Annotated in this window: 55 protein-coding genes and 2 rRNA genes (2 of these 57 running past the window's edge); 35 read left to right on the plus strand and 22 right to left on the minus strand. The window is 70.5% G+C overall.

The window, feature by feature from the left end; translation table 11 throughout:
• The 12 genes from OG737_RS16905 to OG737_RS16960 all read left to right on the plus strand — a co-directional run.
• Positions 1-1,490, plus strand: a 23S ribosomal RNA gene (locus OG737_RS16905) (it extends 1,633 nt beyond the left edge of the window).
• A gap of 76 nt (positions 1,491-1,566) precedes the next feature.
• Positions 1,567-1,683: ribosomal RNA gene (rrf, locus tag OG737_RS16910) — 5S ribosomal RNA — on the plus strand.
• 99 nt (positions 1,684-1,782) lie between these two features.
• A complete protein-coding gene (locus OG737_RS16915) occupies positions 1,783-2,046 on the plus strand; it encodes a hypothetical protein (protein ID WP_328926984.1) in 264 nt (87 codons plus the stop codon).
• Positions 2,043-2,429 carry a hypothetical protein gene (locus tag OG737_RS16920; RefSeq protein WP_405921714.1) on the plus strand — a complete coding sequence of 129 codons (387 nt, stop codon included), beginning with the start codon at positions 2,043-2,045 and terminating at the stop codon, positions 2,427-2,429. Before OG737_RS16915 ends, OG737_RS16920 begins: the two co-directional genes overlap by 4 nt.
• Before the next feature lie 89 nt (positions 2,430-2,518).
• Positions 2,519-3,172 (plus strand): HAD family hydrolase, encoded by a 654-nt coding sequence (locus OG737_RS16925; RefSeq protein WP_328926986.1) that lies wholly within the window; start codon positions 2,519-2,521, stop codon positions 3,170-3,172.
• Between the two features lie 43 nt (positions 3,173-3,215).
• Positions 3,216-4,427, plus strand: coding sequence for an MFS transporter (locus tag OG737_RS16930; RefSeq protein WP_405921715.1), 1,212 nt, complete (start codon positions 3,216-3,218; stop codon positions 4,425-4,427).
• Positions 4,378-5,547: an acetoin utilization protein AcuC gene (locus OG737_RS16935; RefSeq protein WP_405679081.1), complete on the plus strand. Its 1,170-nt coding sequence runs from the start codon at positions 4,378-4,380 to the stop codon at positions 5,545-5,547. The genes OG737_RS16930 and OG737_RS16935 overlap by 50 nt, the downstream gene beginning before the upstream one ends.
• A 78-nt stretch (positions 5,548-5,625) precedes the next feature.
• Positions 5,626-6,441, plus strand: coding sequence for a phosphatase (locus OG737_RS16940; RefSeq protein ID WP_328926989.1), 816 nt, complete (start codon positions 5,626-5,628; stop codon positions 6,439-6,441).
• A gap of 129 nt (positions 6,442-6,570) precedes the next feature.
• Positions 6,571-6,780 carry a helix-turn-helix domain-containing protein gene (locus tag OG737_RS16945; RefSeq protein WP_008738568.1) on the plus strand — a complete coding sequence of 70 codons (210 nt, stop codon included), beginning with the start codon at positions 6,571-6,573 and terminating at the stop codon, positions 6,778-6,780.
• 121 nt (positions 6,781-6,901) lie between these two features.
• A complete protein-coding gene (locus OG737_RS16950) occupies positions 6,902-7,000 on the plus strand; it encodes a 30S ribosomal protein bS22 (RefSeq protein ID WP_003948845.1) in 99 nt (32 codons plus the stop codon).
• A gap of 100 nt (positions 7,001-7,100) precedes the next feature.
• Positions 7,101-8,171, plus strand: a complete 1,071-nt coding sequence (locus OG737_RS16955) for an NAD-dependent epimerase/dehydratase family protein (protein ID WP_328926990.1) — start codon at positions 7,101-7,103, stop codon at positions 8,169-8,171.
• Positions 8,171-9,145 carry a lysophospholipid acyltransferase family protein gene (locus tag OG737_RS16960; protein ID WP_328926991.1) on the plus strand — a complete coding sequence of 325 codons (975 nt, stop codon included), beginning with the start codon at positions 8,171-8,173 and terminating at the stop codon, positions 9,143-9,145. The genes OG737_RS16955 and OG737_RS16960 overlap by 1 nt, the downstream gene beginning before the upstream one ends.
• Before the next feature lie 59 nt (positions 9,146-9,204).
• Here OG737_RS16960 and OG737_RS16965 read toward each other — a convergent pair whose 3' ends face one another.
• From OG737_RS16965 to OG737_RS16975, 3 genes are all read right to left on the minus strand, one after another.
• Positions 9,205-10,416 carry a DUF5667 domain-containing protein gene (locus tag OG737_RS16965; RefSeq protein ID WP_328926992.1) on the minus strand — a complete coding sequence of 404 codons (1,212 nt, stop codon included), beginning with the start codon at positions 10,414-10,416 and terminating at the stop codon, positions 9,205-9,207.
• A 234-nt stretch (positions 10,417-10,650) separates the two neighbouring features.
• Entirely contained in the window at positions 10,651-11,469 is an 819-nt protein-coding gene (locus OG737_RS16970) for an ECF subfamily RNA polymerase sigma factor, BldN family (protein WP_328926993.1), read from the minus strand.
• A 415-nt stretch (positions 11,470-11,884) separates the two neighbouring features.
• Positions 11,885-12,874, minus strand: coding sequence for an HAD-IB family hydrolase (locus tag OG737_RS16975; RefSeq protein WP_328926994.1), 990 nt, complete (start codon positions 12,872-12,874; stop codon positions 11,885-11,887).
• 107 nt (positions 12,875-12,981) lie between these two features.
• On the opposite strand from OG737_RS16975, the gene OG737_RS16980 reads away from it, so the two are divergent.
• The 6 genes from OG737_RS16980 to hemB all read left to right on the plus strand — a co-directional run bounded on the left by OG737_RS16980 (position 12,982) and on the right by hemB (position 19,803).
• Positions 12,982-13,260: a glutaredoxin family protein gene (locus OG737_RS16980; protein ID WP_328926995.1), complete on the plus strand. Its 279-nt coding sequence runs from the start codon at positions 12,982-12,984 to the stop codon at positions 13,258-13,260.
• Positions 13,261-13,533: 273 nt separating this feature from the next.
• Positions 13,534-14,346 carry a redox-sensing transcriptional repressor Rex gene (locus OG737_RS16985; protein WP_328926996.1) on the plus strand — a complete coding sequence of 271 codons (813 nt, stop codon included), beginning with the start codon at positions 13,534-13,536 and terminating at the stop codon, positions 14,344-14,346.
• The gene (locus OG737_RS16990) at positions 14,343-16,067 is read left to right on the plus strand and encodes a glutamyl-tRNA reductase (protein ID WP_328926997.1); all 1,725 of its coding nucleotides are present in this window, start codon (positions 14,343-14,345) and stop codon (positions 16,065-16,067) included. Before OG737_RS16985 ends, OG737_RS16990 begins: the two co-directional genes overlap by 4 nt.
• A complete protein-coding gene (gene hemC / locus OG737_RS16995; protein WP_328926998.1) occupies positions 16,064-17,032 on the plus strand; it encodes a hydroxymethylbilane synthase in 969 nt (322 codons plus the stop codon). Before OG737_RS16990 ends, hemC begins: the two co-directional genes overlap by 4 nt.
• On the plus strand, positions 17,029-18,702 hold the full coding sequence (locus tag OG737_RS17000; RefSeq protein ID WP_328926999.1) for a bifunctional uroporphyrinogen-III C-methyltransferase/uroporphyrinogen-III synthase: 1,674 nt from the start codon (positions 17,029-17,031) through the stop codon (positions 18,700-18,702). Before hemC ends, OG737_RS17000 begins: the two co-directional genes overlap by 4 nt.
• A gap of 102 nt (positions 18,703-18,804) precedes the next feature.
• Complete coding sequence (hemB, locus tag OG737_RS17005) at positions 18,805-19,803, plus strand: porphobilinogen synthase (protein ID WP_405921716.1); 999 nt, start codon at positions 18,805-18,807, stop codon at positions 19,801-19,803.
• A gap of 6 nt (positions 19,804-19,809) precedes the next feature.
• Here the strand turns inward: hemB and OG737_RS17010 are convergent, their stop codons facing one another.
• On the minus strand, positions 19,810-20,166 hold the full coding sequence (locus OG737_RS17010) for a hypothetical protein (RefSeq protein WP_405921717.1): 357 nt from the start codon (positions 20,164-20,166) through the stop codon (positions 19,810-19,812).
• 311 nt (positions 20,167-20,477) lie between these two features.
• On the opposite strand from OG737_RS17010, the gene OG737_RS17015 reads away from it, so the two are divergent.
• From OG737_RS17015 to OG737_RS17025, 3 genes are all read left to right on the plus strand, one after another.
• Entirely contained in the window at positions 20,478-21,794 is a 1,317-nt protein-coding gene (locus OG737_RS17015) for a S8 family serine peptidase (protein WP_328927002.1), read from the plus strand.
• Entirely contained in the window at positions 21,791-22,018 is a 228-nt protein-coding gene (locus tag OG737_RS17020) for a hypothetical protein (RefSeq protein WP_405679071.1), read from the plus strand. Before OG737_RS17015 ends, OG737_RS17020 begins: the two co-directional genes overlap by 4 nt.
• 85 nt (positions 22,019-22,103) lie before the next feature.
• Positions 22,104-22,376 carry a DUF1876 domain-containing protein gene (locus tag OG737_RS17025; RefSeq protein WP_328927004.1) on the plus strand — a complete coding sequence of 91 codons (273 nt, stop codon included), beginning with the start codon at positions 22,104-22,106 and terminating at the stop codon, positions 22,374-22,376.
• A 46-nt stretch (positions 22,377-22,422) separates the two neighbouring features.
• Here the strand turns inward: OG737_RS17025 and OG737_RS17030 are convergent, their stop codons facing one another.
• Together OG737_RS17030 and OG737_RS17035 are read right to left on the minus strand one after the other, a co-directional pair.
• Complete coding sequence (locus tag OG737_RS17030; RefSeq protein ID WP_328927005.1) at positions 22,423-23,169, minus strand: ABC transporter permease; 747 nt, start codon at positions 23,167-23,169, stop codon at positions 22,423-22,425.
• On the minus strand, positions 23,166-24,092 hold the full coding sequence (locus OG737_RS17035; protein WP_328927006.1) for an ATP-binding cassette domain-containing protein: 927 nt from the start codon (positions 24,090-24,092) through the stop codon (positions 23,166-23,168). The genes OG737_RS17030 and OG737_RS17035 overlap by 4 nt, the downstream gene beginning before the upstream one ends.
• A gap of 125 nt (positions 24,093-24,217) precedes the next feature.
• Here OG737_RS17035 and OG737_RS17040 point away from each other — a divergent pair, with 125 nt between their 5' ends.
• Positions 24,218-25,012, plus strand: coding sequence for a TetR/AcrR family transcriptional regulator (locus OG737_RS17040; protein ID WP_405921718.1), 795 nt, complete (start codon positions 24,218-24,220; stop codon positions 25,010-25,012).
• Between the two features lie 9 nt (positions 25,013-25,021).
• Here the strand turns inward: OG737_RS17040 and OG737_RS17045 are convergent, their stop codons facing one another.
• The 4 genes from OG737_RS17045 to argS all read right to left on the minus strand — a co-directional run bounded on the left by OG737_RS17045 (position 25,022) and on the right by argS (position 29,949).
• The gene (locus tag OG737_RS17045) at positions 25,022-25,468 is read right to left on the minus strand and encodes a DUF3995 domain-containing protein (RefSeq protein WP_405679064.1); all 447 of its coding nucleotides are present in this window, start codon (positions 25,466-25,468) and stop codon (positions 25,022-25,024) included.
• An 82-nt stretch (positions 25,469-25,550) separates the two neighbouring features.
• Entirely contained in the window at positions 25,551-26,303 is a 753-nt protein-coding gene (locus OG737_RS17050) for a VOC family protein (RefSeq protein ID WP_328930369.1), read from the minus strand.
• 219 nt (positions 26,304-26,522) lie between these two features.
• Positions 26,523-28,037 carry a hypothetical protein gene (locus OG737_RS17055; RefSeq protein WP_405921719.1) on the minus strand — a complete coding sequence of 505 codons (1,515 nt, stop codon included), beginning with the start codon at positions 28,035-28,037 and terminating at the stop codon, positions 26,523-26,525.
• A gap of 145 nt (positions 28,038-28,182) precedes the next feature.
• The gene (gene argS / locus OG737_RS17060; RefSeq protein ID WP_405921720.1) at positions 28,183-29,949 is read right to left on the minus strand and encodes an arginine--tRNA ligase; all 1,767 of its coding nucleotides are present in this window, start codon (positions 29,947-29,949) and stop codon (positions 28,183-28,185) included.
• A gap of 180 nt (positions 29,950-30,129) precedes the next feature.
• Between argS and lysS the strand changes: the two genes are divergently transcribed.
• Complete coding sequence (gene lysS, locus OG737_RS17065) at positions 30,130-31,857, plus strand: lysine--tRNA ligase (protein WP_328927011.1); 1,728 nt, start codon at positions 30,130-30,132, stop codon at positions 31,855-31,857.
• A gap of 78 nt (positions 31,858-31,935) precedes the next feature.
• Here lysS and OG737_RS17070 read toward each other — a convergent pair whose 3' ends face one another.
• The 3 genes from OG737_RS17070 to OG737_RS17080 form a co-directional block, all read right to left on the minus strand.
• Positions 31,936-33,216: a DUF2637 domain-containing protein gene (locus tag OG737_RS17070; RefSeq protein WP_405921721.1), complete on the minus strand. Its 1,281-nt coding sequence runs from the start codon at positions 33,214-33,216 to the stop codon at positions 31,936-31,938.
• 173 nt (positions 33,217-33,389) lie between these two features.
• Entirely contained in the window at positions 33,390-34,157 is a 768-nt protein-coding gene (locus tag OG737_RS17075; protein ID WP_328927013.1) for a DUF3558 family protein, read from the minus strand.
• Positions 34,158-34,307: 150 nt separating this feature from the next.
• Complete coding sequence (locus tag OG737_RS17080) at positions 34,308-35,174, minus strand: DUF3558 domain-containing protein (RefSeq protein WP_405679057.1); 867 nt, start codon at positions 35,172-35,174, stop codon at positions 34,308-34,310.
• 191 nt (positions 35,175-35,365) lie between these two features.
• Here OG737_RS17080 and OG737_RS17085 point away from each other — a divergent pair, with 191 nt between their 5' ends.
• Entirely contained in the window at positions 35,366-36,559 is a 1,194-nt protein-coding gene (locus tag OG737_RS17085) for an RtcB family protein (protein WP_328927015.1), read from the plus strand.
• 74 nt (positions 36,560-36,633) lie between these two features.
• Here the strand turns inward: OG737_RS17085 and OG737_RS17090 are convergent, their stop codons facing one another.
• From OG737_RS17090 to OG737_RS17100, 3 genes are all read right to left on the minus strand, one after another.
• On the minus strand, positions 36,634-37,272 hold the full coding sequence (locus OG737_RS17090) for a Uma2 family endonuclease (RefSeq protein ID WP_405921722.1): 639 nt from the start codon (positions 37,270-37,272) through the stop codon (positions 36,634-36,636).
• 297 nt (positions 37,273-37,569) lie between these two features.
• Positions 37,570-38,340, minus strand: a complete 771-nt coding sequence (locus OG737_RS17095) for an SDR family oxidoreductase (RefSeq protein WP_328927017.1) — start codon at positions 38,338-38,340, stop codon at positions 37,570-37,572.
• 73 nt (positions 38,341-38,413) lie between these two features.
• Entirely contained in the window at positions 38,414-38,749 is a 336-nt protein-coding gene (locus tag OG737_RS17100; RefSeq protein WP_405921723.1) for a YnfA family protein, read from the minus strand.
• A 140-nt stretch (positions 38,750-38,889) separates the two neighbouring features.
• Between OG737_RS17100 and OG737_RS17105 the strand changes: the two genes are divergently transcribed.
• Entirely contained in the window at positions 38,890-39,396 is a 507-nt protein-coding gene (locus OG737_RS17105) for a hypothetical protein (RefSeq protein ID WP_328927019.1), read from the plus strand.
• Here OG737_RS17105 and OG737_RS17110 read toward each other — a convergent pair.
• From OG737_RS17110 to OG737_RS17120, 3 genes are all read right to left on the minus strand, one after another.
• The gene (locus OG737_RS17110; RefSeq protein WP_328927020.1) at positions 39,384-41,000 is read right to left on the minus strand and encodes an FAD-dependent monooxygenase; all 1,617 of its coding nucleotides are present in this window, start codon (positions 40,998-41,000) and stop codon (positions 39,384-39,386) included. The genes OG737_RS17105 and OG737_RS17110 overlap by 13 nt on opposite strands.
• Before the next feature lie 134 nt (positions 41,001-41,134).
• Positions 41,135-41,878, minus strand: a complete 744-nt coding sequence (locus OG737_RS17115; protein WP_328927021.1) for a Mut7-C RNAse domain-containing protein — start codon at positions 41,876-41,878, stop codon at positions 41,135-41,137.
• A 64-nt stretch (positions 41,879-41,942) separates the two neighbouring features.
• Positions 41,943-42,359 (minus strand): helix-turn-helix domain-containing protein, encoded by a 417-nt coding sequence (locus OG737_RS17120; protein WP_328927022.1) that lies wholly within the window; start codon positions 42,357-42,359, stop codon positions 41,943-41,945.
• A 150-nt stretch (positions 42,360-42,509) separates the two neighbouring features.
• On the opposite strand from OG737_RS17120, the gene OG737_RS17125 reads away from it, so the two are divergent.
• On the plus strand, positions 42,510-43,406 hold the full coding sequence (locus OG737_RS17125; protein ID WP_328930370.1) for an NADP-dependent oxidoreductase: 897 nt from the start codon (positions 42,510-42,512) through the stop codon (positions 43,404-43,406).
• A gap of 77 nt (positions 43,407-43,483) precedes the next feature.
• Here the strand turns inward: OG737_RS17125 and OG737_RS17130 are convergent, their stop codons facing one another.
• Entirely contained in the window at positions 43,484-43,984 is a 501-nt protein-coding gene (locus OG737_RS17130) for a GNAT family N-acetyltransferase (protein WP_328927023.1), read from the minus strand.
• A gap of 91 nt (positions 43,985-44,075) precedes the next feature.
• On the opposite strand from OG737_RS17130, the gene OG737_RS17135 reads away from it, so the two are divergent.
• The 3 genes from OG737_RS17135 to OG737_RS17145 all read left to right on the plus strand — a co-directional run bounded on the left by OG737_RS17135 (position 44,076) and on the right by OG737_RS17145 (position 46,948).
• Entirely contained in the window at positions 44,076-44,474 is a 399-nt protein-coding gene (locus tag OG737_RS17135; RefSeq protein ID WP_328927024.1) for a VOC family protein, read from the plus strand.
• A gap of 202 nt (positions 44,475-44,676) precedes the next feature.
• On the plus strand, positions 44,677-44,820 hold the full coding sequence (locus tag OG737_RS17140) for a hypothetical protein (protein WP_328930567.1): 144 nt from the start codon (positions 44,677-44,679) through the stop codon (positions 44,818-44,820).
• Positions 44,821-46,027: 1,207 nt separating this feature from the next.
• On the plus strand, positions 46,028-46,948 hold the full coding sequence (locus tag OG737_RS17145) for a helix-turn-helix domain-containing protein (RefSeq protein ID WP_405679046.1): 921 nt from the start codon (positions 46,028-46,030) through the stop codon (positions 46,946-46,948).
• A 93-nt stretch (positions 46,949-47,041) separates the two neighbouring features.
• Here the strand turns inward: OG737_RS17145 and OG737_RS17150 are convergent, their stop codons facing one another.
• Both OG737_RS17150 and OG737_RS17155 read right to left on the minus strand, forming a co-directional pair.
• Complete coding sequence (locus OG737_RS17150; RefSeq protein WP_405921724.1) at positions 47,042-48,751, minus strand: ice-binding family protein; 1,710 nt, start codon at positions 48,749-48,751, stop codon at positions 47,042-47,044.
• A gap of 761 nt (positions 48,752-49,512) precedes the next feature.
• Positions 49,513-49,950: a hypothetical protein gene (locus OG737_RS17155; RefSeq protein WP_030161262.1), complete on the minus strand. Its 438-nt coding sequence runs from the start codon at positions 49,948-49,950 to the stop codon at positions 49,513-49,515.
• A 307-nt stretch (positions 49,951-50,257) separates the two neighbouring features.
• Here OG737_RS17155 and hemL point away from each other — a divergent pair, with 307 nt between their 5' ends.
• The 6 genes from hemL to OG737_RS17185 form a co-directional block, all read left to right on the plus strand.
• Positions 50,258-51,580, plus strand: coding sequence for a glutamate-1-semialdehyde 2,1-aminomutase (gene hemL / locus OG737_RS17160; RefSeq protein WP_328927027.1), 1,323 nt, complete (start codon positions 50,258-50,260; stop codon positions 51,578-51,580).
• Positions 51,577-52,257, plus strand: coding sequence for a histidine phosphatase family protein (locus tag OG737_RS17165; protein ID WP_328927028.1), 681 nt, complete (start codon positions 51,577-51,579; stop codon positions 52,255-52,257). Before hemL ends, OG737_RS17165 begins: the two co-directional genes overlap by 4 nt.
• Positions 52,258-52,422: 165 nt before the next feature.
• Positions 52,423-53,670, plus strand: a complete 1,248-nt coding sequence (locus OG737_RS17170) for a hypothetical protein (RefSeq protein WP_328927029.1) — start codon at positions 52,423-52,425, stop codon at positions 53,668-53,670.
• Positions 53,671-53,736: 66 nt separating this feature from the next.
• Positions 53,737-54,378, plus strand: a complete 642-nt coding sequence (locus OG737_RS17175; RefSeq protein ID WP_328927030.1) for a TlpA disulfide reductase family protein — start codon at positions 53,737-53,739, stop codon at positions 54,376-54,378.
• Between the two features lie 4 nt (positions 54,379-54,382).
• A complete protein-coding gene (locus OG737_RS17180; RefSeq protein WP_328927031.1) occupies positions 54,383-55,156 on the plus strand; it encodes a cytochrome c biogenesis protein CcdA in 774 nt (257 codons plus the stop codon).
• 13 nt (positions 55,157-55,169) lie between these two features.
• Positions 55,170-55,863 carry the start of a cytochrome c biogenesis protein ResB gene (locus OG737_RS17185; protein WP_405921725.1) on the plus strand. It continues 1,022 nt past the right edge of the window, so the window shows 694 of its 1,716 coding nt (coding positions 1-694); its start codon is at positions 55,170-55,172; the stop codon falls past the right edge of the window.

The raw sequence follows: 55,863 nt of genomic DNA on the forward strand, positions 1-55,863 counted from the left end.
GCGATGGGGTGACGCAGGAAGGTAGTCCAGCCCGGGCGGTGGTTGTCCCGGGGTAAGGGTGTAGGCCGAGGGGTAGGCAAATCCGTCCCTCATTAAGGCTGAGACCTGATGCCGAGCCGATTGTGGTGAAGTGGATGATCCTATGCTGTCGAGAAAAGCCTCTAGCGAGTTTCATGGCGGCCCGTACCCTAAACCGACTCAGGTGGTCAGGTAGAGAATACCGAGGCGTTCGGGTGAACTATGGTTAAGGAACTCGGCAAAATGCCCCCGTAACTTCGGGAGAAGGGGGGCCATCACTGGTGATCGGACTTGCTCCGTGAGCTGGGGGTGGCCGCAGAGACCAGCGAGAAGCGACTGTTTACTAAAAACACAGGTCCGTGCGAAGCCGTAAGGCGATGTATACGGACTGACGCCTGCCCGGTGCTGGAACGTTAAGGGGACCGGTTAGTGCACTTTCGGGTGTGCGAAGCTGAGAACTTAAGCGCCAGTAAACGGCGGTGGTAACTATAACCATCCTAAGGTAGCGAAATTCCTTGTCGGGTAAGTTCCGACCTGCACGAATGGCGTAACGACTTCTCGACTGTCTCAACCATAGGCCCGGTGAAATTGCACTACGAGTAAAGATGCTCGTTTCGCGCAGCAGGACGGAAAGACCCCGGGACCTTTACTACAGTTTGATATTGGTGTTCGGTTCGGCTTGTGTAGGATAGGTGGGAGACTTTGAAGCAGCCACGCCAGTGGTTGTGGAGTCGCCGTTGAAATACCACTCTGGTCGTGCTGGATGTCTAACCTCGGTCCGTGATCCGGATCAGGGACAGTGTCTGATGGGTAGTTTAACTGGGGCGGTTGCCTCCCAAAGGGTAACGGAGGCGCCCAAAGGTTCCCTCAGCCTGGTTGGCAATCAGGTGTTGAGTGTAAGTGCACAAGGGAGCTTGACTGTGAGACCGACGGGTCGAGCAGGGACGAAAGTCGGGACTAGTGATCCGGCGGTGGCTTGTGGAAGCGCCGTCGCTCAACGGATAAAAGGTACCCCGGGGATAACAGGCTGATCTTCCCCAAGAGTCCATATCGACGGGATGGTTTGGCACCTCGATGTCGGCTCGTCGCATCCTGGGGCTGGAGTCGGTCCCAAGGGTTGGGCTGTTCGCCCATTAAAGCGGTACGCGAGCTGGGTTTAGAACGTCGTGAGACAGTTCGGTCCCTATCCGCTGTGCGCGTAGGAATATTGAGAAGGGCTGTCCCTAGTACGAGAGGACCGGGACGGACGAACCTCTGGTGTGCCAGTTGTCCTGCCAAGGGCATGGCTGGTTGGCTACGTTCGGGAGGGATAACCGCTGAAAGCATCTAAGCGGGAAGCCTGCTTCAAGATGAGTATTCCCACCTCCTTGAGAGGGTAAGGCTCCCAGTAGACGACTGGGTTGATAGGCCAGATGTGGAAGCCCGGTAACGGGTGAAGCTGACTGGTACTAATAGGCCGAGGGCTTGTCCTCAGTTGCTCGCGTCCACTGTGTTAGTTCTGAAATAACGAACGGCTGTGAAAGCACCAGCGTTCAAATTTCATAGTGTTTCGGTGGTCATAGCGTTAGGGAAACGCCCGGTTACATTCCGAACCCGGAAGCTAAGCCTTTCAGCGCCGATGGTACTGCAGGGGGGACCCTGTGGGAGAGTAGGACGCCGCCGAACAATCATTGCGGAAGCCCCGCACCAGACCTTTACGGGTCCGGTGCGGGGCTTTTCTGCGTTTGAGGCGCGCTGGTGTATACGCCGCTGTAGACTCGCGCTATGTCTGATGCCATGATCCGTGTCCCGGCCGAGGTGAGAGACCGCCTCGCGGCCATCGCAGAGTCCCGAGGGACGTCCATCCGCGCTCTGGTGCAGGAGTTCGCGGAGACCACCCTGACCGCCGAGGAGCGGCGCGAGCGGGCGGAGCGTGCCCGCGAGTACATGGCTGAGCACTTCGGGGTCCTGGTGACGGATGAGGAGAGCGAGGCCATGAGGCGCAAGATCCGCGAAGCCTTTGCCGGCCAACAGGACGCTGCCGCGTGATCCAACACCAGTTCGTCCTGGATACGCCATCCCTGTTGGCGTTGTCCGGGAATCGGCAGATGTCTGCACTGATTCACCAGGCTTTCCTCGATGCCGACACTCGATTGTGGGCGCCGGTCCTGTCCATCCTTGAAGCGGATCTGGAACACGCGGGGATCGCCGAGCACATCGGCCAGCTCGACGTCATCCACACGATCGACCTTGACTACCCGGCCACGCTGGCCGTGGCACAGCTGTGCCGGGACGGCGTACCTGCGGGGATCGCGGCGGCGGTGCACGCCGTGCGCCACCTGCCCGAGTGGGATGCGGGCGCGCTGGTGGCGACGGTTGAGCCCAAGGCGTACGAGGGCCACGGAGTAGCTGTATTCGACCTCAAGCGTTGAGATCGGCGAGCCGAGGATCTTCCGATGTTCAGCCGATCACCAGCACGCGGCTGCCGTGGACCTGAGCTGACGACTCGTAGGGTTGGGGTATGGGCTATGACCTCGTCATCTTCGACAACGACGGCGTGCTGGTGGACAGCGAGCCGCTCGCCAACAGCATCCTCGCCGGGTACCTGACCGAGCTGGGGCACCCGACCTCCTACGAGGAGTCGCTCCGCGACTACATGGGGGCGGCCGTTCACCGGGTGCACGAACTCGTCCTGGAGCGGACCGGGGAGAGGCTGCCGGACGACTTCGACGAGACGCTGTACGCGCGCACCTTCGCCGCGTTCGAGCGGGACCTGAAGCCCGTTCCCGGGGTCGAGGAGGTCCTCGGGGCGCTCACCGCGAACGGGATCGGCTACTGCATGGCCTCCTCCGGGAGTCACGAGCGGATCCGGGTGGGGCATCGCGCGGCCGGGCTCGACGGATGGTTCGAGGAGGAGTGGATCTTCAGCTCCCAGGACGTCGGCCACGAGAAGCCGGCGCCCGATCTGTTCCTGCACGCGGCCCGGTCGATGGGTGTCGAACCCGCGCGGTGCGTCGTCGTCGAGGCCAGTCCGCTCGGCGTGCAGGCGGCGCTCGCCGCGGGCATGGACGTGTTCGCGTTCACCTCGATGGTGCCCGCCGAGCAGCTCGGCGGGGCCACCGCCTACTTCGGGGACATGAAGCAGCTGCCGGGACTTCTGCAACTGCCCATGTGATCGCTCTACCCACGGGTAGCCCCGGGGCCTACGCTGACCCGCCATGACGGTTGATGCGCGGCTGCGGCGCGGGCGTGTGGCTCTGGGGTTCAGCTTCTTCGTGCAGGGCGTCACCTTCGCCCTGCTCGTGACACGGATTCCGGCCATCCAGGACCGGTACGGGATATCCGACGGGCTGCTGCCCGCCTTCCTCGCGGCCGTCCCGGTCCTGGCCGGCGCGGCGAGCGTCGCCACCGAGCACCTGGTGAAGCGGGTGGCGCCCAGCACGGTGCTCAGGTGGGCGCAGCCGCTGGTGCTGCTGTCCCTGCTGGGGGTCGGGGCCGGCAGCCAGATGTGGCACGTGGCCCTGGCCCTGGGGGCGTTCGGGCTCTCGGTCGGTGCGCTGGACGCCTCGATGAACATGATCGGGGTCAGTCTGCAGCGGGCGTACGGGCGCAGCATCATGCTGGGTTTCCACGCCGCGTACAGCCTCGGCGGGATCCTGGGCGCCTCGGCCGCGTGGGCCGGGGCGCACTGGCATCTGGACCTGTTCGTCTCCTATCTGCCCGCCGTGGTCCTGCTGCTGCCGCTCGTCCTGCTGGCGAGCCGCGACTACGTGGTCACACCCTCCGGCGCGGTCCAGGAGAAGGGGCTGGGCGCGGGCGGCGGCAAGCTGCTCCTGCCGCTCTGCCTGGTGATGGCGTGCGCGTACATCGGGGACTCGACGGTGGCGAACTGGAGTGCCAAGTACCTGCAGGACGTGCTGGGGAGCTCCGAGCAGCTGGCGACCGTCCCGTACAACGTCTACATGGTGACCACCCTCCTCGGGCGGGCCGTCGGGGACCTGGGGGTGCGGCGCTTCGGGGCCGCGCCCGTCGTCCGGGGCGGGACGATGGTGGCGGCCTGCGGTTTCGTGGTCGTGGCGGCCGCTCCGGGTGCGTGGGTGGGGATGCTGGGCTTCACGCTGCTGGGGATCGGGCTGTGCGTGATCGTGCCGCAGACCTTCGCCGCGGCCGGGAGGCTCTTCCCGGGGGCGTCGGACACCGCCATCGCCCGGCTGAACATCTTCAACTACGTCGGCTTCCTGATCGGGTCGCCGCTCGTGGGCGGGATCGGGGACGCCTGGAGCTACCGGGGAGCGATGCTCGTGCCGATGGTTCTCGTCATGATCACTCTGTTCTACGCCGGCTCGTTCGGACCGCGGACGGCCCGATACGGTGTCGGGCATGAGCGGCCGCGGGTTGTTGATGTGGGACGAGGCGGTAACGAAGTATGACTTCGGGCCCAGCCATCCGATGGATCCGGTGCGTCTGGCGCTGACCATGGGGCTGGTGCGCGCCTTCGGGCTGGACCGGGCCATGGAGGTACGGGCGGCCCGCGCGGCCGGGGACTCGACGCTGAAGCTCGTCCACCGGGAGGACTACGTCGCCGCGGTGCGCGAGGTGTCCGCGGACCCCGGGATCGCCGACGGCTCGTACGGGCTGGGCACCATGGACGATCCGGCCTTCCACGGCATGCACGAGGCCTCGGCGCTGATCGCCGGGCAGTCGGTGGCGGGAGCGGAGGCGATCTGGCGCGGTGAGGCCGAGCACGCCGTGAACTTCGCCGGCGGGCTGCACCACGCCATGCCGGGCGGCGCGGCCGGTTTCTGCGTGTACAACGACGCCGCCCTGGCCGTCGCGCGGCTGCTGGAGCTGGGGGCCGAGCGGGTCGCGTACGTGGACGTGGACGTCCATCACGGTGACGGCGTACAGGCGGCGTTCTGGGACGACCCGCGGGTGCTGACCATCTCCGTGCACGAGCATCCGCGAACGCTTTTCCCGCAGACCGGGTGGCCGGAGGAGACGGGCGGGCCGACGGCCGAGGGGTCGGCGGTGAACGTCGCGCTGCCCGCGGGGACCGGGGACGAGGGGTGGCTGCGGGCCTTCCACGCGACGGTGCCGGAACTGCTGGCGGACTTCCGGCCGCAGGTGCTGGTGACCCAGCACGGGGCGGACACGCACTTCGAGGACCCGCTGGCGCATCTGGCGGTGTCCCTGGACGCCCAGCGGGCCGTCCAGGAGGCCTGTCACCGGCTCGCGCACGAGCACGCGGACGGGCGGTGGCTGGCGCTGGGCGGCGGCGGGTACGCGGTGGTGGACGTCGTACCGCGGTCGTGGACGCACCTGGTGGCGATCGCCGCGCACCGGCCCGTCGACCCGGAGGCCGCCGTGCCGGCGTCGTGGCGGGACGAGGTGTACGCGCGGACGCGGGCGCTGGCGCCGGGCCGGATGACGGACGGGCGGACGGTGTCGTGGCGGGACTGGGACGCGGGGTACGACCCGGCGGACCGTACGGATCAAGCCGTCCTGGCGACCCGGCGCGCGGTGTTCCCGCTGCGCGGAATGCTGACCTGACGATGCATCGTTACGCCGACTGTGGGTCTGTGCTCCGGAACTGATGATCCGCCAGGTTCGTTGAGGCAGCATCGGAGGGTGTTGAGCACCGGCGCGCTGCGTGCGCATCTGCTGGCCGCCCGGTTGGCCGGGCCGATCGCCACCTCTCGGGAGGAGAGCCTGCGCAGCTACCGGCTGTTCGCGGCGCGCGATCCGCGGGTGCTGCTCGGGCTGGATCCGGAGCTGGGCTGGGGCGAGGGCGACCTGCTGAGGCTGATGGCGGACAAGTGCGGGGTCTCGGCGGACCCCGCGCACGTCAGCGGGCCGGACGTGATCGATCCGGAGCTGACGGTGGCGGCGCTGGAGGCCTTCGCCGGGCGGCTGCGCGTGGCGGCCGGGGCGCGGTCCCCGGTGTTGTTCGGGACGGGGCACCCGCATCGGCTCCTGGGGTTCTACGCCGGGTTGGCCGAGGCGATGTCGGCGGCGGGATGTGTTGTCCTCACCCCGGCGCAGGGGACGTGTGTCGACATGGCGACCCGGTTCGGCGTACGCACGCACAGCATCGATTACGTACGGGGGGTCGCACTGGTGCGGGAACCCGGCGTGCGGCCGACGGGGAGTGTGACCGGCGCACACTCCCATTCACCACTGCCGGTTCGGATCGCGCTGGGTGCCCTCGCGGAGGCCGGCGGGCCGTTGCCGGAGCTGGTGGTGGGGGACCACGGGTGGGTCTGCGGCGCAGGTCAGCTGGGTGTGGAGGCGATCGGGCTGGCGGATACGGATGATCCCGCGCTGTTCGTCGGCGAGGCCGAGGGGCGGGTGTCGGTGGCCGTTCCGCTTGATGACGCGGTGCGTGCGGATCACTACCGACCGCTTACTCGCTATGTACTCAATCGGGCGAGTCTGTCTGGGTGAAAGGAGTGGCCGTAGCTCCTCTTCCCCACTCGCATCACGCGCCCCTACTCTGGGGAGTGAGCGTGCGACGACGAGGAGTAACCGGAGGGGAAGCCGGTGCCCGTCATGCGCGGAAGGTCAAGGTGTGTCATGGCTGCTGGCGAGAGGCCTCTCAGTGAGGTTCAGTTCCTGACCGTGGCGGAGGTCGCCTCGGTGATGCGAGTGTCGAAGATGACCGTGTACCGGCTGGTGCACAACGGTCATCTGCCCGCAATCCGGGTGGGCCGGTCCTTCCGGGTCCCCGAAAATGCGGTTCACGAGTACCTCCGAGAGTCGTATGTGGGGGTGGAGTCGGCCTGAGACTGACCCCGGCACGCCCTCGGATTACAAGCTCAGAGCTCGGGACGGTAGGCTAGGCCGACGTAGGTCGTGTGGGCCCCGACGCCCCGCACCGAATGAAGAGAAGTGAGCGAGGGTAGTCGTGGGCTCTGTTATCAAGAAGCGGCGCAAGCGGATGGCTAAGAAGAAGCACCGCAAGCTGCTCAAGCGCACCCGCGTCCAGCGCCGTAACAAGAAGTAAACGGCAGCTGTACGTGTTCTCCGCAGCCCCTCCACCATCCTGGTGGGGGGGCTGCGGTGCAGCCGGAGACGGTTGTTCCATCTAGGGAGGCGCTGAGCTCGTGGGGAAGGTCGTACTGGTCACCGGGGCTGCCCGGCAGCTGGGGGGCCGCTTCGTGCGCCGCATCCAGCGTGATCCGGAAGTCGAGCGGGTGATCGCGGTCGACGCGGTGACACCGCCGCACCGGCTGGGATCGGCCGAGTTCGTCCGTACGGACATCAGACAGTCGGCGATCGCCCGCGTGCTGGCCGAGCACGCCGTGGACACGGTGGTCCACCTGGCGGTCACCGGGGGAAGAACCGGCGGTGCGCACAGCACCGTCAAGGAAACGAACGTCATCGGGACGATGCAGCTCCTCGGGGCCTGCCAGAAGTCGCCGACGGTGCGACGGCTCGTGGTGAAGTCCAGTACCAGCGTGTACGGGGGCACCTCGCGGGATCCGGCCGTCTTCACCGAGACCACGCAGCCGAAATCGCTGCCGGCGGGCGGCTTCGCCAAGGACGCCGCCGAAGTCGAGGGGTACGTACGGGGCTTCGCGCGCAGGCGGCCGGACGTCGCGGTGTGCGTGCTGCGGTTCGCGAACATCCTGGGGCCCTTCGCGGACTCGGCGCTCGCCGAGTACTTCTCGATTCCCGTGATGCCGACCGTGCTGGGCTACGACCCGCGGCTGCAGTTCGTCCACGAGGACGACGTATTGGACGTGCTGCGGCTGGCGGCGCAGGAGCCGCGGCGGGGGACGCTGAACAGCGGGACCTTCAACATCGCGGGTGACGGCGTACTGCTGCTGTCGCAGTGCTCGCGGCGGCTTGGGCGGCCGACGCTGCCGCTGCTGCTGCCCGCCGTGACGTGGGTGGGGTCGGCGCTGCGGGCGGTGGGTGTCACGGACTTCTCGCCGGAGCAGATAAGGCTCCTCACGCACGGCCGGGTCGTGGAGACTTCGCAGATGCGGGAAGTGCTCGGTTTCGAGCCCATGTACACGACCGCCGAGACGTTCGCGGACTTCGCGCGGAGCCGCGGCGGTGGGCTGCTGCCGCCGGAGCGGGTGGGGCGGGCCGTGGACCGGGTGGCTGCCATGCTGAAGGCAGACGGCTTGGATGACGACGTCGACGTGGCTGAAGGAGCGAAGCGATAGTGGCGGATGCCAAGGTCATTCCGTTCGACGAGGACCGGTCGCGGCGGCGGGCGCCGCGCAGGGTGCGGGCGGTGTCGGCTCCGGAGCCGGTGGCCCCGCCGGTCGCTGCCGAGTCGGCCGCGGAGGGGTCTCCGGGCGGCTGGGACCGGCGGATCGCCGGCGGGCTGGCGTTCCTGCGGCGGCGGGTCACCGGGGAGTACGAGGTCGACGAGTTCGGCTACGACAAGGAGCTGACGGACCAGGTCCTGATGTCCTTGATGCGGCCGCTGTACGACAAGTACTTCCGGGTCGAGGTCAAGGGCATCGAGAACATCCCGGCGGAGGGCGGTGCGCTGATCGTGGCGAACCACTCGGGGACGCTGCCGCTGGACGGGCTGATGCTCCAGGTCGCCGTGCACGACCACCACCCGGCGCAGCGGCACCTGCGGCTGCTCGCGGCGGATCTGGTGTTCATGCTGCCGGTGGTGAACGAGCTGGCCCGCAAGGCCGGTCACACCCTGGCGTGCGCGGAGGACGCGCAGCGGCTGCTGGAAGCCGGGGAGCTCGTCGGCGTGATGCCGGAGGGCTTCAAGGGGATAGGGAAGCCGTTCGGGGACCGGTACAAGCTGCAGCGCTTCGGGCGGGGCGGGTTCGTGTCCACGGCCCTGCGTGCGGGGACGCCGATCGTGCCGTGCTCGATCGTGGGGGCGGAGGAGATCTACCCGATGGTCGGCAACGCGAAGACGCTCGCGCGGCTGCTGGGGATCCCGTACTTCCCGATCACGCCGACGTTCCCGTGGCTGGGGCCGCTGGGGGCGGTGCCGTTGCCGACGAAGTGGACGATCCAGTTCGGCGAGCCGATCGCCACCGCGGGCTACGCGGCGGAGGCGGCGGAGGATCCGATGCTGATGTTCAACCTGACGGACGAGGTGCGGGAGCAGATCCAGCACACGCTGTACAAGCTGCTGGTGCAGAGACGGTCCGTCTTCTTCTGACGGCCCGGTGGGGGGCTGGGGTGCCTGATGTGCGGCACCCCAGCCCCCCACCGGCCTCGCTACCCGGCGTCCTCCGCGTTGAGGCCCAGGCCCGGGAGGAGACCCGGGAGCAGGGGCGGGAGGGTGATGTCCGGCTGCGGGAGCTCCGGAGTTCCCGGGGATGGCTGGGCCGACTGACCCTGGGGCGGGTTCAGCAGGTCGCCCGTACCGCCCAGGAGTCCGCCCGTGGTCGCGGGCCGGCTGCTGCTGCCCGAGGGCGACGGCGCGGGGCTGCTCGACGGGGCGCCGGAGGCGGGCGTGGACTGCTGTTTGCCGCTGGGGGTGCCCGGTTTGGCCGAGGCGCCGGGTGTGCTGGTGCTGCCTCGGACCTGCTCCGGTGGCTTGGGGAGCAGACCCTGGAGCGGCGCCACGTCTTCGTCTATGGCCTGGAAGACCGACTCCACCTCGCCGCCCACGTCCGTGAGCTGCGCGGGGAGCTTTTCCCGGAGCTTGCCCCACGCGTCGCGGTGGGAGCGGGAGAACGAGGACAGCTTCTGGATCGGGCCGAGCTCGCCGTCCCGTTCGTACGCGGCCTGGAGGAGCCGGTGGCCCTCCTCCGCGTCGTGCTTCATTCCCGCCAGTGCTCGGCGGATCTCGCCCAGGACCTCGTGCTCCAGCACATTTCCGCCCCGGCCGCGCTCCATCAGTCTGCGGGCTTCCGACAGGCGGTTCGAGGCCTGGTCGAGATAGAGCTCGCCCCGGTCCGAATCGTCGTCGGTGAGCCCGAGCTTCAGGTCCTCCACGCCGCGCTTCACGGGGTAGAGGTGGTCACCGGGCAGGGCGTCGGAACTGGCAGCGGCCACTCCGCTGAAGGCCCCCGCGGCCACACCGACGGTGAGGCCGCCCGCTGCGATGCCCTTGGACCAGCGGGAGCGGGGCCGCAAGTTCCGGAGCGTGGTCGCCCGGTGGGCGCCGCGGCCGGTCCGCTGTTCGGGCACTTGAGGGTCCGCGGCGGCACCGCCCCCGGCCCTCTCCTCCAGCACCATGGCCTCCATGGCGGCAACGAGCTGGGCTCGCTGCACCACTTTGACCTCTGGGTCCAGCGCTGGGCGCGGCATTCGTTCGCCGAGCACGCTCGCCAGGGCCAACAACCGGTCGTGGTCGGCAGGTTCGGCAGGTGCCTCGGACTGCTCGGCCGCCGGGTCCGGTTCTGAAAGGTCGGACGGGGTCCGATCCTCCAGGGCCTGGGCGAAGGCGTTCGCCCGCCGGTGCGGAGTCACGTTCGCGATCACTGGCGGCACCTCCTCTCGTCATGACGATCGACTCCCCAAGGTGTCCGGAAGGTTGCCTTCCTTGAGCACATCCACCCTTTCGAGTGAGCGGCTTCAGGCAGGGCGTGTCCACAGGGAGCCTGCATCCCACACAACGAGCGTCGCGGCACTTGGGTTACGGACGAAGGATGATCGGACCACAGCGTCATCGAGGGGTCACCGGGTGTATGTGAGGTCGTGTTGATGTGAGCGGGGTCAGCGGGCGTCATCGGGGAGGAGGCGGGCCAGGGTGCGGACCGCCCGGTACTGGAGCGTCTTGATGGCGCCCTCGTTCTTTCCCATCACCCGGGCCGTCTCGGCGACCGAGAGGCCCTGCAGGAAGCGCAGTGTCACGCACTCCTGCTGCTGCGGATTGAGTTTTCGTACGGCCTCCAGCAGGGCCGCGTTGGAGAGGGACTCCAGGACGGAGTCCTCGGGGCTGCGCTCGACCTCGTTGGCGTCGAGCATCTCGCCGGTGGTGACCTCCAGCCGGAAGCGGCTGGACTTGAAGTGGTCCGCCACCAGGTTGCGGGCGATCGTCACGAGCCAGGCGCCGAAGTCGCGGCCCTGCCAGGTGAAGGTCGAGATGCGCCGCAGTGCGCGCAGGAAGGTCTCGCTGGTGAGGTCCTCCGCCGTCGCCTTGCCGCCGACGCGGTAGTAGATGTAGCGGTAGACCGTGTCGCTGTACTGGTCGTAGAGGCGGCCGAAGGCCTCGGCCTCCCCGGCCTGCGCGCGTTCGACCAGGTCCATCATCCGGGCCTGGTCGCTGTCCGCGCTGGGGCGGCGGTGGGTGGTGGCCTGGGTGCTCGTGCCGGCGGCGCCGGACGAGCCCCCGGCCGCGCGTCCTCGTCTGCCCACCGTCGCTCCGCCGTCGGTCAGGGCATAGCAAGGACCGGCCGGGCCGAGGCCGGCGGGGACCGCAGTGGCGAAGGCGGGGACGGCGTACGCGGTGGGGACGAAGCCACGCAGGTGGTCGAGGACCGTTGCGCGCAGCGTAGCCAGGCCCGAGGCGTCAACCCCGACAGGTGGGTACACGGGACTCCCAGAGGCAGAGCTTCCATCACGTGCAGTGCGGGACCGTTCACCCGTCGTGGCGACAGATGGGCGGTGGCATGCGTCTGAGGAGAATAACGCTTCGTACAGGCAGCGCTACACCCAGTTGCTCAAATCACCGGTTCCGACACTTCTGTTGCGCGTCGAGGGCATATTCAGTCGCAGTTGGTGATCGATTCTTGATCGCTTGCATGCGCGGAATGGACGCTTCCGCAGGGCGCGCGACCGGGTCGGGCATGCCGGAGTGCCGCGCCGCGGGCGGGGTAGAGGTGAGCAAATGCCCGGGTGCCCGGCCGTGCGGCGGCCGGGAGGCGGGCGGAGGCGGCGCCGGGCGGGTGCGGGGCCGGGCGGGTGTGCCGACGGGGGCCGGTGGCGGCGGCGGTGGGGCCCGGCGCGGCTACTTGCGGCGGCGGTGCAGGGCGATGGCGGCGGCCGCGCCGCCCGCGATCGCGCCGACTCCGGCGGCGGCCGGGACGCCGACCTTCACGGCCTTGCGGCCGGTCCGATAGTCGCGCAGGCGCCAGTCGTTGGTCCGGGCATGCTTGCGCAGTTTTGTATCGGGATTGATCGCGTACGGATGCCCGACCAGCGACAGCATCGGGATGTCGTTGTGCGAATCGCTGTACGCGGCGCAGCGGGCGAGATCCAGGCCCTCGGCGGCGGCCAGGGCGCGGACCGCCTCGGCCTTGGCGGGGCCGTGCAGGGGCTCGCCGACGAGGCGGCCTGTGTAGATGCCGTCCACGGATTCGGCGACGGTGCCCAGCGCCCCGGTCAGGCCGAGCCGGCGGGCGATGATCGTGGCGGTCTCGACGGGGGCGGCGGTGACGAGCCACACCTTCTGGCCGGCGTCGAGGTGGGCCTGGGCCAGGGCGCGGGTGCCCGGCCAGATCCGCTCGGCCATGTACTCGTCGTAGATCTCCTCGCCGATGGCCATCAGTTCGCAGACCTTGTGGCCCTTGACGATGGACAGGGCGCTGTCGCGGGCGTCCTGCATGTGCTCGGGGTCCTCGACCCCGGCCAGCCGGAACCAGGCCTGCTGCCAGGCGAAGCGGGCGAGCTCGCGACGGCGGAAGAACTCGCGCTTGTAGAGGCCGCGGCCGAAGTGGAAGATCGCGGCGCCCTGCATGACGGTGTTGTCGAGGTCGAAGAAGGCGGCGGCGAGTTCGTCGCCGGCGACGGGGAACTCGGGCTCGGGTGGCGCCTCTTGCGTCGCCTCTCGCACGGCCTCGTCGCGCACCTCTTCCGGTTCCGCTTCGGCGGGTCCGGTCGGAGGCGGCGTTTCGGCCAGCGCTGTCTTGCGGGCGGCTTCGGCCGAGGCCTCGCCTGCCAGCACGCTCCGCGCGGTGGCGGAGCGCCTACGGGGGGTGAGCCATCCCAGAGCGGCCATGACGTGAGCATAGCCACTGTGTTCGGGAGTTCCCGAACCGATGGGATGCGGAGGCGTGAACTCTTCGGGGCGCTCCTGTTACGTACGGGCGCGCGAGAATGTAGGGCATGAGTCCTTTGTTGCGCCGCAAGGAAAAGAAGAGTCCCGGGGAGCGGATGGTGACGCTGGTCGGGAAGCCGGGGTGCCACCTGTGTGATGACGCACAGCAGGTGATCGAGAAGGTCTGCGCGGAGACCGGCGCACAGTGGGAGAAGAAGGACATCTCGCAGGACGAGGAGCTCTACCGGCTGTACTGGGAGCAGATTCCGGTGGTGCTGGTGGACGGCGAACAGCACACCTTCTGGCGGGTGAACCCTGACCGGCTGCGGCGGGCGTTGGGGGGCTGAGCCCCTTCCCGGTTACCATCATGGGCGATTTATGGGGTCTCGGGGGCGTATCTGTGAGGAGTGTGTACGGTTTTGCCCCCTTCGGGATTTGAACGGGTTCGGCGCGGTATCGGTTCCCGCTCCAGGCGTCGAAGTTGCGTGACCCCGGTCACTTTGCTCGGACAAAGCGGACACAATCTTTGTGCACGCGTTCACAAAGGCATAGCCTGCTGTCGACGGGGCGGTCTTGGGACAAGTGACCGCCTGCAGCCCCGCTCATCCCGCAGGAGCATCGTGGCAACTGGCCGAACTCACCGACCGGCGACCCGCAGCCGAGGTATTCCCGAGGCCACTGTCGCCCGGCTTCCGCTGTACCTGCGCGCACTCACCGCGCTCTCCGAGCGATCGGTCCCCACGGTGTCCTCCGAGGAGCTCGCGGCCGCCGCCGGAGTCAACTCCGCGAAGCTGCGCAAGGACTTCTCGTACCTCGGTTCCTACGGAACGCGCGGCGTCGGGTACGACGTCGAATACCTCGTCTACCAGATCTCCCGTGAGCTCGGACTGACCCAGGACTGGCCGGTTGTCATCGTCGGCATCGGTAACCTCGGCGCCGCCCTCGCCAACTACGGCGGTTTCGCGTCACGCGGCTTCCGCGTGGCCGCGCTGATCGACGCCGACCCGGCGATGGCCGGCAAGCCGGTGGCCGGGATCCCCGTGCAGCACACCGACGAGCTGGAAAAGATCATCGAGGAGAACGGCGTCTCGATCGGCGTCATCGCGACCCCGGCCGGCGCCGCGCAGCAGGTCAGCGAGCGGCTGATCGCGGCCGGTGTCACCTCCATCCTGAACTTCGCCCCCACCGTGCTCTCGGTGCCCGAGGGCGTGGACGTGCGCAAGGTCGACCTGTCGATCGAACTGCAGATCCTGGCCTTCCACGAGCAGCGCAAGGCCGGCGAGGAAGCCGCGGCCGCCGCTGCCGAGGGCGGTTCCACCGTGGGCGGCGCCGCCCCCGCCGCGGCCGTCGTGCCGCCGGCCGGCCGGGCCGCCGCCGAGGCGCGCAAGGGCAACAACCCCGAGGGCGACGTCCCGGCGGTGATGCCGGCATGAGTCTGCTCGTCGTAGGGCTGAGCCACCGCAGCGCGCCCGTGAGCGTGCTGGAGCGCGCCGCGCTGCCCGCTGACGCGAAGCTGAAGCTGCTGCACGACACCCTTGCCGCCGAGCCGGCGGCGGAGGCGGCGGTGCTCGCCACGTGCAACCGGATCGAGCTCTACGCCGACGTGGACAAGTTCCACGCCGGTGTCGCGGAGCTCTCCACGCTGCTCGCGCAGCACAGCGGAGTCGCGCTGGAGGAACTCACTCCTTACCTGTACGTGCACTACGAGGACCGGGCGGTGCACCACCTGTTCTCGGTGGCGTGCGGGCTGGACTCGATGGTCGTCGGCGAGGGGCAGATCCTCGGCCAGATCAAGGACGCGCTGGCGCTGGGGCAGGAGACGCACACCGCCGGGCGGCTGATCAACGACCTGTTCCAGCAGGCGCTGCGGGTCGGCAAGCGGGCGCACTCCGAGACCGGGATCGACCGGGCGGGCCAGTCGCTGGTGACCTTCGGGCTGGAGCAGCTCGCCGTGCACGTGCCCGTGGCCGAGTGGGCCGCCGGCAAGCGGGCACTGGTGATCGGTGCCGGGTCGATGTCCTCGCTGGCCGCGGCCACGCTGGCGCGGGTCGGCGTCGCCGAGATCGTGGTCGCGAACCGGACCGCCGAGCGGGCGGAGCGGTTGGCCGAGATTCTGGTTGCCTCGGGCACCGGGGTGGCGGCTTCGGCCGTTGCGATGTCCGGTGTCGCCGACGAACTGACACGAGTCGATGTCGTGGTGTCCTGCACCGGCGCCACCGGGCTCGTGCTGACCGCCGACGACGTGCTCGCCGCCGTGTCCTCGAGCGCTGCCGACGTGCCCGCGCAGGCTTCCGCCGCGGCGGGGCCGGCGGACCGCGGATCCGCCCCGGACCCCGCGTCCCGGACTTCCCCGGCCCCGGCCGGGAGGGGCCTCCAGGTGGGGCCGGACTCGGCCGATGTCGTGGCCCGGCTGGCAGCCGCCGCGCTGACGCACGGGCGGCTGGCCGACGCCGGGGCCGCACGGACCATCGCGGCGGGCACGGAAGCCGACGGGTGCCCCGTGGGGCCCGACGGGCGGTCCGCGCTGACCGGGGTCGACGCCAGTTCCCTGGAGCTGCACGGGACCTGGGCCGACCAGGGTGAGGCCGCCGCCCAGCGGCAGCCCCGGCGCAGCACCCGTACCCACGCCGACGGCGCGACCGCGCGCCTCGCGCTGCTGGACCTGGCCATGCCCCGGGACATCGACGCCGCCGTGCACCGGATCCCGGGCGTACGGCTCGTGGACATCGAGTCGCTCGCGGAGGCGTCCGCGGACGCCCCGATGGCGGCCGACGTCGACGCCGTGCGCGCGATCGTCGCCGAGGAAGTGGCGGCCTTCGGCGCCGCCCAGAGGGCCGCGCACATCACGCCCACCGTCGTCGCCCTGCGGGCCATGGCGGCCGAGGTCGTGGCCATGGAAGTGGCGCGCCTCGACGGGCGGGTACCCGATCTCGACGAACGGCAGCGGGCCGAGGTCACCCAGACCGTGCGCCGCGTCGTCGACAAACTCCTGCACGCGCCGACCGTGCGGGTCAAGCAGCTCGCGAGCGAGCCCGGCGGCGCCGGGTACGCGGAGGCGCTGCGTGAACTCTTCGATCTCGACCCGCAGACGGTGGCCTCCGTCAGCCGGGCCGACGCGGCAGACAAGAACGACGACTCAGGACGGGCATCATGAACCCACGTCTCGACCAGCCCCTGCGGCTCGGCACGCGGCGCAGCAAGCTGGCCATGTCCCAGTCAGGCCATGTCGCCGACGCGGTACGGGAGGTCACCGGCCGTCCCGTCGAGCTCGTGGAGATCACGACCTACGGCGACGTGTCGCGCGAGCACCTCGCGCAGATCGGCGGGACGGGCGTGTTCGTCACCGCCCTGCGTGACGCGCTGCTGCGCGGCGAGGTCGACTTCGCGGTGCACTCGCTGAAGGACCTGCCGACCGCGCAGCCCGACGACCTCGTGATCGCGGCCATGCCGCGGCGCGAGGACGCGCGGGACGCGCTCGTCGCCCGCGACGGCCTGACCTTCGAGCAGCTGCCCGACGGGGCTCGGATCGGTACCGGTTCGCCCCGGCGCACGGCCCAGCTCAATCACCTGGCGCTGTCGCTCGGCAAGCGGATCGAGACGGTGCCGATCCGCGGCAACGTCGACACCCGGATCGGCTTCGTACGGGACGGCGCGCTCGACGCCGTCGTCCTCGCGGCCGCCGGACTCAACCGGATCGGGCGCGGTGACGAGGCGACCGACCTGCTGTCGGTCGACAGCGTCCTGCCGGCCCCCGGCCAGGGAGCCCTGGCCGTGGAGTGCCTGGCGTCCGACGCCGGCCTCATCGCCGCGCTCGGCGAGCTCGACGACCCGTACACCCGGGCCGCCGTGACCGCCGAGCGTTCCCTGCTCGCCGCCCTGGAGGCCGGCTGCAGCGCACCCGTGGGCGCGTTCGCCGACCTTTTGGCCGATGGGGAGATTGTCAATGAAATGCGCCTGCGCGGCGTCGTCGGTACCCTCGACGGCTCGACGCTGGTGCAGCTGTCCACCACCGGTCCCGTGCCCCAGTCGTACGACGAGGCCATGGCGCTCGGCCGCGAACTCGCGGACGAGATGCTGGCCAAGGGCGCGGCCGGTCTGATGGGGGAGCGATCGCTTTGAACCCCTCAAGTCCGACCACCTCCGCTTTTCCGGTCGTCGCCGCCCACGGACACGTCACCTTCCTCGGTGCCGGCCCTGGCGACCCGGGTCTGCTGACGCTGCGCGCCGTGGAGGCGCTCGCCGCCGCGGACGTACTGATCGCCGAGCCCGAGGTGCTCGACGTCGTACGGACGCATGCGCGCGCGGGAGTCGACACGCCGCAGCTGACGGTCGCTGACGAAGTGTCAGCAGCCGCCGGGGTCCCGGTGATCCGAGATGCCGCCAATCTTGTCATGGAGGCCGCACGGTCCGGCAGGCGGGTCGTACGTGCCGTCACCGGTGACCCCGGCCTCGACGGGAACACGGCCGAGGAGATGCTCGTCTGCGCCACCGAGGGGATCCCCTTCGAGGTGGTCCCGGGCATCCCCACCGCCGTGGGCGTGCCCGCGTACGCGGGTGTGCCGCTCCGGGACAAGCGGGGTGACGACAACGGCGTGCGGTTCGTGGACGCGAGGTCCGCGTCGGCGCGCTGCTGGAGCGAGGTGGGGTCGAGCGACGGCATCCTCGTCGTCTCCGCGACGCTGGAGACGGTCTCGGCCGCCGCGGCGGAGCTGGTGAGCGCCGGCCGCAAGCCCGACACCCCGCTGACGGTGACCGTCGCCGGCACGACCACGCGGCAGCGGACGTGGAACGCGACCCTGGGCACGATCGCGCAGGTGTTCAAGCAGGGGAAGGTGCTCCCGTCGCCCGGGGGCGCCCGGCCGGTCATAGCCGTGGTCGGTGAGCACAGCGCCGCCGCGCGGCGTGAGGAGCTGGCCTGGTTCGAGTCGAAGCCGCTGTTCGGCTGGCGGGTTCTCGTACCGCGCACGAAGGAGCAGGCCGCCTCGCTCTCCGACCAGTTGCGTTCGTACGGCGCGGTGCCCCACGAGGTGCCGACCATCGCCGTGGAGCCGCCGCGGACCCCGCAGCAGATGGAGCGGGCCGTGAAGGGCCTGGTGACGGGCCGCTACGAGTGGATAGCTTTCACCAGCGTGAACGCGGTGAAGGCCGTCCGGGAGAAGTTCGAGGAGTACGGGCTCGACGCGCGCGCCTTCGCCGGGATCAAGGTCGCCGCGGTGGGCGAGCAGACGGCGGCCGCGCTCGTGGAGTTCGGTGTGAAGCCGGACCTGGTGCCGAGCGGGGAGCAGTCCGCGGCCGGTCTGCTGGAGGACTGGCCCCCGTACGACCCGGTCTTCGACCCGATCGACCGCGTCTTCCTGCCGCGCGCCGACATCGCGACCGAGACGCTGGTCGCGGGGCTGATCGAGCTCGGGTGGGAGGTCGACGACGTCACCGCCTACCGGACGGTGCGCGCGTCGCCGCCGCCGGCGGACACGCGTGAGGCGATCAAGGGCGGCGGCTTCGACGCCGTTCTCTTCACGTCGTCCTCGACGGTGCGCAACCTCGTCGGCATCGCCGGGAAGCCGCACAACGTGACCGTCATCGCGTGCATCGGGCCGGCGACGGCCAAGACCGCGGAAGAGCACGGGCTGCGCGTGGACGTGCTGTCGCCGGAGCCGTCGGTGTCGAAGCTGGCGGAGGCGCTGGCCGAGTACGGCGCGGCGCGCCGCGAGGCGGCCAAGGAGGCCGGCGAGACGGTGTTCCGGCCGAGCGAGCGGCGGCCGGGGGCGCGCAGGCGCCGTACCACCTAGCGGTGGGGCAGTGAAGTGAGGGCGGGGTGCGGGCCTGGCGCGGTGCGGCCGGGCCCTACGCTTGTTCCGACTGTTCTCGATGCTCGAAGAGGCGACTGACGAATGAGCACGTACGGATCCTTCCCCGGCTCGCGGCCCCGTCGGCTGCGCACCACCCCGGCGATGCGGCGGATGGTCGCGGAGAACCGGCTGCACCCTTCCGACCTGATCCTCCCGGCGTTCGTACGGGAGGGCATCAGCGAGCCCCTGGCGATCTCCGCGATGCCGGGCGTCGTGCAGCACACCCGGGACACACTGCGGAAGGCCGCCGTGGAGGCGGTCGAGGCCGGGGTCTCGGGGATCATGCTGTTCGGTGTTCCGGCGGACGAGAACAAAGACGCGCTCGGCACGGCGGGCACCGAGCCGGACGGGATCCTGCAGGTCGCGATCCGCGATGTGAAGGCCGAGGTCGGCGACGATCTGGTGATCATGTCGGACCTGTGCCTGGACGAGTACACGGACCACGGGCACTGCGGCGTCCTCGACGCGGACGGCCGGGTCGACAACGACGCGACGCTGGAGCGGTACGCCGAGATGGCGCAGGTCCAGGCCGACGCGGGCGTCCACGTGGTGGGCCCGAGCGGCATGATGGACGGGCAGGTCGGCGTCATCCGCGACGCGCTGGACGAGACCGGGCACGAGGACGTCTCGATCCTCGCGTACACGGCGAAGTACTCGTCCGCCTTCTACGGTCCCTTCCGCGAGGCGGTGGCCTCCTCCCTCCAGGGCGACCGCAAGACGTACCAGCAGGACCCGGCGAACGCGCGGGAGTCCATGCGCGAGCTGGCGCTCGACCTTGAGGAGGGCGCCGACATGGTGATGGTCAAGCCGGCCGGGCCCTACCTCGACATCCTGTACCGGGTGGCGCAGGCGGTGGACGTCCCGGTGGCGGCGTACCAGATCAGCGGCGAGTTCGCGATGATCGAGGCGGCGGCGGACAAGGGCTGGATCGAGCGGGACCGGGCGATCCTGGAGACCCTGCTGGGCATCAAGCGGGCCGGGGCCGACACGATCCTCACGTACTGGGCGACCGAGGTGGCGGGCTGGCTGCGCAACGCCTGACGCGCGTCACGGCCAGTCGACGAGGCCGTTGAAGACGATGCAGTCGAGGACGACGACGGCCGGGGCGATCACGGCGAGCCACACCCTGGCGGCGGCGTACCGCCGCTGCCAGGGCAGCCCCCAGGCGGCCACCAGTACGGCCAGCACCACCAGCAGGCCGAACCCGAACACGGGGAAGGCGACGTCGTACGAGGCGTCGAACCGGTCGCTCGCGGCGTCGCCGCAGGAGTCGCAGGCCATCGGCGACAGCCCGGCGTAGAAGAACCCGATGGCCGCCAGGGGCAGCGTGAGCACGGTGGACACGAGCGGCGCGACGAAGGCACGCGGGTGCCGTGCGGTGTCCGGGGGCAGGTCGGTGGTCATGCGGCCAGTGAACTCCGCGAGAGGGGCGCGCACATGAGTGCGCGTACTCAGGTGACGCCCCGGCCGCCGCGGGCGCGGGACCCCGCGGGTGCGGGGCTTCTCGGATGGCTGCGCTGTGTTGCCCGCCCACCTGCCCGGTGCGACGGTGGTCGAGGGGCGATGCCGACGGCTGCGAGCCGACGGCACCACGGGCCGAACAGCGGCCGATCCGCGCCCCACCTTCCCCGGCACACCTGCCAGTCGGTGGACCGGCGCGTCCACGAACCGGGGGAAGCGCACAGAAAGCGGGAAACCCAATGGTGAACGGACCCATGGACAGGCGCGCCTTCGGCGGCCAGCCCGAACGGCCCCATGGCAACGGCAGCGCCCACAACACGGAGTACACCGGCCGGTACGTCGTCCTGCTCGATCCGGGCAACGAGGAGAGCGGACTGAACGCACTGCGTTCCGCCGCCGACATCGCCCCCTGGGAACGTGTCCGCGGAGCCGCGGCCGCGAACGTCTCCGAACTCCTCGAACGCCCCGACGTCTCGGTGCTCTTCGAGAACCTCGCCGTGGCCGTCGTCGAGGTACGGCCCGAGAACCGCTTCGCGCTGGTGACCACGGCCGAGGCGGAGGGGTCGATCCTCGCGGCCGAGCCGGAGCGCATGGTCTACGCCTCGCCGATCACCACCCCGCAGCAGGCGCCGACCGAGTTCTTCCCGGCCTACCGCAGCGACGAGGACGTGGTCGCCCACCACTCCCAGGCCGAGGCCGCCGCGTCCCTGGGGCCGGCGCTGGACGAGCAGAGCGTGACCTGGGGTCTCCAGGCGATCAGGGCCAACATCTCCGGCATGACCGGACGCGGAGTGAAGGTCGCGGTCCTCGACACCGGCGTGGACACGGACCACCCGGACCTGATCGGGTGCATCGAGGAGACGGCCTCCTTCGTGCCCGGCGAAGCGGTCGAGGACGGACACAGCCACGGCACGCACTGCATCGGCACCGTTGCCGGTCCGCGCAGCCCCCGGCAGGGGCCCCGCTACGGGGTGGCGTGCGACGCGCGCATCCTCGCCGGCAAGGTGCTCGCCAACAGCGGCAGTGGCCCGGACGGCGGAATCCTGGCGGGCATCGAGTGGGCGATCTCCCGCGGCGCGAAGGTGATCTCCCTGTCGCTCGGCTCTCGCGTCCTGCCGGGTGAGATCTTCCCGCAGACGTACGAGCTCCTGGCCCAGCGCGCACTCGGCATGGGGACGGTGATCGTCGCGGCGGCGGGCAACAGCAGCCTGCGGCCCGGATTCGTGGCCCCCGTCGAGCGGCCCGCCAACTGCCCCTCCATCCTCGCCGTGGGCTCGCTGGACAAGGCGCTGAAGACGGCGTTCTCCTCCTGCGGGGGCATCAACGGCCAGGGCGGCGAGGTCAACATCGCGGGCCCCGGCGTGGCCGTGCACTCGTCCGTCCCCGGCGGCTACGGGATGAAGTCGGGTACCAGCATGGCCACACCGCACGTGGCGGGTGTCCTCGCGCTGCTCGCCGAGGCGAACCCCGCCGCCTCCGCGGCCGATCTCAAGGCCACCCTGCTGTCCGGTGCGTTCCCGCTGACGCAGCCCGCCCGGGACGTCGGCGTGGGTCTGCTCCAGGCGCCGTGAACGGATCGTCCGAGCCGGTCGGCGTCATCCTCGCGGTCGACGCCGGCCGGTTCGCGGAAGTGGTCGAGGCCCTGCGGCGGGCAGGGCTGGCGGTCACGGGCGAGCAGCCGATCACCGGGACGCTCGAAGGCACCGTCGCGGAGGACCGGATCCCGGCGCTGGCGGCGGTCGACGGCGTCGCATCCGTCGACCGGGAGTACATCAACCGGATCCCCCCGCCGTAGCCTCCCGCCCCAGGCCCCCCGCTCGCGCTCCATCCCCGGCGGGCGCACCCTGGAGGGAAGGGTGACCCCCTGGAGGTGATGCACCATGTCCACGCTGGTCGGGTGGCATGTGGAGCTCGAATTCACCGAGGAGGGCCACCGCACCAGTGCGGCGGCCCTGGTAAGACTCGGGGACGGCTCCGAGATCAGGGCGCACGGCTACGCCATGCGCCACCCCTCCGACCCGGAGCAGCTGAGGGTCGGGGAAGAGATCGCGGGCGCTCGTGCGCTCATGGATCTCGCGTCGCAGATGCTGCAGAAGGCCCACGGCGAGATCGACGAGGCGACGGGCCGGCACTCATATCCGCTCAATAGTTGAGCGGGCGCGCACCATCGGCCTGTTGAGGGGCTCCGCGAGGAGCCCCTCAGCGGGTCCTGCTGCGGAACAGGACCGCCGACAGGGCCAAGGCCACGGCCGTGATGCCCGCGCACCAGGTCAGCGCCACCCAGGGCGCGTCGCCCGCAGGCTGCGACAAGAGCAGTGCGCGCAGGGATTCGATCACCGGGGTCAGCGGCTGGTGGTCGGCGAAGCCGTGCAGCCAGCCCGGCATGGTCTCGATGGGGACGAAGGCGCTGGACGGGTAGGGCAGGAACATCATCAGGAAGGTGAAGCCGCCCGCCGCCTCAGGGGACTTGGCGAGCAGGCCGAGTGCGGCGGCCAGCCACGAGATCGCCGTGATGTACGTCAGCAGCAGGCCGGCCGCGGCGAGGAAGGCGGCCGGGCCCGCCTGGGGCCGGAAGCCGATGGCGAGGGCGACGACGAGGACCAGGGCGGTGGAGAGCAGGTTGCGCAGGACCGAGGCCGTGACGTGCCCGGCGAGGATCGGGATGCCGCCGATGTCGAGGGAGCGGAAGCGGTCGATGACGCCGTTGCCCATGTCGTCGGCGACGCTGACGGCGGTGCTCGCCGCACCGAAGCCCGCGCAGAGCAGCATGGCGCCGGGGACCACGTACGTCACGTACGCCGTCCCGGTGTCGATGGCGCCGCCGAAGAAGTAGACGAAGATCAGCATCAGCATGACGGGCAGCATCAGGGCGGTGATCAGCACGTCGGGCCGGCGGCTGCTGATGCGCAGGCTGCGGCCGGCGAGGGCGAGGGCGGCGGTGCTCATGGGGCGGCTCCCGTCAGGGTGAGGAACACGTCGTCGAGGGTGGCGGTGCGGACCGCGAAGCGGTCCACGGCGGTACGGTCCGGGTCGAGTTCGTCGAGCAGGGCGCGTACGTCGGCCGCGCTGCCGTCGGTGGGCAGGCCGAGGACGAGCTCGTCCGGGGCGAGGTGGACCGCGCGCGGGGCCAGCGCGTCGTAGGCGGCCCGGGTGGCGAGGGTGAGGTCGAGCCGGTGCCCGGCGACGCGGGCCTTGAGCGCCGAGGGCGTGCCCTCGGCGGCGATCCGCCCGTCGGCCAGGACGGCGACGTGGTCGGCGAGCCTGTCGGCCTCCTCCAGGTACTGGGTGGTGAGGAGCACGGTCGTGCCGTCGGCGCGCAGTTCCCGTACGAGGTCCCACAGGTCGTGGCGGCTGCGCGGGTCGAGTCCGGTGGTCGGCTCGTCGAGGAAGATCACTTCGGGCCGGGAGACCAGGCTCGCGGCGAGGTCGAGGCGGCGGCGCATCCCGCCCGAGTACGTCTTCGCCGTGCGCGCGGCGGCCTCGGAGAGCCCGAAGCGGGCGAGCAGCTCGTCGGCGCGGGTACGGGCGGCGCGGGAGGAGAGTCCGGCCAGGCGGCCCATCATGCGGAGCATCTCGGTGCCGGTCTGGAGCTCGTCGACCGCCGCGAACTGCCCGGTGAGGCTGATCCGTTCGCGGACGCGCGAGCGGTGACCGGTGACGTCGTACCCGGCCACGCGGGCGGCGCCGGAGTCGGCGGCGGTGAGGGTGGCGAGGATCCGGACGGTGGTGGTCTTGCCGGCGCCGTTGGGGCCGAGGAGGGCGAGGACGCTGCCGCGCGGGACGGCGAGGTCGAGGCCGTCGAGGACGCGCAGGGCGCCGTAGGACTTGGTCAGGCCGATGGCGTGAATGCCGAGGTCGCTCGTGGTCATGGGGGACCACGCTCCCTTCTGCGTACGGGTTACGCGCTTCTGTGTATGGGTTACGCGCTTCTGTGTAAGTAATACACAGAACTAGGATGTGGGTCAATCACATAGCGGCGGAGGGAGGGACGGCGATGGACGACGCGGACAGCGGTACGGGACTCCCGGCGAGCCTCGAAATGGCCTGGGGCCTGCGCGAACGAGCCGGCAAGGGGCCGCGTCCCACGCTCACGCTGCCCCGGATCGTGGAAACGGCGGTCGCGCTGGGCGCCGCGGAGGGGATGGACGCCGTCTCCATGGGGCGCGTCGCCAAGGAGCTGGGCGTCTCGACGATGTCCCTCTACCGCTACGTCGCCGCCAAGGAGGAGCTGTACGTCCTCATGGCGGACGCGGGGGTCGGCACCCCGCCGCCGCTGCCGCCCGAGGCGGAGGGATGGGGCTGGCGCGAGCTGCTCACGGACTGGGCGTACGCGCAGCGGGCCGTCCTGATGGCCAACTCCTGGATCCTGCGCATCCCGATCACCGCCGCGCCCGTCTCCCCGAACCAGCTGGCCTGGATGGACCGGGGCCTCGCGTCGATGGCCGGCACGGGCCTGAAGGAGGGCGAGAAGCTCTCGACGATCATCCTGATCGGGGGGCTGGTGCGGAACGAGGCCACGATGGCCGCCGACATGATGGACGCCATCACGAAGTCCGGAGTCGCCCCGGAGCAGGCGCTGGGCCAGTACGTCCGCACGCTGAGTCTGCTGACCCGCCCGGACAGCCACCCGGCCGTGACGCGGCTGCTGCAGTCGGACGCGTTCACGGGCTCAGGCGAGCCGGACTTCCAGTTCCGCTTCGGCCTGGACCGGATCCTGGACGGGCTGGCGCCGCTGGTCGCCGGGCGTGTCGTTCGGCTGACCGGGCCGCCCGGCGGCGCTGCCGGCTGACCCGGCCGGTCAGGGCCTCACCCGCGTGGCCGCGCCCGCCTGAGCGGCGAGGCGGGCCGCCGCCCAGGCGGCGGCGAGGCAGGCGGGGGTGTAGACGAGCAGGTTGAGGGCGTAGAAGGGGCTGCCCGGAGGGCTGTCGAGGACGCCGGCCGCCCAGCCGAGCCCCGCGAGGCCGCGCACGGTCAGGCCGGCCGCGACCGCCCCCGTGACGGCCCGCGTCGCCCGGCCGCCGCGGCCGTGGGTGTGGGCGAGTGCGGCGGACGCTCCCGTCAGCAGTACGGCGGCCAGGGGGAGCACCGCGCCCGGTCCGAAGGAGGTCTCGATGCCGAGGACGGCCAGGGACAGGGCCCGTTCGTCGGCGGCGGGCCAGGTCGCGCCGGTGGCCCAGTACAGGTGCACTGCCGCGTCCGCCGCCAGCAGCCCGGCCAGAGCCGTCCCCGCGCGCTTGTTCCTCATGTGAGCCCCCTTCGTGGTGGACGAACCGTCACCGGGAAGGAGGGGGCGCACAGTCAGGACATTCCCTGTGCGCCCGGTCACATCAGTCGGACTGCTCCGGGGCGGCCGCCGTGATCACCGAGAAGGTGCCGCCCTGAGGGTCCGCGAGGACGGCCATCCGGCCCGCCACCATGTCGAAGGCCGGGGCCATGACGCTGCCTCCGGCCCGTTCGGCGGCGGCCTGGATCTCGTCGACGCTGTCCACGTGGAAGTACGGCATCCAGTGCGGCGGCACCCCGGCCGGCAGCTTGGCCAGGTCCATCATCCCGCCGACCGCGCGGTCGCCGACCTTGAACTCGGTGTAGTCCCCGGCGTCCGGCATCTCGGACCGGGCCGTGGTGACGGGCAGGACGGCCGAGTAGAAGGCGGCAGCGGCGGGGACGTCGCCGGTGTTCAGCTCGTTCCAGATGAGGGCGCCGTGTTCGTTGACGATGCCGGCGCCGTCGAAGGTGCCGGCCTGCCACAGGCCGACGGCCGCGCCGGTGGGGTCGGTGATCACGGCCATCCGGCCGAGGTCCATGACGTCCATCGCGCCCATCATCACCGAGCCGCCGGCGTCGGTGACCGCCTTGAGGGTGGAGTCGATGGAGTCGGTGGCCAGGTACGTGGTCCATGCGGTCGGCGGCATCGGGTCCGGGACGGTGCCGTCCGGGTTCATCGCCTTCATGACGCCGGCGACCGGCTTGCCCTTGAGGGTGCAGACGGAGTACCCGCCCTGCTCGGGCGGGCCGACCTCGCCCTGCCAGCCGAAGAGGTCGCAGTAGAAGTCGAGAGCCGCCTGCTGGTCGGGGACCATCAGGTCGATCCAGCACGGGGTGCCGGGCTTGTAGGGGCCGTTCTTGTCGGGCACGGGGTCTCCCGTCGGAGGGGGGAAGGACGGGCCGTCCCCTACCCGGGGTGCACTGACCGAATCGGGCCGTTCGGGTGACCGGCGGACGTGAGCGCGGGGCGTGAAAGGACGGGGCCCGCGGGGAGAACATCCCTGCGGGCCCCGTCATACGGCTGAGGTGTCGGCTCAGGCGGTGGTGCGGCGGCGGCGGCCGGTGCCCGCGACCAGGGCGGCGCCCATGGCCAGGGCCACGCCCGCGCCGCCGAGGGCCCAGGTGGTGGCCGCGTCGGCGCCGGTGGCGGCGAGTTCGCCGCCGGAGCCGCCCTTGGCGTTGTCGACGCTCGGCTTGGAGCCGCCGTTCGGCTTCGGCTGGTTGCCGTTGTCACCGGGGGCCGGGTCGGCGGCGACGATCTTCGTCAGGCGGGCCTTGGAGTGCGACTGTGCCCACGGCTTCGGGGTCTCCGGGCCGACCTGGGAAGAGCCCCAGGAGGAGATGCGGAGGTCGCCGAGCGGGGCGTCCGCCGTCAGGCGGATGCGGACCTGGATGTCGAAGCTCTGGCCGGCCGCGACGGGGCCGCTCGCCAGGTCGACTCCGAGGAACACGCCCTCCTCCTCGGACCGGATCTCGGCCTCGTGCCAGCCGGCCTTGCCGTTCTTGTCCTTGCTCAGGACCTCGACCTTGATCTGGGAGCCCTTCATCGGGACCCAGTCCGGCCGGGCCAGGACCAGGCCGACGTCGAATCCGTCCAGGGCCTTCTTGCCGGAGTTGTCGACGCGGACGGACAGGTTGGTCCAGTCGCCGCCGGCCTTGACGGTCTCCGGTACGCCGTTCACCGTCAGCGCGGGCCCTTCGACGAACGGGTCCTCGTCCCCGTCCTCGGCCCCTTCGATCTTGGTGCTGTACCAGCTGCTGGGGCCCCAGTTCCAGCCGTCGGCGCTGATGCTCACGGCGTCGGACGCCATGTCGAAGGCGACGTGCGGGGCGTCCGCGGTGAAGCGGATCCGCACGTCGATGTCGTAGCTCGCGCCGCGGTCGAGGGGACCGACGGTGCCGATGAAGTAGCCGCTCATGCTGGAGTCGTCGCCGTCGGTGTTGAGCGCCGTGGCGGGCCACCAGTAGCTGCTGCCGTCCGTGCGGACGTGGCGCGACTCGATCTCGTAGTGGCCGGACTTCAGCTTGCCCCCGGCCTTGCCGATCGAGAGGTGGGGCTGGAGCCCGTTGACCCAGGGGCCGCCCGAGTTGTCGACCGTCACCTTCAGCTGGGTCCAGTCGCCGCCCGGCTTGAAACCGTTCTTCGGGATGCCCGCGACGCTGACGTCGGGGCCCATCATGATGCCGTCGGAGTCGGCGTGCTGCTTGTCCGAGGGGGCCTTGGCGTCCTTCGCGGGCTGCTCGGCGGGCGCCGGGGCCGGGGTGGTCGGCGCGGGCGTGTCGACGACGGGCGCGGGCTTCTCCGCGACCGGCTTGTCCGCGCCGGGCTTGTCCGCTCCGGGCTTCTCGGCGCGGGGCTTCTCGGCACCGGGCGTTTCGACGACGGGCGTGGTCGGCGCACCGGCGTCGGCGGTGGCGTCGTCCTTCGGCGCCACGTCAGGAACGATCACGGCCGGCTGGTCGGCGGCCATGGCGGGCGTCGCGGTCAGGATGGTCGGTCCGGCCACGGCGACCGCGGCCACGGCGGCCATGCGCTTGATCTTCTTCATTTGTTTCCCCCCACAAGTCTTTTGAACATGCTCAGATTATTGGGGGCGGCGTGAAAGTGGACGGCTTGAAGATCACGAAATGCCAACGGCCCCGGCAGCAGCAGCTGCCGGGGCCGTTGGCCACGTCGTGTGCGATGTCCGGACGTCAGAGCTTCTCGGGCGTCCGGATCCCGAGGAGGGACATGCCCTTGCTGAGCGTGCGGGCCGTCAGGTCGCACAGGAACAGGCGGTTCTCGCCCACGACCAGCTCCGGCTCCGGCTTCACGACCGGGCACTGGTCGTAGAACGTCGTGAACAGCGAGGACAGCTGGTACAGGTACGCCGCCAGCTTGTGCGGGGCGTGCTCCGCGGCCGCCTCGGCGATCAGTTCGCCGAACTGGTCCAGGTGCAGGCCCAGCGCACGCTCGGCCGGGGCCAGCTCCAGCTCCGGGTGCGCGGCCGGCTTGCGCTCTCCGGCGTTGCGCAGGATGGACTTGATCCGGGCGTACGCGTACTGGAGGTACACCGAGGTGTCGCCGTTCAGCGAGACCATCTGGTCCAGGTCGAACTTGTAGTCACGGGCGGCCGAGGTGGACAGGTCGGCGTACTTCACCGCGCCGATGCCCACGTACTGGCCGTTCTCCACGATCTCCGCCTCGGTCAGGCCCACCTTCGCGGCCTTCTCGCGCACGACGGCCGTGGCCCGCTCGACGGCCTCGTCCAGCAGGTCCACCAGCCGTACCGTCTCGCCCTCACGGGTCTTGAACGGCTTGCCGTCCTTGCCGAGAACCGTGCCGAAGGCCAGCTGGACGGCCTTGACCTCGTCGCTCAGCCAGCCCGCCCGGCGCGCGGTCTCGAAGACCATCTTGAAGTGCAGGGACTGCCGCGCGTCGACCACGTAGATCAGCTCGGTGGCGTCCAGGTTGCCGACGCGGTCGCGGATCGCCGACAGGTCGGTGGCGGCGTAGCCGAAGCCGCCGTCCGACTTCTGCACGATCAGCGGGGTCGGGTTGCCGTCCGGGCCCTTGACGTCGTCGAAGAACACGCACAGCGCGCCGTTGGAGCGGACGGCGACGCCCGATTCCTCCAGCAGCTTGCACGTCTCGACCAGCATGTCGTTGTAGCCCGACTCGCCCACCACGTCGGGGTCCTGGATGTCCATGTCCAGCTTGTTGAAGACGGAGTAGAAGTAGATCTTCGACTCGTCCACGAACCGCTGCCACAGCTGCAGCGTCTCGGGCTCGCCGGCCTGGAGGTCCACCACCCGGGCCCTGGCCCGCGTCTTGAACTCCTCGTCGGAGTCGAAGAGCGCGCGCGAGGCCTTGTACAGGCGGTTCAGGTTGGACATGGCCTCCTCACCGGAGACCTCGTCCGACTTGTGGTCCAGCTCGTGCGGGTGCTCCAGCAGGTACTGGATGAGCATGCCGAACTGGGTGCCCCAGTCGCCGATGTGATGGCGACGGACCACCTTCTGGCCCGTGAACTCCAGGATCTCGACCATCGCGGCGCCGATCACGGCGGAACGCAGGTGGCCGACGTGCATCTCCTTGGCGACGTTCGGCTGGGCGTAGTCGATCACCGTCGTGCCCGGGTTCTGCGCGAGCGGGACGCCGAGCCGGTCGTCGAGCGCCCGCGCCGCGAGCGTCTCGATGATCGCCTTGTCGGTGATGGTGATGTTGAGGAAGCCCGGGCCCGAGACCTCGATCTCCTGGATCAGGTCACCGGTCGGAATGCCTTCGACCACGGTCGTCGCCAGCTCGCGCGGGTTGGCCTTGGCCTTCTTCGCGAGCGCCAGGATGCCGTTGGCCTGGAAGTCGGCCCGGTCGCTTCGTCGCAGCAGCGGGTCGGCGCCACCGGCCTCCGGCAGGGCCGAGGCGAGGGCGTCCGCGACGCGCTGATTGACGGAAGAAGCGAGGGAAGGGACCGAGGCCATGAGCTGCCGTTCCTGTGAGGTTGTGCCGGTGGGTGCACTTGGTTGTTCCGACAAGTGCCGAGTATCCCACGCGGGGCCCCTTCGTTTCTCAGGAGATTCCCCCGGCGAAAGCAACCTCGGAGTGGCCCGTTCCGTCTGGGAGAATGGCTGAAGCCAGCATTCGAGATAGAAGGACGTGTCGTGGCTCAGAGCAGCACCGAGACCGACTGGGTCTCCCGTTTCGCGGACGAGGTCATCGCCGAGGCGGAGCGCCGAGCACCCGGCAAACCTGTCGTCGTCGCGTCCGGACTCTCCCCCTCCGGCCCGATCCACCTGGGCAACCTCCGTGAGGTCATGACCCCGCACCTGGTCGCGGACGAGATCCGCCGCCGGGGCTTCGAGGTCCGCCACCTCATCTCCTGGGACGACTACGACCGGTACCGCAAGGTGCCGGCGGGTGTCCCCGGCATCGACGAGTCGTGGGCCCAGCACATCGGGCGCCCGCTGACCGCCGTGCCCGCCCCGGCCGGATCGGCGTACCCGAACTGGGCCGAGCACTTCAAGGCCGTCTTCGTCGAGGCGCTGGCGGAGATGGGCGTCGAGTACGACCCGATCAGCCAGACCGAGCAGTACACCGCGGGTGTCTACCGCGAGCAGGTGCTGTTCGCGATGAAGCACCGCGGCGACATCGACGCGATCCTCGACCAGTACCGCACCAAGCAGAAGCCGGGCGGCAAGAAGCCCCAGCAGAAGCAGGTCGACGAGGCCGAGCTGGAGGCCGCCGAGGGCTCCGGCGCCGCCGCCGAGGACGACGGCAGCACCGGCGAGGGCGGGTACTTCCCGTACAAGCCGTACTGCGGCGAGTGCGGCAAGGACTTCACCAAGGTCACCTCGTACGACGACGAGACGACCGAGATGACCTACGTCTGCACCGAGGACGAGTTCACCGAGACGGTCAAGCTCAGCGAGTTCAACCGAGGCAAGCTCGTCTGGAAGGTCGACTGGCCGATGCGCTGGGCCTACGAGGGCGTGATCTTCGAGCCCTCCGGCGTCGACCACTCCTCGCCCGGCTCGTCCTTCCAGGTCGGCGGCCAGATCGTGCACATCTTCGGCGGCGAGCAGCCGATCGGACCGATGTACGCGTTCGTCGGCATCAGCGGCATGGCGAAGATGTCCTCCAGCAAGGGCGGGGTCCCGACCCCGGCCGACGCGCTGAAGATCATGGAGCCGCAGCTGCTGCGCTGGCTGTACGCGCGCCGCCGCCCGAACCAGTCCTTCAAGATCGCCTTCGACCAGGAGATCCAGCGGCTCTACGACGAGTGGGACAAGCTGGAGGCCAAGGTCGCCGACGGCTCCGTACTGCCCGCCGACGCCGCCGCGCACACCCGCGCCGTGCGCACCGCCGCCGCCGAGCTGCCGCGCACCCCGCGGCCGATGCCGTACCGGACGCTCGCGTCCGTCGTCGACGTCACCGCCGGGCACGACGAGCAGACCCTGCGCATCCTCTCCGACCTGGAGCCGGAGAAGCCGCTCACCTCGCTCGACGAGGTACGGCCGCGCCTGGACCGCGCGGAGAACTGGATCACCACCCAGGTCCCCGCCGACCAGCGGACCCTCGTACGCGAGGAGCCCGACGCGGAGCTCCTGTCCTCCCTGGACGACGAGGGACGCGAATCCCTGCGCCTGCTGCTGGAGGGACTGGACTCCCATTGGTCGCTGGACGGGCTGACCACACTGGTCTACGGCGTGCCGAAGGTCATGGCCGGGCTGGAGCCCGACGCCAAGCCGACGCCGGAGCTCAAGGTCGCGCAGCGGACCTTCTTCGCCCTGCTCTACCGGCTCCTCGTGACCCGGGAGACCGGGCCGCGGCTGCCCACGCTGCTGCTGGCGGTGGGCGCGGACCGGGTGCGCAAGCTGCTCGCCGTCTGAGGCTCCGGGACACCGCGTGACGCGGAAGGGCCCGCACCCCGAGGGGTGCGGGCCCTTCCGCGTACCTGCGTGTGCTTCCTACGCGATGTGCTCGTTCTCCAGATCGCGCTGGTAACGCTGCTTCAGGTCCGGCATCAGCCGCGTGATCGTGGTGAAGCTGCGCGGGTGCACGATCCCGTGCCGGTCCGAGAGGTATATGTCGACCTGCTCGGGGCTGGGGACCTTGCCGTTCTCCTCGATGTACGCCCGGAAGACCTCGTACGCGGCCTCCGCGAACTTCACCTCGTCGATGACCGTGGCCGGGTCCTCGGAAAGGTCCTCCTGGCGGGGAGCCGGGATCGGCAACTGCTCCTGCTGCGGCCCCTGCTGGTCCTCCGGGCCCGCCGGGGGCATGACCGGGATCGGCTCCAGGCCCTCGACGTACTGGGGGTTGTAGCCGCCCTCGTACGCCGCCTGCGGGGCGAGCGGCGCCGCGAACCAGGCGCTGTTGTGCGCGGCGGGCATGGCCGTCGGCTCCACCGCGAAAGCCTGCGGGGCGTGGGTGGCGGCCCCCGGGGCGGGCACCTGGGGCTGGGCCTGCCCGGCGGCGGGGGCGGCCGGAACCGGGGCCTCCAGGGCCGCGGCCGCGGCCGGCTGCTGCTCCGGTGCGACCTGCTGCTCCAGCGGCGGCAGCACGGCCGGCTCTATCCCCGTCACCGCCAGCGCCTCCGGCGCCGTCCGCGACAGCGGCACACCGATGCGGGCGAGCCGCAGCGGCATCAGCGCCTCCACCGGGGCCTTGCGCCGCCAGGCCCGCCCGTACCGCGCCTGCAGCCGGGCCTGGTAGATCAGCCGGTCCTGCTCCATGCCGACCGCCTGCTCGTAGGAGCGCAGCTCCCACAGCTTCATCCGGCGCCACAGCTTGAACGTGGGCACCGGCGACAGCAGCCACCGGGTGATGCGCACGCCCTCCATGTGCCGGTCCGCGGTGATGTCCGCGATCCGGCCCACCGCGTGCCGGGCCGCCTCCACCGTCACCACGAACAGGACCGGGATCACGGCGTGCATACCGACGCCCAGCGGGTCCGGCCAGGCCGCGGCACCGTTGAAGGCGATCGTCGCGATCGTCAGCAGCCACGCCGTCTGGCGCAGCAGCGGGAAGGGGATCCGGATCCACGTCAGGAGCAGGTCCAGCGCGAGCAGCACGCAGATGCCCGCGTCGATGCCGATGGGGAAGACGAGCGAGAAGTTACCGAAGCCTTTTTGCAGGGCGAGCGCGCGCACCGCGGAGTACGAGCCCGCGAAACCTATCGCCGCGATGACGACGGCTCCGGCGACCACGACGCCGATGAGTATCCGGTGCGTACGAGTGAGCTCCATCGCGGCCACCCGCGATCCCCTCCCCTTGTCGAGCACATGCCCATGGCATGCCGAGCACTGAGACCTTACCCAGCCTTTACCGAGCTGCGGCAGGCACAGCGTACGGGTGACTCCATGTCACTGCTCTGCCAGCCCAGTTACTCCCGAAACACCCGAAATGCGCGTAACTTCCGTTACTGTGCGGGCTGCGGGGACTGCGGCTGCTCCGGCTGCTGCTGCTTGTTGGCCGCGTCGACCGAGGCCACGGCCTCCTTGGCCGCCGTGATCGCGTCCTGGAGCAGCTTCGCCTGGTCCGGAGCGCCGGCACCCTCGTACGCCGCACCGTTGTAGTCGAGCGTGACGACCACGTTCTGGGTGCGCGCCACGATCGTCGTGTTGAAGAAGTCGACCTCCTTCTTCACGCTGTAGACGACCGACGTCCCCTGGTCGCCGATCCCGCCCGCGGCATCCGCCTTCACGTTCTGCGCGCCCTCGGACGCCTTCGACAGCTCGACCTGCTTGTTGTACTGCTCCTCCGCGCGCTTGTTCGCGCTGCCGAGGGAGGCGTGCGAGTCGTAGCGGAAGAAGGAGATCGAGAGCCAGCGGTACTGCGAGCCCTTCAGACCGTCCTCGTCCAGACCGTTCCAGGAGCAGCTGGCGCGGCTGGCCAGGTCGTTCGACTTGGTCGCCGAACCGTTCTTGTCCTTCGCCTCCGGGACGAGCGTGTCTATCGTCCCGCCCTGAACCGCCTTGCACGGATCGGGCAGCGTGGCGAACGCCGCCTTCTCCAGGGCCACGGAAGGCTTGCCACTGGGCTTGGAGGACGAGGCGGTGCTGGGCTTCTTGCCGCCGTCCGAGCCCGACTCCTTGCCCGAGTCGGACGAGCACCCGGCGACGGTGAGGATCACCGGGACGGCTGCGCAGGCGAGAACGCGGGTGAGGCGCGAGGCTGATCGGTGCATGTTTCCTTCAGTGCGTGAGGGGGTCTTCTTCGGACGCGGATCCGGATGTGGATCCGGACGCGGATTCGGACAGGGGACCCGGGCAACGGTAGCCCGATCGGGTGGCGCCGTGCTGTGCGCGCCGTCACCCGGGGCCACGGCGCGCCCCGTTCACTCGCCCAGGCGCTCGACCAGAGCCTGCGCCAACTGCCGTGCCTTGTCCTGGGTTTCGGCGCTCGACGGGACCGTGCCGGGCAGCGCGGGCTGCACGCTGTACTCCAGCGTGACGATGACATTCGAGGTGCGGAACACAATCCGAACCGTGCGGGACTGCGCCGCGGTGGCCCCGGCGGGGCTCAGCTTGTCGTCGATGAAGGCCTCGGTCCCGAGGCCCTCCAGTACGCGGGAACCGAGCTCGGCGGGCGGGGCGGACGGGCTTCCGGCCGGCGAGGGCGATCCGGAGCCGGGAGCGCCGGAGGGAGCGCCGGAGGGCGCCGTGGCGGGTGCGGTGGCCGCCGGGGGAGCGGCGGGCGTACTCGCGGCCGGCGTGGGGTTGAGGCTCGGGCCGGGGAAGGGCAGGTGGGCGTCGGTGAGCTGGCGCACGTACACCTGGCGCGCCTTGTCGTCGTCGCTGGCGACGGCCCGGTCGTAGGAGACCACGCGCTCGAAGCCGACCGACAGCAGCCGGGTCTCCTCGGGCGTCTGCGCGGTCCACCGGCAGCCGACGCGCCGGTCGCCGTCGTACGAGGCGTCCGCGGTGCCGGCGTAGAGCTGGTCGCGCTGTTCGGGGGTGAGCGAGTCCGCGGCCGGAAGCATGGCCTTGAGGCGCTTGCTGTCGGCTCCGGCCTTGCATGGCGCGGGCAGGATGCGGTACTTCCCTGGTTGGGCGGGCGCGGCCGAGCTGCCGCCGGCCTTCGAGTCGCTGGTGCTCCCTTTACCGCTGCCGCTCGTGCACCCGGTCAGGCCGGCCGCCCCGGCGACGAGTGCGGTGAGCATCGCGATGCCCGGCAGGGTTCGCCGTACCGCCTTGCGCTGCACGTCCAATGGCTCCCTTCGACCGGCGGGCCCCCGACGGTCAGGAAAATGCGTTGCCGCGACTTGGGCGCGGATGGACACAATGTCTATCGCACACGCTGGTGCTGGCGCCGGTCCCCTGTCGTATTTGGGACCAAGAGCGAGGCTTTTTGCGTATTCAGGCTTTTCTGTTGTTGTCGGGGGATTGAGTCCTTATGTCGTACGTAGAGGTGCCCGGGGCGAAGGTCCCGATCCGGATGTGGACCGACCCGGCGTCGGTCGAGGACGGCGCGATGCAGCAGCTGCGCAACGTCGCCACCCTCCCATGGATCAAGGGCCTGGCCGTCATGCCGGACGTCCACTACGGCAAGGGCGCCACCGTCGGCTCGGTGATCGCGATGAAGGACGCGGTCTGCCCGGCGGCGGTGGGCGTGGACATCGGCTGCGGCATGTCGGCGGTGAAGACCTCCCTGACGGCGAACGACCTGCCGGGGGACCTGTCCAAGCTGCGGTCGAAGATCGAGCAGGCGATCCCGGTGGGGGCCGGGATGCACAAGGAGGCGCTGGATCCCGCGCGGTTGTACGGGTTCTCGGACTCGGGGTTCGGGGATCTGTGGGAGCGCTTCGACTACGTCGCGGATGCGGTGAAGTTCCGGCGGGACCGGGCGATGCGGCAAACCGGAACCCTCGGGTCCGGGAATCACTTCATTGAACTTTCAACTGATGTGTCCGGGGCGGTTTGGCTCATGCTGCACTCCGGATCGCGGAACATCGGCAACGAGCTGGCGGAGTTCCATATCAACGTGGCTCGGGGCCTCGCGCACAACCAGGGCCTGGTCGACCGCGACCTGGCGGTGTTCTTGGCAGCGACGGCCGAGATGGAGGCGTACCGAACCGACCTCTTCTGGGCGCAGGAGTACGCCAAGTACAACCGCGCGGCGATGATGAGCCTGTTCAAGGAGGTCATCCGGAAGGAGTTCCGGAAGGCGAAGGTCTCCTTCGACCGCGAGATCAGCTGCCACCACAACTACGTGGCGGAGGAGCGGTACGACGGTATGGACCTGCTGGTGACGCGCAAGGGTGCGATCCGTGCGGGCAGCGGTGACTACGGGATCATCCCGGGCTCCATGGGTACGGGCTCGTACATCGTGAAGGGCCTCGGCAACGAGAAGTCCTTCAACTCGGCTTCGCACGGCGCGGGCCGGAAGATGAGTAGGACGGCGGCGAAGAAGCGATTCTCGGCGCGCGACCTGGCGGAGCAGACTCAAGGCGTGGAGTGCCGTAAGGACTCGGGCGTCGTGGACGAGATCCCCGGCGCGTACAAGTCGATCGAGCAGGTCATCGACCAGCAGACGGACCTCGTGCAGGTCGTGGCCAAGCTCAAGGCTCTCGTCTGCGTCAAGGGTTGAGACCTGCGTGCAGTTGTCGGGGGAGTGGAGGGGCCGGACCGTGATCGGTCCGGGCCCCTCCGCGTTGCTCTCGCTCAGTCGAGCAGCATGTCGACCGGTAGCTCGACGGTCACTCCGAGGTGGTCGGGAAGGGTGAGTGTCGTGCCGCGCTTGAAGGTTCTGCGCAGGCGGTAAGTCGTGCCGCGAGGATCCGTATAGATCACGACTTCGTCGTGGTGCCGATCGGCGATGACGTAGACCGGTACGTCGGCCTTGGCGTAGCTCTCCACCTTGGTGCCGGTGTCGTCCGCCCAGTTCGAGGAGGTGACCTCGAGGATCATGCGGAAGACATCGTGCCGGTAGCAGTTCCTCACGACTTTGTGGTCCAGGAAGTCCGCCTCGACGAGCGAGAAGTCCGGGATGGCGTAGTCGTCCTCGCCGGTGGGCAGCCAGATGCCGATGCCCTGGAGGAACTCCAGGCCCGCCTTTTCGGCCCCTGCCTCGTGAAAGGCCACGGTGAGCCGGGTCGGCGTTCGGGCGTGTCGCCCATCGGCGGGTGGTGTCACCGTGAGCCGTCCCTGGAGAATTTCCACTCGGTGCCCGGGAAGCTCCCTGGAGAGTCGATCGGCGGCCTCCGCGATCGTGGTCTCGTGCTGTATCACGGCCATAGCTTCCTCCCTTTCGTGACTCACGCTTCCGGAGCGTAGCCGTGCCCGCCGACAATCCGCGCGCATTCACCCATACGGGCCCGGGAGGGGCGTACGGCGTCAACTTCGGCTTGTGGGCCGGGGGTTGACGGGCCGAGTTGGTCTAGATCATGGCGTGCGGTGTGGAGATCCCGCGTGCTTGTCGCTCGCCCTCGGGCCCTCCGGGTTCGCGCGGGCGGGCGTCGGGAATCACCACCTGGGGCGAGACGCCGCCGACGCCGGCGGCGGAGCTTCAGCGGGCCCTGGACGCGGCGAGGGCCGCCGGGCTGGAGCCGGCGGCCCTCGTGCCGCACCTGAAGGCGGCCGTGCTCGTCCCCGTAGGGGTCAGAGCTCGCGGTGGACCTTGGTGTTCGAGGCCTGGGCGCGGGGGCGGACCACCAGGAGGTCGATGTTGACATGGCTGGGACGGGTCACCGCCCAGGTGATGGTGTCGGCCACGTCGTCGGCGGACAGGGGGTGTGCGACGCCCGCGTACACCTTCGCGGCCTTCTCGGTGTCGCCGCGGAAGCGGGTGGTCGCGAACTCCTCGGTCTTGACCATGCCGGGGGCGATCTCGATGACGCGGACGGGCTGGCCGACGATCTCCAGGCGGAGGGTCTCGGCGAGGACGCGGGCGCCGTTCTTGGCGGCGACGTAGCCGGCGCCGCCCTCGTACGTGGAGTGGCCGGCGGTGGAGGACAGGACGACCACGGTGCCGTCGCCGGAGGCGGTGAGGGCCGGCAGCAGGGCCTGGGTGACGTTGAGGGTGCCGATGACGTTGACCTCGTACATCGTGCGCCAGTCGGCGGGGTCTCCGGTGGCGACGGGCTCGGCTCCGATGGCGCCGCCCGCGTTGTTGACCAGTACGTCGACCGACGGGTAGCGCTCCAGGGAGGCGGCGAAGGCGTCGACGGAGGGGCGGTCGGTGACGTCGAGGGCGTGGGCGGCGGCGGAGTGGCCGGCCGCGGTGAGCTCGGCGGCGAGGGCCTCGATCCGGTCCTTGCGGCGGGCGGTGAGTACGACGTGGTAGCCGGCCGCGGCGAGCTGGCGGGCGGTGGCGGCGCCGATGCCGCTGCTCGCTCCGGTGACTACGGCGGTCTTGGTGGCCGTGCTCATGTGCGGGGCTCCTGGTTCGTTCGTACGGACGATTCCCCGCCAGCATAGGCGGGGCCCGTGGGGTCGCCGGGGTTCAGTGGCCGCGCGGGGTGTACATGATCACGGCCGTGCCGGCGAGGCAGACGAGGGCGCCGATGACGTCCCAGCGGTCGGGCCGGTAGCCGTCGGCGACCACGCCCCAGACGAGGGATCCGGCGGCGAACACCCCGCCGTAGGCGGCGAGGACGCGGGCGAAGTCGCCTTGGGGCTGGAGGGTGGCGACGAAGCCGTAGAGGCCGAGGGCGATGACTCCGGCGCCGATCCAGGCCCAGCCCTTGTGGTCGCGTACGCCCTGCCAGACGAGCCAGGCGCCGCCGATCTCCAGGAGGGCGGCCAGGGCGAAGAGGGCGGCGGAGCGGGCGATCAGCATGGCCGGAAGCCTACGCACGGGGGCGGGTGGGGAGGGGTGGGGGCGGCGCGCGAATGGCGGGACGGCGTGCCCTCATTCGTGTGATGGTCCGACCGGTCCGGCCGGGTGGCGGCTAGCGTCCGCGCGTGGAGGTGGTGGCGATGCGCCGTGTTGCCGTACGGAGTGTGGTGCTGGCCGGGCTGCTGGTGTTCGGCGGTGGTCTGCCCGCGGGGGCGGCCTCCGCGGGGCCGGTACCCGCGGGGCCGGTCCCCGCGGAGGCAGAGCCGGAGGCCGACGTGGCGTACCACGGCCGGGTTTCCCTGGCCCACGCGCAGCTGCGGATCCTGCTGGTCCCGCAGAACGAGGGGCCGTCCGCGCTGCCGAACGCGACGGTGCGGGTGCGGCTGTCGGCGGCGCTGGCGGACCGGCAGGAGCTGGCGCCGGGCTGTGCGCGGGCAGGGCTGCGTGAGGTGGTGTGCGAGACGGGGCGGCTGCCGCTGCACGGGCGGGGGCGGCACATCGGGCTGGCGCTGGGGCTGCGGGAGGCGGCGCCGGAGGTGGTGGTGCGGGTCGACACGTGGTGGAACGGCGGCGCGACGGACCGGAACCTCGAGAACAACGAGCACGTGGTGCTGGCGCTGGATACGGGCGATTCCTACGCCTTCTGAGCGGGGCCGCCTCCCGCAGCGCCGGAGCCGGCGCTGCGGGAGGCGGGCAGGAGCCAGGCGGCCACGGCCGCGGTGAGTTCGCCGTCGGTGGCCCGGGGGGCGCTCCAGGCGATGTACCCGTCGGGCCGGACGAGGACGCAGGCGGTACGCCGCTCCGTGCGCCAGTGGACGTGGGTGAGGGGGGCTCCGGGCGGGGTGGTCCGGTCGGGCGGGGTGATGAGGACGAAGCCGCCGGCGCGCAGGGCCTCGTACAGGCGCTGTCCGTGGGGGCCGGGCGTGAGGGCGAGGTCGGGGGCGCGGCGGCCGGCGGGGCGGTGGGTGCCGCGTGGTGGCGGGTAGGCGATCCCGATGCCGGAGACGAGGCCGAGGGCGCGGTCCTGGGCGGGGCCGATGCGGGGGAGGAGGGCGACGCCGAGGCTGCGGGCGGTGCGGCGGACGGGGCCGGAGGCCATGACGGCGCGGACGAGCGCGCCGCTGATGCGCAGGACGAGGCGGCCGACGGGGTGGCGTTCGCGGTGGTAGCTGTCGAGGAGGGCTTCGGGGTCGGGGGTGTGGCCGTGGAGGGCGGCGGCGAGTTTCCAGGAGAGGTTGGCGGCGTCCTGCAGGCCGGTGTTCATACCGAGGCCGCCGGCGGGGGAGTGGACGTGGGCGGCGTCTCCGGCGAGGAAGACGCGGCCGGAGCGGTAGTGGGGGACCTGGCGTTCGTCGCTGTGGAAGCGGGAGATCCAGCGGGGGTCGCGCATGCCGTGGTCGGTGCCGAGGGCGGTGCGGGCGATGGCGCGCAGTTCGTCGAGGTCGACGGGGTCCGTGTCGCGGGCGCGGCTGTCGCGGCGCCAGCCGATGGCGCGGTACCAGCCGTCGCCGAAGGGGATGAAGAAGGCGAAGGAGTCGGTGTTGCTGTCGACGGCGAGGAGCTCTTCGGGAGGCTGGGCCAGGCGGACGTCGGCGAGGACCATGGAGCGGACGACTGCCTGGCCGGGGAAGGGCAGGCCGAGGGCGGTGCGGACGGTGGAGCGGACGCCGTCGGCGCCGACGGCGTGGCGGGCGTGGAGCGACGAGGTGCGGGGGGCGTCGGGCGGGCCGTCGTGGGCGGCGTCGGAGGTGCTGTTGGAGGCGCTGTTGGAGGTGCCGTTGGAGGTGCGTACGTCGAGGGTGACGGTGTCGCGGTCCTGACGTAGTCCGATGAGCCCACAGTCATATCGGATGTCGACGCCTGTGGACAGCGCGCGACGCTCCAGGAGTTTCTCTGTCTCGTATTGAGGGGTGACGAGTGTGAACGGGTAGCGGGTGCTCAGCCGCTGAAAGGAGAGAGCCATGCCTCCGAAGGGGCGCAGGCGGTCGATCCGCCGGCCGGTGGAGACCAGTTCGTCGGCGAGCCCGCGGGCGTCGAGCAGTTCGAGGGTGCGGGCGTGCACGGCGAAGGCGCGGGTGAGGTTGGGGGCGGTGCGCGGGCGGCGTTCGATGAGGGTGACGGAGAGTCCGGCGGCGGCCAGGTCCCCGGCAAGGAGCAGTCCGGTGGGGCCGGCGCCGACCACCACGACGTCGATGATGTCCTCGGTGTCCGCCGGGTCCTCTTTGCCCTCTGCGTCCTTGGCGAAGGTCATACCTCGGCAGTCTGCCAGCCGGGGACCGCCGGGGAGGTGTACCGGGCGCCGGGTCGGGCGGCCGGGAACGCCGGGCGTCAGATGCGTCAGGCGCCGGGGCGGTACCCCGGGCGCCGGGCGTCAGGCGTCAGGCGTCAGGCGGTGCCGGAGTCGGCGGTGCCGAATTCGACGAGCGCCTCGTCGACGATCCGCTCCAGGCGGGCGTGGTGGGCCCCGCGCCAGTAGACGCGCTCGCAGTCGGTGCACTGCGCGAAGACGTCGTAGGAGCGGTGCGTGCCGTGTTCCAGGCGGTCGCCCACGCTGTCCTTGTCGGCTTCGTGGAGCGGGCCGTTGCAGGCGGTGCAGCGGGTCCACGGCGCGAGGACGGGGGTGAACCGGCCGAGGATGTCGCGCAGTTGCTCGTCGGGGTTGTCGCTGTAGACGTAGGCGCCGGCGAAGAGCTCGCGGCGGCGCAGCAGTCCGCGGTCGCGGGAGAGCAGCACGCGCTGTTCGGCGGCGGACCGGGTGGCGAGGGCGGGGTCGCCGATGTCCTCGTTCTCGTAGGCGGCGTCGACGCCGAGGAGGCGCAGGCGGCGGGCGAGGGTGCCGAGGTGGACGTCGAGGAGGAAGCGGAGCGGGGCGCCGGGGACCTGCTGGGGGCGGTCGACTCCGAACACCTCGACGGACTGGCCGTCTTGGGGCACGTAGGAGACGGGCACCTCGTGGCCGTCGACGAGGAGGCGGCCGACTTCGGTGAGCGGGACGCCGGCCGATTCGACGACGTGGCCGAGGCTGGAGGCGCCGTCGGTCGCGGTCGGTACGCGTTCGGTGCGCCGGCTGGGCGCGGCGAACAGGCGCAGTTCGGGGGCGAGGGTGAGTTGAATACCGGGTCCGTTCACCCTGTCAGCATGCCACTGCCGGGGCGGTGGACGCGGCTGGTTTTAGGAGGCCGGGTGGCAGGGGTCAGGAGGTCGCGGCGGCGTGGTCGTAGCTGTCGCGGTGGGCGCTGACCTCGTCGAAGTGGTTCTCGGCCCACAGTTTCACGGAGGAGAGGAGGCAGCCGAGGCTGCTGCCGAGGTCGGTGAGCCGGTAGTCGACGCGGACGGGGACGGTGGGGGTGACGGTGCGGGTGACCAGGCCGTCGCGTTCGAGGGAGCGGAGGGTCTGGGTGAGCATCTTCTGGCTGACGCCGGGGATCTTGCGGCCGAGGTCGCTGTAGCGCATGGAGCGGTCCTCGGCCTGGCCGAGGGCGCTGACGATGAGGCCGACCCACTTGTCGCTGATCCGCGCCAGGAGCTGGCTGGTGGGGCACTCCTTGAGGAAGGCGTCGTAGGCGTAGCGGGCGTCTTCGCGGCGGGCTGCGGCGGTGCGGGTGGCCATGGGTGCCCCACTTCCGGGTCGGGTACGCACCTCGAAGTGCGTACTTACGAAAAGAGAGTACCTCTCCCTAAGTTAGTGCTCATCGCGAACGAGCGAACTGACTGACGAACGAAGCGAACGGGAGAAGTCGACATGAGCGAGCAGACGACGATGCTGGCGGCAGTGGTGAACGAGTTCGGCGGGCCGGAGCAGGTCGAGCTGACCGAGGTGACCGTGCCGCGGCCGGCCGCGGGCCAGGTCCTGATCCGCGTGCGGGCCGCCGGGATCAACCCGGTGGACGGCGCGGTCCGCGCCGGCGTCTTCGGCGGCGCCGGGCAGCGGCTCGGACTCGGCTGGGACGTGGCCGGGGAGATAGTCGAGGCCGGGGCCGGCGTGACCGGCTGGAGCCGCGGCGACCGGGTCGTGGGGCTGCACTACGGGCCGGTCAAGCCGCTGGGTACGCACGCGGAGTACGCGGTGCTCGACGCCTCCGCCGTGGCGGCCGCGCCCACCACCGTGGATGCGGTGGCCGCGGCGGCACTCCCGCTGAGCGGGCTCACCGCCGCACGCGCCGTGGACCTGCTGGGGCTCGCCCCCGGGTCCTCGGTGCTCGTCACCGGCGCGGCGGGCGTGGTCGGCGGCCTCGCGGTCCAGCTCGCCGCGCGGGCCGGCCTCGTGGTGACGGCCCTGGCGGGTGCGCAGGACGAGGAGCTCGTACGGTCCCTGGGCGCGGCTGCCTTCGTACCGCGCGGCGAGGCTCCGGCCGGGCCCGTGGACGGGGTTCTGGACACGGCGGTCCTGGGAGACCCCGCCCTGGCCTTCGTCCGCGACGGCGGGGTCTACGTCGGCCTGATCCCCGGCGCCGCGCCCGCTCCCGAGCGCGGCATCCGAGTGGCGGAGCAGGAGGTCGCCGCGGACGGGGAGCACCTTGCCCGGCTGGTTTCCCTCGTCGACGCGGGCGCGCTCACCCTCCGGGTGGCGGACACCTTCCCGCTGGCCGACGCCCCGAAGGCCCACGCCCACCTGGCGACTCCGGGGACGCGCGGGCGGATCGTCCTGACCGCGTGACCTGTCCGTGGCGGGGGCCGGTGCGGGGGGCCGCTGCTGTGGCCGGAAGGGCCGGGTGGACCTTGCCGGTCACAGCGCTATCGGATCCGGTAGGCCCAGTCGTAGCTCGGGTGGGGGACTCCGGGCGGGTATTCGAAGTCGACTTCGCCCAGGCACTCGAAGCCCGCCCGGCGGCAGACCGCGTTGGACGCCGCGTGGTCCGTGCCCGGGAAGGCGTGGACGGTGTCGCGGGTGCCGTGGGTCCGGACGTAGGCGAGGAGTTCGGCCAGCGCGGCCACCGCCAGGCCGCGGCCCTGGAACTCCGGCAGGATGCCCCAGCCGGCCTCGTAGACCGGCAGGCCCTGCCACTCCCGTTCCCAGAAGCCGACCGAGCCGACACCGGCACCGTCGGCGCTCACCCGGAACATCCGCCCGGCCGCCGGCTCGCGCGCGCTCAGGGCCTCGTAGCGCCGCTGCCTGTCGGCGAGTTTCTCCGCCGGCTCGGGGCCGCCCAGGTGCTCGGTCATGGCGGGTTCGTTCTTGCGCTCCAGCAGCCAGAAGTCCCCGTCGCCCCAGGGGGTCAGCAGTACGGATTTCATGCGCCCAGGCTGCCAGACGACCACAGTCCGTGAAAGGCGCCGGCGTAGCATCGGAAGGGAGACAGCGCACCACCGAGAGGAGGTGGCGTCCATGCCTGAGACCCTTGGGATCGGGCACCTCACCCTGACGGTGAGCGATGTGAAACGCAGCGCGGAGTTCTACAACCAGCTGCTGGACACGCAGACGGTTCTCGATGTGGAGGACGAGTACGGCCCGTTCGCGGCCATTGCCTCACCGGTCATCGTCCTCGGCTTCCGCAGGCACGCGGCGACGAACGGCGCGGACGCCTTCGACCCGGCTCGGGTCGGACTGGACCACTGCGCGTTCCACGTCGCGGACCGTGCCGCGCTGGAGGCCTGGGAGTCCCAGCTGGACGAGCGGGGCATCGCGCACTCGGGCATCGTCGAGGACCCGTCCGGGCTCCATCTCAACTTCAGGGATCCGGACAACATCGCCATGGAGTTCTACCGTCCCGCCATGCAGGGCTGACCTGGCGCTTCCTCGCGAAATGCTGCTGAAATGCGCGAGCAAACACCCAATTTCGATCATCAACTAGCCTTGCTAAAAAGAGAATTTGCCTTCTTCGTCGCACGAAGTGGCCGATTTGCGATCGGCAGCTGACCGGGGGTGCCCCTATCTCTTTGGTCAAGGGAAACGGGGCTGCGTTGGATCGGGGAGGCAGCATGACGGTGTGGCTGATCTTCTGTGGGATGACGTGAGCTATTTCTTCGACCCGGACCTGATGGGGTCGCTGCCGGACGTGCGTGTCCCGGATATCGTCGCCACACCCGAACGCGAGGACGGCGGTGCCGCCGACCCGGCAGCCCGATCCTGAAGCCTCAGCGGCCGAGGAACCGTTCGACAGCCGTCGCGAGGGCCGGGCGATTCTTCGAGGGTGTAGTGGCCCGTGTCCGGCAGGACCCCTCGTTGGGGTGGGCGCCCGTTCCGGGAAATGGACGGACGCGGACGCAGAACGCCGCGGCCGGTGCTAGTTCTGTGACCGGCAAGGTCCGCCGGGTCACGGCCCCGGGCCCGCGCAAGTACGTCCAGTACGAGCAGCGGCCCCCCGCCTTGTGATGCACCGCATCGGACGCCGCGTCCGGGCGAACCTTTCCGGCCGCAGCGCTGACGAAGGTCCCGGCGATGCGATCGCCGGGACCGTCGTGTGGCGATGAAGGCCACGTCGGCCACCGCGAGCAGGATGGCGATGATCAGGAGATAGAACACGCCTTCCGCCACCGCGCCGATCAGCCCCAGGACGACGGCCACGAGAAGGACGAACAGGAGGACCCTGTGGCGGGACCACGCTGACACAACGGCCCCGGCACATTCACACGCCGGGGCCGCCCTTCCAGGCCGCCGCACGTGAGAGTGCGATGACCCATCCACCATGTTATGCCTGTGGCGGATCTCCGGCATCAGGGACTTTTCGCAGCGATGCGGGCCTCCGTCGCCCGGGAGATCAGGTGGCGCGCCCGTAGCGGATACGTCCGCTCCAGACTCGTTCCAGCCGGACTCGGACGCCCGGGCGCGGAGCGTGCCAGATTCTGTCGTGGCCGGCGTGGATGCCGACGGAGACCATGCGTACGGTGCGACCGTGTTGGCCTGGCGGCGGCCCTGGCCGCCGTGTCAGCGGCTGGGGGCGAGGGTGATCATCAGGGCGGTGGCCGTAGGGATCCAGGCCGGCGTTGTGCGCCGTACCGGCGAGCCAGAGATCACGGGGCAGGCTCTCTGGTGCTGGCATATTGCGTAGAAACCTGTATCGGATTGCGGTTCATTTGGGCGGTTTCCGCGCAATCCGCTATTCGCAGACATTGCGGTCTGGCGTGTGGAAGTTCGATTTCTAGGGGTCACTCCGGGTGATATTCCGCTTCTTGTTTATTGCGACCGGAAAATATGGTCAGCCGGGTGAGATGTAATGCGAAATTCAGGTCGCTCGGCGCCCGGCGTGACTCACCGTGCATGACGCGGGGTCAAGGCGGTTTCAGCTGCCCCGGCCGTGGCAATCTGCTTGTCAGCGCAAGGTTCTTGGAAGCGGAGGTATGCGCCTCGTGGGTGTCACTCTCAACCCCACCGTCAGCAGGCGCCGACTTGGGTCGGAGCTACGTCGGCTGCGGGAGATCAGCGGTATGACGACGCAGCAGGTGGCGGCACGCCTGCTGATCTCCCAGCCCAAGATCAGTCTGCTGGAGAACGGTCGCCGCCTCATCAAGCCGCGCGATGTGCGAGATCTCTGCGCGCTGTACGGAGTCCGGGATCAGCGGCGCGTTGACCATCTGATGCGGATGGCCCAGGAATCGGGTCAGCAGGGCTGGTGGAACGCCTACGAAGACATCACGTACGGCGCCTACATCGGCCTGGAGGCCGAGGCGGCCGCGATCCGGATCTACGAGCCCCTGGTGATTCCAGGCCTGCTGCAGACCCCCGCCTATGCGCGAGCGGTCATCGCAGGAACGATCCCTCATGCCACTGCCGAACAGGCCACCGCACGCTTGCAGGTGCGGATGCGGCGCCAGGACCAGCTGCGCGCCCCGGGCAACCCGCTGCGCCTATGGGTCGTGCTGGACGAATCGGCGCTGCGGCGCGGCGTGGGCAGCCGTGAGGTCATGCGCGAGCAGCTGGACCATCTGACCCGCCTCAGCGCCCAGCCGCACATCACCATGCAGGTTCTCCCTCACGATGTGGGTGCGCACCCGGGCGTCTCGGGACAGTTCGCGCTGCTCGAGTTCGTCGACGCCGCCGATGTGGGCGTGGTGTATCTGGAAAGGTTCACCAGCGACCTCTATCTGGAGAAACGATCCGACGTGCGGCGTTACAGCGATATGTACGCGCACTTGCAGGCCCAGGCGCTGAGCCCGGACCGTACCCGGAATTTCATCGAGGAAGCCGTCAAGGCGTACGCCGGCACAGAATCCTGGCCAGACGCCCGCGCGCTGTTTTGCCGAACCCGTGAGCGCCACTGAGCCCCCGGACGATGTGTCCAGGGGCTCAGCCGCCGAACGGCGGACCGGACGGCCTATGTGGTTGATCGAGCTTCGGCTCCTGCCTGCGACGGGCTAATCCTGTCGGGTTGCCGTGCCTCGGCGGGTCCGCTTCATGGCGAAGAAGGCCGAGCCTCCGATGAATGCCAGCGCGGCGGCAGTGGCGGCCACGATGCCGCCCTCGCTGCTTGAGTCGGTCGCGGCAAGGTCTGGCGACGCCTCCTTCGACTGCCGGGCGGTGGTGGCGCTCACCGGGGCGAAGTTGACGCTCTTCGCCGTGTGGCCGGGACCGAAGGGGCGCAGAACATCGTCGAGGCCGCCGGGCAGGAAGTCGGCCCACGGGGGCTTGCCCTGGTCGTGGCCGGGCTTGCCCTGGTCGCCGTCGTCGTGGTCGTGGCCGGGCTTGCCGTGGTCGTGGTCGTGGTGGCCGTGGCCGGGCTTGCCGTGGTCGTCGTCGCGACCGTGCTCGCCCTCGTCGCCCTCGTCGCCCTCGTTGCCCTCGTTGCCCTCGTCATCGTCGTGACCATGACCGTGGTCGTGATCGCCTGAGTCGCCGCTTTCGCCCTTGTCACCGCGAGGCCCCTTGGGTCCGGCGGGTCCTGCGGGTCCGGCGGGTCCTGCGGGTCCGGCGGGTCCGGCGGGTCCGGCAGGTCCTACGGGTCCTGCGGGTCCTGCGGAACCGGTGGGGCCGGGAGCGCCGTCGGGGCCGGGGGCACCGGGGGCGCCGGGGCTGCCGCTCGGGCCGGGGGCACCCGTCGGGCCGGGGGCACCGGGACTGCCGTCGGGGCCGGGAGCGCCGGGGGCACCGGGGGCGCCGGGGCTGCCGCTCGGGCCGGGGGCACCCGTCGGGCCGGGGGCACCGGGACTGCCGTCGGGGCCGGGAGCGCCGGGGGCACCGGGGGCGCCGGGGCTGCCGCTCGGGCCGGGGGCACCCGTCGGGCCGGGGGCACCGGGACTGCCGTCGGGGCCGGGAGCACCGGGGGCACCGGGGGCGCCAGGGCTGCCGGTCGGGCCGGGGGCGCCGGGAGCACCGGGAGCGCCAGGGGCGCCGGGGCTGCCATCGGGGCCGGGGGCGCCGGTGGGGCCGGGGGCGCCGGTCGGGCCGGGAGAGCCCGTCGGGCCAGGCGAGCCTGTCGGTCCGGGAGGCCCGCTCGGCCCGGGAGGTCCAGGCGGGCCAACGGCGCAGGCCGCCCTCGTGATGGTGTTGTTGTCCATGGTGACCGCGCCGTTACGCGCCAGGGCGCGGCCTTCGATCACGGCGCTGTTGTTCAGCGTGATGGACGTAAGGGCCAGGATGTTGCCCTTGAACTGGGAGGTCGTGTCGATGGTGGCGGAGCTGCCCACCTGCCAGAACACGTTGCAGGCATTCGCTCCGTTGATGAAGGCCACGACGCTCGCCGGAGCCGTCGTCAGGGTCGACGGAATCTGGAAGATGAAGACGGCGTCGGGGTTGTTCTGGCCGTCGAGAGTGACCGTCCCGGTGATGGCCAGTGTCGACGAGGCCGTGTAGACGCCGGGCGCCAGCGTTTGTCCGCCGATGTCCGCCGAAGTGGCGGTCCCGGGTCCCCGGCTTGCCGCATCGTTGTAGGCGACCACGAGGTCGGACTTCGCCTGCGCGGCGGCGGCGTCGGTTACGTGCTGCGTTCCGTTGACGGTGCCGGGCGGAAAGCCGGTCACTGACGTGCCCGGGTGGAGCCCCAGGTCGCCGTTGATGATGGTCGGGTTCGTGTTGGTGATGGTTGAACCGGCCAGGACCGCGTAGTTGGTGGCGGTCCCCAGTCCCACGGGGGCTTCTGCAGCGTGAGCGAGGCTCGAGAGCATGGTGGCCGACGCCGCCAGCAGCGCTGCGGGGAGCATGACGAGGGCTGCCCGTTTGAACATATTGCGTTGAGGTCTTCTGTCGGGTGGACCCGACCGGATGACATCCAGTGCCATAGCAGGACCTTTCTTGTTGCTTCGGGTCTCAGTCCTCCCGAAGGAAGATCCCGAGCGCCCGCGACGATGGCTACTCAGGGCCGCAAGTCCCCTACCTGCACCGGCGCGCAGGCTCCCCCCTGAGCGGGGACCGAGAGCGACTCCTTGCCCGAGGTAGTGATACGCCGTCACGCGGGAGTAGTCACGCATATTTCACAGCAATACGCTGTAAATCAGAAAAAATGGTCTATGTGAGTGACGCGGCGTCAGGGACCCGCGTGTGCCGCTCGCCCGTGCGAATCCGGTGTGTCCTCAAAGTGGAGAGCGCGCCGACGCCCCCTACCGCCGCATCGCTGAACTGGCCGCCCGTGGAGGTGTGGCGCACTCGCCGTACCCGCCGGGTGCGGTGATCGGTATCGATGAGCCGTGACGTCGGCGGCGTGTGCGGCCGCGAGCCTCAAGGCCGGCGTCGGGCGGGACGTGACGGAGCCCGGTCGGTGTGACTGCGCACCGGCCGGGCTCTGGACGTGTGGGTGAGTGGTTCTCCGGTCAGGGCGTCTCGTCGTGCAGGTCCTCTTCGCGCCTCAGCCGTGTGCTCTCAGGGCGCCCTGGCCGCTTGACGAAAGACCAGGTCAGGGCCACACGAGGCAATAGGGCTGATGCCCGGCCTCATGCAGCCGGTGGCTGAAGTCCTGCCACTCGTGGAGGAGCTGGTAGACGTTGAACGCGTCGCGCGGGCCGCCGCGGTCCGGGACCGTGGACCAGATGAACGCGGCCGCGCCGACCGATTCCTCGCCGATGCCGCGCAGCGGGTCGACCACCGTCATCGGGAGCTTGACGACCGCGTAGTCGGGGTGGAGGACGACCAGTTCCAGCGGGGGCACCTTGTGGAGCGGTATGCCTTCGATGCCGGTCAGGACCATCGCGGCCACCGTCTCCGGCTTGATCTTGGTGAACAGGCCGCCCATGCCCAGTTCGTCGCCGCCGAGTTCCTCCGGCCGCATCGTGACCGGGACCCGGGCCGCCGTGGCGCCGTCCGGGGCGCCGAAGTACTTGTACGTCACTCCCATGCCGCGGCCCCTGGGCGTGTCGTCGTCCGGTGCTTCCGCGGGTCCCGGGATCGCGTCGGGCGCCTCGGTGGAGCGGCGGCGGTGCTTGCCCCGGCGGCGGGATTCGCGGGCTTCGCGGGCGCGCTGGGGGTCGAGGCCGTCCGTACCCTCGCCCGGTCCACCACCGCGTTGCATATATCCACCCGACTGGTATTGCTTGCCCCGGCCCCGTGGCCCCCGCCACGCAGCCTGATCATCATGGCAGTGACCTCCCCCGCGGCGGCGCGGTGAAACGCCCGTCCGCAAGTCTGTCGCGGCCTCTGAGACCATGGCTGGTGTGAGCTACCCGTACCCGTATGAAGCCCCAGTTTCGCAGACGCTCTTCGAGCGCGCCTCCCTCGTGACCCCCGGCGGCGTGAACTCTCCGGTGCGCGCCTTCCGAGCCGTGGGCGGTACGCCCCGGTTCATGGTGTCCGGCACCGGTCCGTACCTCACCGACGCCGACGGCCGGGAGTACGTCGACCTCGTGTGCTCGTGGGGGCCGATGATCCTCGGCCACTCCCACCCCGAGGTGATCGAGGCCGTCCAGGCGGCCGTCGCCCGTGGTACCTCCTTCGGTACGCCCGGTGAGGGCGAGGTCGCGCTCGCCGAGGAGATCGTCGCGCGCGTCGCCCCCGTCGAGCAGGTGCGGCTCGTGTCCTCCGGGACGGAGGCCACGATGTCGGCGATCCGCCTGGCGCGCGGCTTCACCGGCCGGGCCAAGGTCGTGAAGTTCGCCGGTTGCTACCACGGCCATGTGGACGCGCTGCTGGCCGCCGCCGGTTCCGGGCTCGCGACCTTCGCGCTGCCGGACACGCCCGGTGTCACGGGCGCGCAGGCCGGCGACACGATCGTCCTGCCCTACAACGACCTCGACGCGGTCCGGGCAGCCTTCGCCGCGCACCCCGGCGAGATCGCCTGCGTGATCACCGAGGCCGCGCCCGGCAACATGGGCGTCGTGACCCCGGCCGAGGGCTTCAACCAGGGTCTCGCGGACCTGTGCCGCGAGAACGGCGCCCTGTACATCTCCGACGAGGTCATGACGGGCTTCCGTACCAGCCGCGCCGGCTGGTACGGCGTCGACGGGGTCAAGCCGGACCTGATGACCTTCGGCAAGGTCATGGGCGGCGGCTTCCCGGCGGCTGCCTTCGGCGGCCGCGCGGACGTCATGGGGTACCTGGCTCCGGCCGGCCCGGTCTACCAGGCGGGCACGCTCTCCGGTAACCCGATCGCCACCGCCGCGGGCCTCGCGCAGCTGCGCCTGCTGGACGCGGCCGCGTACGAGAAGGTCGACGCGGTCTCGAAGGAGATCCAGGGCCTGGTCACCGCGGCGCTCGCCAAGGAGGGCGTGGCGCACCGGCTGCAGACCGCGTCCAACATGTTCTCCGTCTTCTTCACCGAGGACGAGGTCCGCAACTACGACGACGCCAAGAAGCAGGAGTCCTTCCGCTTCAACGGCTTCTTCCACTCGATGCTGGCGCAGGGCGTCTACCTGCCGCCGTCCGCCTTCGAGTCCTGGTTCGTGTCCACCGCCCACGACGAGCGGGCGGTCGAGCGGATCGCGGCCGCCCTGCCGGCCGCCGCCCGGGCCGCCGCGGAGGCCACCGCATGAGCAGCAGCGAGATCACCGTCGTCCACCTGGTGCGCCACGGGGAGGTGCACAACCCGGACGGGGTCCTCTACGGGCGCCGGGACGGCTATCACCTGTCCGAGCTGGGTCGGCAGATGGCCGACCGGGTCGCCGAGCACCTGGAGAACCGGGACATCGCCTACGTCGTGTCCTCGCCGCTGGAGCGGGCGCAGGAGACGGCCGCGCCGATCGCCAAGATCCACGGTCTGGACCTGGCCACGGACCGGCGGCTCCTGGAGGCGGAGAACGTCTTCGAGGGCAAGACCTTCGGCGTCGGCGACGGCGCGCTGCGCAAGCCCGGCAACTGGAAGCACCTGACGAACCCGTTCAAGCCCTCCTGGGGCGAGCCGTACGTCGAGCAGGTGGTCCGGATGATGAGCGCGCTGGAGGCCGCGCGCGACGCGGCCCGCGGCCACGAGGCGGTGGCGGTCAGCCACCAGCTGCCGATCTGGATCGTGCGCAGCTTCGCGGAGAAGCGGCGGCTGTGGCACGACCCGCGGCGCCGCCAGTGCACGCTCGCCTCGATGACGTCCTTCACGTTCCAGGGCGACCAGCTGGTGTCCGTGGGCTACAGCGAGCCGGCCCGGGATCTGGTGCCGGCGCATCTGCTGGCCGGGGCGAAGCCGGTGAAGGGCAAGTCCAAGGCCTTCGGCGCGTGAGGTGCGAGCCGCTCCTGATGATCCACAATCTGTGACGATCCGTTACAGATTTGCCTAAATAAATACAAGACGCGCGGGAATCACCGTGTCAGCGCACAAGCTCAGGCTAATTGTCCGTTTATATGACGGAACATGAGCTTTGGGATCTGACGACGGGACGGTGGCATGCGCGACTTCAGTCGAAGGGGAATGCTCGGACTCGGACTCGGTGCCGCGGCCACCGCCGCGGCCGCGGTCGGCATCGCCGGCTGCGGCCTGGGCGGTGGCGGCAGCAAGGCCGAGCTGGGCAAGCCCGGGCCGGTCAAGAACCCTAAGCCGGGGGAGGGGCCGCCGGCCAGGCCCATTGGTGACGGCTCCACCGCCGACACCGGTCCGCAGCCCAACCAGCCCGCCAAGGCCGTGCCCCTCCAGCCGGGCGAGACCCCGCCGCAGTTCGTCGTGTTCAGCTGGGACGGCGCGGGGGAGGTCGGAAACGGCCTCTTCCCCCGCTTCCTCAAGCTCGCCAAGGACCACGGCGCGGCCATGACCTTCTTCCTCTCCGGCCTCTACCTGCTGCCCGAGTCGAAGAAGGGCCTCTACCGGCCGCCGAACAACCCCGTCGGCGCCTCGGACATCGGCTACCTCAAGGACGAGAACGTCCGCTCCACCCTCGGTCACGTCCGCCAGGCGTGGCTCGACGGGCACGAGATAGGCACTCACTTCAACGGCCACTTCTGCGGCGGCTCCGGCTCGGTCGGCAGGTGGACCCCGGACGACTGGCAGAGCGAGATCGACCAGGCCGTGTCCTTCGTCACCAACTGGCGCACGAACACCGGCTTCACCGACCTCGAACCCCTGCCCTTCGACTACCGCAAGGAACTGACCGGAGCCCGCACCCCGTGCCTGCTCGGCCAGGACAGCCTGCTGGCGACCGCCCAGAAGCTGGGCTGGCGCTACGACTCCAGCTCGCCCGGCGGTCTGCAGGTCTGGCCGGTGAAGAGGTCGGGCGTCTGGGACCTGCCGCTGCAGTCCCTGCCCTTCCCCGGGCATTCCTTCGAGGTGCTCTCGATGGACTACAACATCCTCGCCAACCAGTCGAAGAACACCACCAGGGGCGTGCCCGCCAACTACCCGGGCTGGCGCACCCAGGCCACCGCCACCTACCTCGGCGGCTTCCGGCGGGCCTACGAGACCAACCGCGCGCCCCTCTTCATCGGCAACCACTTCGAGGAGTGGAACGGCGGCATCTACATGGACGCCGTCGAGGAGGCACTCAAGGGCATGGCGGACAAAAGGGATGTACGCCTCGTATCCTTCCGGCAGTTCACCGACTGGCTGGACGTCCAGGACCCCAAGGTGCTCGCCAAGCTCCGCGCCCTCGGCCCCGGCCAGTCGCCCGGCGTCGGCTGGGCGGCGTACCTCACCGCCGCCTGACCAGGGCGTCGACACCCCGCCGGGGGGTGCGGTAGATCCACAAATTGCTCATGCGAAACTTTTCACATGAGCCTCAGCCGCGCCCGTGCCAGTCGAAACAGCCGCCGCTCGACCAGCGGCCGTGCCACCCTGCTGACCGCGGTGACCGTCGCGGGCGTCATGACCCTGACGTCCTGCGGCGGCTCGGACGACGGCGGCAAGGCCACCGGCTCCGGTGGCAACTACGTCACCGGCCCGAGCGGCATCGCCACGGTGGCCAAGGGGGAGCGGGACGAGGCCCCGAAGCTCGACGGCGGGACCGTCGACGGCAAGACCTTCGACACCGCCACCCTCAAGGGCAAGGTCGTCGTCCTCAACGTCTGGGGCTCGTGGTGCCCGCCGTGCCGCGCCGAGGCCCCCGGCTTCGCGAAGGTCTCCAAGGAGCTGGCCGACGCCGGCAAGGACGTCGCCTTCGTCGGCATCAACACCCGTGACACCAGCATGCAGAACGCGACCTCGTTCGAGGAGGACTTCGGGATCGCCTACCCGAGCCTCTACGACCCCGCCGGGAAGCTGATGCTCCGCTTCCCCAAGGGCACCCTCAACCCGAATGCGATCCCCTCCACGATCATCCTCGACAAGGAGGGCAAGATCGCCGCCCGCACCCTGGCCCCGGTGGGCGAGGAGCAACTCCGCTCGATGATCGACCCGATCCTCGCGGAGCAGTGACCCCGTGGTCGAGTACGCACTCGCCGCCGAGGCGACCGGCGTGAACACCACGGTCCTGAGCGGGGCGCTGCTGCTGGCGCTGCCCATCTCGGTCCTCGCCGGAATGGTCTCCTTCTTCTCGCCCTGCGTGCTCCCGCTGGTCCCCGGCTACCTCTCCTACGTGACCGGCGTCAGCGGCGCCGACCTCGCCGAGGCCCGGCGCGGGCGGATGCTGGCGGGCGCGCTCCTGTTCATCGCCGGCTTCACCACCGTCTTCGTCTCCACCGGAGCGCTCTTCGGCTACTTCGGCGAGACCCTCCGGGAGAACAACGAGATCATCTCCCGGGTCCTGGGCGGCCTGGTGATCGTCCTGGGTCTCTTCTTCATGGGCGCGATCCCGGGTCTGACGATGCGGGAGTTCCGCTTCCACAAGAAGCCGACGGCAGGTCTGATCGGCGCCCCGATGCTGGGCGTGCTCTTCGGCGTCGGCTGGACCCCCTGCATGGGCCCGACCCTCGCGGCCGTCACCACGCTCTCCCTCGACCAGGCGAGCGCCGGCCGGGGCGCCCTGCTGACCGTCGCCTACTGCCTCGGACTCGGCCTGCCGTTCATCCTCACCGCGATCGCCTTCCGCAAGGCGCTCGGCGCATTCGGATGGGTGAAGAAGCACTATGCGTGGGTGATGCGCATCGGCGGAGGCATGCTGATCCTGACCGGTCTGCTGCTCGTCACAGGAATGTGGGCCAGCATCGTCAGCGACATGCAGAGCTGGACCCAACGCTTCACGGTGGGGATCTGAGGACTAAACGGACATGAGTACGACCGACAACGCGTCCACCGAGGCGCCGCGCTCCGAAGACCCCGCCGAGCCCGAGCTCGGCGCGGCCGGCGCCCAGCTCTCCACCGCCCCGCTGGAGGACAGCCCCACCGGGCCGGCCGTCGGCATCGGGGTGATCGGCTGGGCCCGCTGGTTCTGGCGGCAGCTGACCTCCATGCGAGTGGCGCTGATCCTGCTCTTCATGCTGTCCCTGGGCGCGATCCCGGGCTCCCTCATCCCGCAGACCAACGTCGACGCGATGAAGGTCGCCGTCTGGAAGCGGGACAACCCGTCCTGGGTGGGCGTCGCCGAGAAGCTCCAGCTCTTCGACGTCTACAGCTCGGTGTGGTTCTCCGCGATCTACCTGCTGCTGTTCATCTCGCTGATCGGCTGCATCCTGCCGCGCTCCTGGCAGTTCGTGGGCCAGCTCCGCGGCCGGCCGCCGGCCGCCCCCAAGCGCCTGGACCGGCTGCCCGTGTACACGACGTGGCGCACGGACAAGTCCCCGGACGAGGTGCTCTCGTACGCGGGGACGGTGCTCGGCGGGCGGCGCTTCCGCACCGAGGCGGGCGGGGGGAACTCCGTCGCCGCGGAGAAGGGCTACCTGCGCGAGGCCGGCAATCTGGCCTTCCACGTGGCGCTGATCGTGATGCTGGTGGCCTTCGCCTGGGGCCAGTACTTCAAGTCCG

The sequence above is a fragment of the Streptomyces sp. NBC_00122 genome (assembly GCF_045160845.1).
In the GTDB taxonomy this organism is placed as follows: Bacteria; Actinomycetota; Actinomycetes; order Streptomycetales; family Streptomycetaceae; genus Streptomyces.

Excerpts from the sequence above, each read along its gene's own strand:
- OG737_RS17175 (WP_328927030.1), top strand. The coding sequence starts at position 53,737 with ATGAGCCTCAGCCGCGCCCGTGCCAGTCGAAACAGCCGCCGCTCGACC.
- OG737_RS17015 (WP_328927002.1), top strand. The coding sequence starts at position 20,478 with ATGGACAGGCGCGCCTTCGGCGGCCAGCCCGAACGGCCCCATGGCAAC.
- OG737_RS17165 (WP_328927028.1), top strand. The coding sequence starts at position 51,577 with ATGAGCAGCAGCGAGATCACCGTCGTCCACCTGGTGCGCCACGGGGAG.
- OG737_RS16975 (WP_328926994.1), bottom strand. The coding sequence starts at position 12,874 with ATGGCCGCTCTGGGATGGCTCACCCCCCGTAGGCGCTCCGCCACCGCG.
- OG737_RS17090 (WP_405921722.1), bottom strand. The coding sequence starts at position 37,272 with ATGCGCGCGGATTGTCGGCGGGCACGGCTACGCTCCGGAAGCGTGAGT.
- OG737_RS17025 (WP_328927004.1), top strand. The coding sequence starts at position 22,104 with ATGTCCACGCTGGTCGGGTGGCATGTGGAGCTCGAATTCACCGAGGAG.
- OG737_RS16925 (WP_328926986.1), top strand. The coding sequence starts at position 2,519 with ATGGGCTATGACCTCGTCATCTTCGACAACGACGGCGTGCTGGTGGAC.
- OG737_RS17125 (WP_328930370.1), top strand. The coding sequence starts at position 42,510 with ATGCTGGCGGCAGTGGTGAACGAGTTCGGCGGGCCGGAGCAGGTCGAG.
- OG737_RS17075 (WP_328927013.1), bottom strand. The coding sequence starts at position 34,157 with ATGCACCGATCAGCCTCGCGCCTCACCCGCGTTCTCGCCTGCGCAGCC.
- OG737_RS16980 (WP_328926995.1), top strand. The coding sequence starts at position 12,982 with ATGAGTCCTTTGTTGCGCCGCAAGGAAAAGAAGAGTCCCGGGGAGCGG.
- OG737_RS17070 (WP_405921721.1), bottom strand. The coding sequence starts at position 33,216 with ATGGAGCTCACTCGTACGCACCGGATACTCATCGGCGTCGTGGTCGCC.
- hemC (WP_328926998.1), top strand. The coding sequence starts at position 16,064 with ATGAACCCACGTCTCGACCAGCCCCTGCGGCTCGGCACGCGGCGCAGC.
- OG737_RS16915 (WP_328926984.1), top strand. The coding sequence starts at position 1,783 with ATGTCTGATGCCATGATCCGTGTCCCGGCCGAGGTGAGAGACCGCCTC.
- OG737_RS16945 (WP_008738568.1), top strand. The coding sequence starts at position 6,571 with ATGGCTGCTGGCGAGAGGCCTCTCAGTGAGGTTCAGTTCCTGACCGTG.
- OG737_RS17055 (WP_405921719.1), bottom strand. The coding sequence starts at position 28,037 with ATGAAGAAGATCAAGCGCATGGCCGCCGTGGCCGCGGTCGCCGTGGCC.
- OG737_RS16930 (WP_405921715.1), top strand. The coding sequence starts at position 3,216 with ATGACGGTTGATGCGCGGCTGCGGCGCGGGCGTGTGGCTCTGGGGTTC.
- OG737_RS16935 (WP_405679081.1), top strand. The coding sequence starts at position 4,378 with ATGAGCGGCCGCGGGTTGTTGATGTGGGACGAGGCGGTAACGAAGTAT.
- OG737_RS17010 (WP_405921717.1), bottom strand. The coding sequence starts at position 20,166 with ATGACCACCGACCTGCCCCCGGACACCGCACGGCACCCGCGTGCCTTC.
- OG737_RS17040 (WP_405921718.1), top strand. The coding sequence starts at position 24,218 with ATGGACGACGCGGACAGCGGTACGGGACTCCCGGCGAGCCTCGAAATG.
- OG737_RS17095 (WP_328927017.1), bottom strand. The coding sequence starts at position 38,340 with ATGAGCACGGCCACCAAGACCGCCGTAGTCACCGGAGCGAGCAGCGGC.
- OG737_RS17045 (WP_405679064.1), bottom strand. The coding sequence starts at position 25,468 with ATGAGGAACAAGCGCGCGGGGACGGCTCTGGCCGGGCTGCTGGCGGCG.
- OG737_RS17110 (WP_328927020.1), bottom strand. The coding sequence starts at position 41,000 with ATGACCTTCGCCAAGGACGCAGAGGGCAAAGAGGACCCGGCGGACACC.
- OG737_RS16990 (WP_328926997.1), top strand. The coding sequence starts at position 14,343 with ATGAGTCTGCTCGTCGTAGGGCTGAGCCACCGCAGCGCGCCCGTGAGC.
- hemL (WP_328927027.1), top strand. The coding sequence starts at position 50,258 with ATGGCTGGTGTGAGCTACCCGTACCCGTATGAAGCCCCAGTTTCGCAG.
- OG737_RS17050 (WP_328930369.1), bottom strand. The coding sequence starts at position 26,303 with ATGGTCCCCGACCAGCAGGCGGCTCTCGACTTCTACTGCGACCTCTTC.
- OG737_RS17030 (WP_328927005.1), bottom strand. The coding sequence starts at position 23,169 with ATGAGCACCGCCGCCCTCGCCCTCGCCGGCCGCAGCCTGCGCATCAGC.
- OG737_RS17145 (WP_405679046.1), top strand. The coding sequence starts at position 46,028 with ATGCGCCTCGTGGGTGTCACTCTCAACCCCACCGTCAGCAGGCGCCGA.
- OG737_RS17105 (WP_328927019.1), top strand. The coding sequence starts at position 38,890 with ATGCGCCGTGTTGCCGTACGGAGTGTGGTGCTGGCCGGGCTGCTGGTG.
- OG737_RS17155 (WP_030161262.1), bottom strand. The coding sequence starts at position 49,950 with ATGGGAGTGACGTACAAGTACTTCGGCGCCCCGGACGGCGCCACGGCG.
- OG737_RS17120 (WP_328927022.1), bottom strand. The coding sequence starts at position 42,359 with ATGGCCACCCGCACCGCCGCAGCCCGCCGCGAAGACGCCCGCTACGCC.
- OG737_RS17170 (WP_328927029.1), top strand. The coding sequence starts at position 52,423 with ATGCGCGACTTCAGTCGAAGGGGAATGCTCGGACTCGGACTCGGTGCC.
- OG737_RS17135 (WP_328927024.1), top strand. The coding sequence starts at position 44,076 with ATGCCTGAGACCCTTGGGATCGGGCACCTCACCCTGACGGTGAGCGAT.
- hemB (WP_405921716.1), top strand. The coding sequence starts at position 18,805 with ATGAGCACGTACGGATCCTTCCCCGGCTCGCGGCCCCGTCGGCTGCGC.
- OG737_RS17100 (WP_405921723.1), bottom strand. The coding sequence starts at position 38,749 with ATGCTGATCGCCCGCTCCGCCGCCCTCTTCGCCCTGGCCGCCCTCCTG.
- OG737_RS17085 (WP_328927015.1), top strand. The coding sequence starts at position 35,366 with ATGTCGTACGTAGAGGTGCCCGGGGCGAAGGTCCCGATCCGGATGTGG.
- argS (WP_405921720.1), bottom strand. The coding sequence starts at position 29,949 with ATGGCCTCGGTCCCTTCCCTCGCTTCTTCCGTCAATCAGCGCGTCGCG.
- OG737_RS17035 (WP_328927006.1), bottom strand. The coding sequence starts at position 24,092 with ATGACCACGAGCGACCTCGGCATTCACGCCATCGGCCTGACCAAGTCC.
- OG737_RS17130 (WP_328927023.1), bottom strand. The coding sequence starts at position 43,984 with ATGAAATCCGTACTGCTGACCCCCTGGGGCGACGGGGACTTCTGGCTG.